The organism is Thalassospira sp. CA1 (assembly GCF_059052855.1).
Window position 1 is genome coordinate 57,672 of record NZ_JBZCIA010000005.1, and the last position, 57,329, is coordinate 115,000.

General features: G+C 55.5%; 55 protein-coding genes (2 of these 55 cut by a window edge). 27 read left to right on the forward strand and 28 right to left on the reverse strand.

The annotated features are described in order from the left end of the window. Window positions 1–611, forward strand: partial view of a class II glutamine amidotransferase gene (locus AC5Q5A_RS10435; protein WP_493895220.1) — the 3' portion only. The gene continues 163 nt to the left of window position 1, outside the view; 611 of the gene's 774 nt are visible here — the last part of the coding sequence; the start codon falls outside the window, past its left edge; it ends in the stop codon at window positions 609–611. Here the strand turns inward: AC5Q5A_RS10435 and AC5Q5A_RS10440 are convergent, their stop codons facing one another. Beyond that, window positions 612–1,394, reverse strand: a complete 783-nt coding sequence (locus AC5Q5A_RS10440; protein WP_197147152.1) for a DeoR/GlpR family DNA-binding transcription regulator — start codon at window positions 1,392–1,394, stop codon at window positions 612–614. It lies immediately after the preceding gene. 200 nt (window positions 1,395–1,594) lie between these two features. Here AC5Q5A_RS10440 and AC5Q5A_RS10445 point away from each other — a divergent pair, with 200 nt between their 5' ends. Genes AC5Q5A_RS10445 through AC5Q5A_RS10470 form a run of 6 tightly spaced genes read left to right on the forward strand, consistent with a single transcriptional unit; the run spans window position 1,595 to window position 7,561 of the window. After that, a complete protein-coding gene (locus AC5Q5A_RS10445; RefSeq protein WP_493895221.1) occupies window positions 1,595–2,572 on the forward strand; it encodes an ABC transporter substrate-binding protein in 978 nt (325 codons plus the stop codon). Then, complete coding sequence (locus tag AC5Q5A_RS10450) at window positions 2,572–4,308, forward strand: ABC transporter permease (protein ID WP_493895222.1); 1,737 nt, start codon at window positions 2,572–2,574, stop codon at window positions 4,306–4,308. The genes AC5Q5A_RS10445 and AC5Q5A_RS10450 overlap by 1 nt, the downstream gene beginning before the upstream one ends. Then, window positions 4,296–5,378 (forward strand): ABC transporter ATP-binding protein, encoded by a 1,083-nt coding sequence (locus AC5Q5A_RS10455; RefSeq protein ID WP_493895223.1) that lies wholly within the window; start codon window positions 4,296–4,298, stop codon window positions 5,376–5,378. Before AC5Q5A_RS10450 ends, AC5Q5A_RS10455 begins: the two co-directional genes overlap by 13 nt. Beyond that, window positions 5,378–6,466 (forward strand): MBL fold metallo-hydrolase, encoded by a 1,089-nt coding sequence (locus AC5Q5A_RS10460; RefSeq protein ID WP_493895224.1) that lies wholly within the window; start codon window positions 5,378–5,380, stop codon window positions 6,464–6,466. The genes AC5Q5A_RS10455 and AC5Q5A_RS10460 overlap by 1 nt, the downstream gene beginning before the upstream one ends. 34 nt (window positions 6,467–6,500) lie before the next feature. Further along, the gene (locus AC5Q5A_RS10465) at window positions 6,501–7,091 is read left to right on the forward strand and encodes a histidine phosphatase family protein (protein WP_417837363.1); all 591 of its coding nucleotides are present in this window, start codon (window positions 6,501–6,503) and stop codon (window positions 7,089–7,091) included. Continuing rightward, window positions 7,088–7,561, forward strand: coding sequence for a phosphatase domain-containing protein (locus AC5Q5A_RS10470; protein ID WP_493895225.1), 474 nt, complete (start codon window positions 7,088–7,090; stop codon window positions 7,559–7,561). Before AC5Q5A_RS10465 ends, AC5Q5A_RS10470 begins: the two co-directional genes overlap by 4 nt. Before the next feature lie 49 nt (window positions 7,562–7,610). Here AC5Q5A_RS10470 and msrB read toward each other — a convergent pair whose 3' ends face one another. The 5 genes from msrB to AC5Q5A_RS10495 form a co-directional block, all read right to left on the reverse strand. Next, window positions 7,611–8,051 carry a peptide-methionine (R)-S-oxide reductase MsrB gene (gene msrB, locus AC5Q5A_RS10475; RefSeq protein WP_493895226.1) on the reverse strand — a complete coding sequence of 147 codons (441 nt, stop codon included), beginning with the start codon at window positions 8,049–8,051 and terminating at the stop codon, window positions 7,611–7,613. Window positions 8,052–8,193: 142 nt separating this feature from the next. Beyond that, window positions 8,194–8,667, reverse strand: a complete 474-nt coding sequence (locus AC5Q5A_RS10480; protein ID WP_493895227.1) for a thermonuclease family protein — start codon at window positions 8,665–8,667, stop codon at window positions 8,194–8,196. Window positions 8,668–8,682: 15 nt separating this feature from the next. After that, complete coding sequence (locus AC5Q5A_RS10485) at window positions 8,683–9,237, reverse strand: AAA family ATPase (RefSeq protein ID WP_008890503.1); 555 nt, start codon at window positions 9,235–9,237, stop codon at window positions 8,683–8,685. A 180-nt stretch (window positions 9,238–9,417) separates the two neighbouring features. Next, window positions 9,418–10,482, reverse strand: coding sequence for a hypothetical protein (locus tag AC5Q5A_RS10490; protein WP_493895228.1), 1,065 nt, complete (start codon window positions 10,480–10,482; stop codon window positions 9,418–9,420). 95 nt (window positions 10,483–10,577) lie between these two features. Then, window positions 10,578–11,564: a LysR family transcriptional regulator gene (locus tag AC5Q5A_RS10495; RefSeq protein WP_493895229.1), complete on the reverse strand. Its 987-nt coding sequence runs from the start codon at window positions 11,562–11,564 to the stop codon at window positions 10,578–10,580. Between the two features lie 234 nt (window positions 11,565–11,798). On the opposite strand from AC5Q5A_RS10495, the gene chvE reads away from it, so the two are divergent. The 4 genes from chvE to araD all read left to right on the forward strand — a co-directional run bounded on the left by chvE (window position 11,799) and on the right by araD (window position 17,661). After that, window positions 11,799–12,878: a multiple monosaccharide ABC transporter substrate-binding protein gene (chvE, locus tag AC5Q5A_RS10500; protein ID WP_008890506.1), complete on the forward strand. Its 1,080-nt coding sequence runs from the start codon at window positions 11,799–11,801 to the stop codon at window positions 12,876–12,878. A gap of 147 nt (window positions 12,879–13,025) precedes the next feature. Then, window positions 13,026–14,549, forward strand: coding sequence for a multiple monosaccharide ABC transporter ATP-binding protein (mmsA, locus tag AC5Q5A_RS10505; RefSeq protein ID WP_063088393.1), 1,524 nt, complete (start codon window positions 13,026–13,028; stop codon window positions 14,547–14,549). Between the two features lie 10 nt (window positions 14,550–14,559). Beyond that, on the forward strand, window positions 14,560–15,744 hold the full coding sequence (mmsB, locus tag AC5Q5A_RS10510; protein ID WP_008890508.1) for a multiple monosaccharide ABC transporter permease: 1,185 nt from the start codon (window positions 14,560–14,562) through the stop codon (window positions 15,742–15,744). A 168-nt stretch (window positions 15,745–15,912) separates the two neighbouring features. Beyond that, on the forward strand, window positions 15,913–17,661 hold the full coding sequence (gene araD, locus AC5Q5A_RS10515; RefSeq protein ID WP_008890509.1) for an L-arabinonate dehydratase: 1,749 nt from the start codon (window positions 15,913–15,915) through the stop codon (window positions 17,659–17,661). A 102-nt stretch (window positions 17,662–17,763) separates the two neighbouring features. On the opposite strand, the gene AC5Q5A_RS10520 is transcribed toward araD, so the two are convergent. Beyond that, window positions 17,764–18,441, reverse strand: a complete 678-nt coding sequence (locus tag AC5Q5A_RS10520) for an HAD family hydrolase (protein ID WP_493895230.1) — start codon at window positions 18,439–18,441, stop codon at window positions 17,764–17,766. 259 nt (window positions 18,442–18,700) lie between these two features. Here AC5Q5A_RS10520 and glmU point away from each other — a divergent pair, with 259 nt between their 5' ends. The 7 genes from glmU to rfbA all read left to right on the forward strand — a co-directional run bounded on the left by glmU (window position 18,701) and on the right by rfbA (window position 26,581). Further along, on the forward strand, window positions 18,701–20,044 hold the full coding sequence (glmU, locus tag AC5Q5A_RS10525) for a bifunctional UDP-N-acetylglucosamine diphosphorylase/glucosamine-1-phosphate N-acetyltransferase GlmU (protein ID WP_493895231.1): 1,344 nt from the start codon (window positions 18,701–18,703) through the stop codon (window positions 20,042–20,044). 81 nt (window positions 20,045–20,125) lie between these two features. Continuing rightward, complete coding sequence (glmS, locus tag AC5Q5A_RS10530) at window positions 20,126–21,949, forward strand: glutamine--fructose-6-phosphate transaminase (isomerizing) (RefSeq protein WP_493895232.1); 1,824 nt, start codon at window positions 20,126–20,128, stop codon at window positions 21,947–21,949. Window positions 21,950–22,075: 126 nt separating this feature from the next. Further along, on the forward strand, window positions 22,076–23,209 hold the full coding sequence (locus AC5Q5A_RS10535; protein ID WP_493895233.1) for a hypothetical protein: 1,134 nt from the start codon (window positions 22,076–22,078) through the stop codon (window positions 23,207–23,209). An 8-nt stretch (window positions 23,210–23,217) separates the two neighbouring features. After that, window positions 23,218–23,553 (forward strand): hypothetical protein, encoded by a 336-nt coding sequence (locus tag AC5Q5A_RS10540; protein WP_493895234.1) that lies wholly within the window; start codon window positions 23,218–23,220, stop codon window positions 23,551–23,553. A gap of 179 nt (window positions 23,554–23,732) precedes the next feature. Further along, window positions 23,733–24,803: a dTDP-glucose 4,6-dehydratase gene (gene rfbB / locus AC5Q5A_RS10545; RefSeq protein WP_493895235.1), complete on the forward strand. Its 1,071-nt coding sequence runs from the start codon at window positions 23,733–23,735 to the stop codon at window positions 24,801–24,803. Continuing rightward, window positions 24,796–25,707, forward strand: coding sequence for a dTDP-4-dehydrorhamnose reductase (rfbD, locus tag AC5Q5A_RS10550; protein WP_493895236.1), 912 nt, complete (start codon window positions 24,796–24,798; stop codon window positions 25,705–25,707). The genes rfbB and rfbD overlap by 8 nt, the downstream gene beginning before the upstream one ends. Continuing rightward, on the forward strand, window positions 25,700–26,581 hold the full coding sequence (rfbA, locus tag AC5Q5A_RS10555; protein WP_493895237.1) for a glucose-1-phosphate thymidylyltransferase RfbA: 882 nt from the start codon (window positions 25,700–25,702) through the stop codon (window positions 26,579–26,581). The genes rfbD and rfbA overlap by 8 nt, the downstream gene beginning before the upstream one ends. A gap of 6 nt (window positions 26,582–26,587) precedes the next feature. On the opposite strand, the gene rfbC is transcribed toward rfbA, so the two are convergent. Beyond that, entirely contained in the window at window positions 26,588–27,145 is a 558-nt protein-coding gene (rfbC, locus tag AC5Q5A_RS10560; protein ID WP_493895238.1) for a dTDP-4-dehydrorhamnose 3,5-epimerase, read from the reverse strand. Window positions 27,146–27,296: 151 nt separating this feature from the next. Then, complete coding sequence (locus AC5Q5A_RS10565; protein ID WP_493895239.1) at window positions 27,297–28,007, reverse strand: hypothetical protein; 711 nt, start codon at window positions 28,005–28,007, stop codon at window positions 27,297–27,299. Between the two features lie 508 nt (window positions 28,008–28,515). On the opposite strand from AC5Q5A_RS10565, the gene groES reads away from it, so the two are divergent. Both groES and groL read left to right on the forward strand, forming a co-directional pair. Continuing rightward, entirely contained in the window at window positions 28,516–28,803 is a 288-nt protein-coding gene (gene groES / locus AC5Q5A_RS10570; protein WP_008890518.1) for a co-chaperone GroES, read from the forward strand. 59 nt (window positions 28,804–28,862) lie between these two features. Further along, window positions 28,863–30,518, forward strand: a complete 1,656-nt coding sequence (gene groL, locus AC5Q5A_RS10575) for a chaperonin GroEL (protein ID WP_064790843.1) — start codon at window positions 28,863–28,865, stop codon at window positions 30,516–30,518. A 125-nt stretch (window positions 30,519–30,643) separates the two neighbouring features. On the opposite strand, the gene AC5Q5A_RS10580 is transcribed toward groL, so the two are convergent. After that, window positions 30,644–31,738, reverse strand: a complete 1,095-nt coding sequence (locus AC5Q5A_RS10580) for an NADH:flavin oxidoreductase/NADH oxidase (protein ID WP_493895240.1) — start codon at window positions 31,736–31,738, stop codon at window positions 30,644–30,646. Between the two features lie 309 nt (window positions 31,739–32,047). Here AC5Q5A_RS10580 and AC5Q5A_RS10585 point away from each other — a divergent pair, with 309 nt between their 5' ends. Continuing rightward, window positions 32,048–32,551: an Hsp20/alpha crystallin family protein gene (locus AC5Q5A_RS10585; RefSeq protein WP_493895241.1), complete on the forward strand. Its 504-nt coding sequence runs from the start codon at window positions 32,048–32,050 to the stop codon at window positions 32,549–32,551. 90 nt (window positions 32,552–32,641) lie between these two features. Here the strand turns inward: AC5Q5A_RS10585 and AC5Q5A_RS10590 are convergent, their stop codons facing one another. Continuing rightward, window positions 32,642–33,763: a PLP-dependent cysteine synthase family protein gene (locus AC5Q5A_RS10590; RefSeq protein ID WP_493895242.1), complete on the reverse strand. Its 1,122-nt coding sequence runs from the start codon at window positions 33,761–33,763 to the stop codon at window positions 32,642–32,644. A gap of 231 nt (window positions 33,764–33,994) precedes the next feature. Between AC5Q5A_RS10590 and fliN the strand changes: the two genes are divergently transcribed. Both fliN and AC5Q5A_RS10600 read left to right on the forward strand, forming a co-directional pair. Continuing rightward, the gene (gene fliN / locus AC5Q5A_RS10595; protein ID WP_040823589.1) at window positions 33,995–34,297 is read left to right on the forward strand and encodes a flagellar motor switch protein FliN; all 303 of its coding nucleotides are present in this window, start codon (window positions 33,995–33,997) and stop codon (window positions 34,295–34,297) included. Window positions 34,298–34,476: 179 nt separating this feature from the next. Beyond that, window positions 34,477–36,831 (forward strand): glucose/quinate/shikimate family membrane-bound PQQ-dependent dehydrogenase, encoded by a 2,355-nt coding sequence (locus AC5Q5A_RS10600; RefSeq protein ID WP_493895243.1) that lies wholly within the window; start codon window positions 34,477–34,479, stop codon window positions 36,829–36,831. A 79-nt stretch (window positions 36,832–36,910) separates the two neighbouring features. Here the strand turns inward: AC5Q5A_RS10600 and AC5Q5A_RS10605 are convergent, their stop codons facing one another. From AC5Q5A_RS10605 to AC5Q5A_RS10615, 3 genes are all read right to left on the reverse strand, one after another. Continuing rightward, on the reverse strand, window positions 36,911–37,678 hold the full coding sequence (locus tag AC5Q5A_RS10605; protein ID WP_493895244.1) for a tetratricopeptide repeat protein: 768 nt from the start codon (window positions 37,676–37,678) through the stop codon (window positions 36,911–36,913). Between the two features lie 12 nt (window positions 37,679–37,690). Continuing rightward, a complete protein-coding gene (locus tag AC5Q5A_RS10610; RefSeq protein ID WP_008890526.1) occupies window positions 37,691–38,047 on the reverse strand; it encodes a DUF2794 domain-containing protein in 357 nt (118 codons plus the stop codon). Window positions 38,048–38,172: 125 nt separating this feature from the next. Next, window positions 38,173–38,598: a hypothetical protein gene (locus AC5Q5A_RS10615; RefSeq protein WP_008890527.1), complete on the reverse strand. Its 426-nt coding sequence runs from the start codon at window positions 38,596–38,598 to the stop codon at window positions 38,173–38,175. A 495-nt stretch (window positions 38,599–39,093) separates the two neighbouring features. On the opposite strand from AC5Q5A_RS10615, the gene AC5Q5A_RS10620 reads away from it, so the two are divergent. The 3 genes from AC5Q5A_RS10620 (at window position 39,094) to der (ending at window position 42,794) form a co-directional block, all read left to right on the forward strand. Further along, the gene (locus tag AC5Q5A_RS10620) at window positions 39,094–39,744 is read left to right on the forward strand and encodes a tetratricopeptide repeat protein (protein WP_120226194.1); all 651 of its coding nucleotides are present in this window, start codon (window positions 39,094–39,096) and stop codon (window positions 39,742–39,744) included. A gap of 69 nt (window positions 39,745–39,813) precedes the next feature. Next, window positions 39,814–41,148 carry an outer membrane protein assembly factor BamB family protein gene (locus AC5Q5A_RS10625; RefSeq protein ID WP_231959765.1) on the forward strand — a complete coding sequence of 445 codons (1,335 nt, stop codon included), beginning with the start codon at window positions 39,814–39,816 and terminating at the stop codon, window positions 41,146–41,148. Between the two features lie 110 nt (window positions 41,149–41,258). Then, the gene (gene der / locus AC5Q5A_RS10630; RefSeq protein ID WP_493895245.1) at window positions 41,259–42,794 is read left to right on the forward strand and encodes a ribosome biogenesis GTPase Der; all 1,536 of its coding nucleotides are present in this window, start codon (window positions 41,259–41,261) and stop codon (window positions 42,792–42,794) included. A gap of 347 nt (window positions 42,795–43,141) precedes the next feature. Here the strand turns inward: der and AC5Q5A_RS10635 are convergent, their stop codons facing one another. After that, window positions 43,142–43,630, reverse strand: a complete 489-nt coding sequence (locus AC5Q5A_RS10635) for a c-type cytochrome (RefSeq protein ID WP_493895246.1) — start codon at window positions 43,628–43,630, stop codon at window positions 43,142–43,144. A 144-nt stretch (window positions 43,631–43,774) separates the two neighbouring features. Further along, on the reverse strand, window positions 43,775–44,806 hold the full coding sequence (locus AC5Q5A_RS10640) for an aldo/keto reductase (RefSeq protein ID WP_493895247.1): 1,032 nt from the start codon (window positions 44,804–44,806) through the stop codon (window positions 43,775–43,777). A 107-nt stretch (window positions 44,807–44,913) separates the two neighbouring features. Between AC5Q5A_RS10640 and AC5Q5A_RS10645 the strand changes: the two genes are divergently transcribed. Further along, complete coding sequence (locus tag AC5Q5A_RS10645; protein ID WP_493895248.1) at window positions 44,914–45,819, forward strand: LysR family transcriptional regulator; 906 nt, start codon at window positions 44,914–44,916, stop codon at window positions 45,817–45,819. Window positions 45,820–45,867: 48 nt separating this feature from the next. Here the strand turns inward: AC5Q5A_RS10645 and AC5Q5A_RS10650 are convergent, their stop codons facing one another. From AC5Q5A_RS10650 to rpsF, 12 genes are all read right to left on the reverse strand, one after another. Beyond that, the gene (locus AC5Q5A_RS10650; protein WP_493895249.1) at window positions 45,868–46,581 is read right to left on the reverse strand and encodes an SDR family NAD(P)-dependent oxidoreductase; all 714 of its coding nucleotides are present in this window, start codon (window positions 46,579–46,581) and stop codon (window positions 45,868–45,870) included. Next, window positions 46,578–48,038 carry an amidophosphoribosyltransferase gene (purF, locus tag AC5Q5A_RS10655; protein WP_063088372.1) on the reverse strand — a complete coding sequence of 487 codons (1,461 nt, stop codon included), beginning with the start codon at window positions 48,036–48,038 and terminating at the stop codon, window positions 46,578–46,580. Before purF ends, AC5Q5A_RS10650 begins: the two co-directional genes overlap by 4 nt. A 64-nt stretch (window positions 48,039–48,102) precedes the next feature. Then, window positions 48,103–48,789 carry a CvpA family protein gene (locus tag AC5Q5A_RS10660; RefSeq protein WP_008890535.1) on the reverse strand — a complete coding sequence of 229 codons (687 nt, stop codon included), beginning with the start codon at window positions 48,787–48,789 and terminating at the stop codon, window positions 48,103–48,105. A gap of 321 nt (window positions 48,790–49,110) precedes the next feature. Further along, on the reverse strand, window positions 49,111–50,523 hold the full coding sequence (gene radA / locus AC5Q5A_RS10665; protein ID WP_063088371.1) for a DNA repair protein RadA: 1,413 nt from the start codon (window positions 50,521–50,523) through the stop codon (window positions 49,111–49,113). Window positions 50,524–50,582: 59 nt separating this feature from the next. Next, complete coding sequence (locus AC5Q5A_RS10670) at window positions 50,583–51,359, reverse strand: ABC transporter ATP-binding protein (protein WP_493895250.1); 777 nt, start codon at window positions 51,357–51,359, stop codon at window positions 50,583–50,585. Window positions 51,360–51,377: 18 nt separating this feature from the next. Beyond that, window positions 51,378–52,151: an MlaE family ABC transporter permease gene (locus AC5Q5A_RS10675; protein WP_008890538.1), complete on the reverse strand. Its 774-nt coding sequence runs from the start codon at window positions 52,149–52,151 to the stop codon at window positions 51,378–51,380. 59 nt (window positions 52,152–52,210) lie between these two features. Next, entirely contained in the window at window positions 52,211–53,332 is a 1,122-nt protein-coding gene (alr, locus tag AC5Q5A_RS10680) for an alanine racemase (protein WP_120226201.1), read from the reverse strand. A 49-nt stretch (window positions 53,333–53,381) separates the two neighbouring features. Next, window positions 53,382–54,920 (reverse strand): replicative DNA helicase, encoded by a 1,539-nt coding sequence (locus AC5Q5A_RS10685; RefSeq protein WP_008890540.1) that lies wholly within the window; start codon window positions 54,918–54,920, stop codon window positions 53,382–53,384. A gap of 204 nt (window positions 54,921–55,124) precedes the next feature. Continuing rightward, window positions 55,125–55,739, reverse strand: coding sequence for a 50S ribosomal protein L9 (rplI, locus tag AC5Q5A_RS10690; RefSeq protein WP_197147179.1), 615 nt, complete (start codon window positions 55,737–55,739; stop codon window positions 55,125–55,127). Then, entirely contained in the window at window positions 55,739–56,677 is a 939-nt protein-coding gene (locus AC5Q5A_RS10695) for a DUF2232 domain-containing protein (protein ID WP_493895251.1), read from the reverse strand. The genes rplI and AC5Q5A_RS10695 overlap by 1 nt, the downstream gene beginning before the upstream one ends. A gap of 47 nt (window positions 56,678–56,724) precedes the next feature. Next, window positions 56,725–56,958: a 30S ribosomal protein S18 gene (gene rpsR / locus AC5Q5A_RS10700; protein ID WP_008890543.1), complete on the reverse strand. Its 234-nt coding sequence runs from the start codon at window positions 56,956–56,958 to the stop codon at window positions 56,725–56,727. A 22-nt stretch (window positions 56,959–56,980) separates the two neighbouring features. After that, a protein-coding gene (gene rpsF / locus AC5Q5A_RS10705) for a 30S ribosomal protein S6 (RefSeq protein WP_008890544.1) crosses the window boundary here: on the reverse strand, window positions 56,981–57,329 show its 3' portion. 29 nt of this gene lie beyond the right edge of the window; the window shows 349 of its 378 coding nt (coding positions 30–378); its start codon lies beyond the right edge, outside the window; its stop codon occupies window positions 56,981–56,983.

Below are 57,329 nucleotides of genomic sequence, written 5' to 3' on the forward strand. Positions count from 1 at the left end.
CGGGGCTTTATCGCGAAATCCTGCCCGCCTGGAATGACCCGAACCTGCGATCGCTTGCCCATCACATTCGGTCCGGCCTTTTCTTTGCCCATGTCCGCGCCTCGACCGGCACCCACACCAGCCGCACCAACTGCCACCCGTTTTCCAACGGCCAGTATCTTTTCATGCATAACGGCCAGATTGGCGATTACCCGCTGGTGCGCCGATCCCTGGAAATGATGATCGAAGACGAATTTTACGAAGGCCGACAGGGCTCCACCGATAGCGAACTGATCTTTTGCCTGATGCTGACGCTCGGCCTGCGCGATGACCCGCACCGCGCCATTCGCCGCACGATCGAGGTCGTTGAAAATGAAATGAAGGTACGCGGTGCGACGTCACCGTTCCGCTTCACCGCCTGCCTGTCCAATGGCAAAAGCGTCTGCGCCATCCGCCACGCCAGCGACGATAAGCCGCCATCACTTTACTGGCGCAAACGCGATGATCACGTGATTGTCGTCTCTGAGCCGCTTGATACCGAAAGCGATAGCTGGAAGGCCGTCGCGCCCAACCACACCCTGCATGTCGAAGGTGACCTGACCATCAGCGAAGAAGCCACGCTTGCCTGCTGATTAAGACACCACAACAATCTGACTGCGCGCCTTGACCAGTGCGCGTTGCAGGGCGTCGCTTGGCGCGGTGTTGAGTAATACAGTCTGAAAATCGCTGGCGTGGCCGTCGCGGCAGAGTGCTTTGCGGCCAACTTTTTTCTCGTCGATCATCAGGATGGCGTGATCGCAGCACGATACCAGTGCCCGCCTGGCGCGGACTTCGTCCATGTTGAAGTCCAGCAAATCACCTTCGTCACTCATGCCGCCAACACTGACAATGCCGAAATCGGCCCGCATGCTGCCGAAAAAGTCAGCACTGTCCGCCCCGATGATATCAAGATCGCGGGTGCGGACCGTGCCACCGGCAAGGCGAAGCGTGACATTGGGTGCATTTTGCAGCGCCATCACCACATGCAGGTTGTTTGTGAGAACCGTTAAGTTGCGATGCGATGCCAGATGCTGGGCGGCGAGCTCGGCGGTGGTGCCGGTGCCAATCGCAATCGTGCAGCCCTCGGGGATCAGATCAGCCACCTTGGCGGCAATCGCCATTTTGCCGGTGCGGTTCCAGACTTCACGTTTTTCATAGGCCGAGTTGTCCGGGTCGGGTGCCGGGCCCGCAAGGCCATGACGGCGAAACACGCGCCCCTGTTCGTGCAGATCGCGCAAATCGGTGCGGATGGTCTGGACCGAGACGTTAAACCGGCGTGCCAGTTCCTCGACCGCCATGAAGCCGGTTGATTTGACAAGGGCAACAATGCGGTCGCGTCGGCGGTCAAGGGGCACTGCATCAGACGTTTTAGTCACGGCTTTTCTTTCGTTCGAAAGTTGTTATTTCGCTTGTGATCCGAGTATAGACAGGCTGAAACACCGCTGCATAGCCCGGTTTTCCTATTGAAACATTTAATTCTTGGTGTTGTCACACAACTGAAATCGAAATCCCGATAGCTTCCGGATCGAAACATTTTCGAACGAAACCTTCTTTTCGATCTATAGGGATGCCGATCATGCGTAACGTTCTTCTTGCTGCGGTTGCCTCTGCCGCGATGATGCTGCCGGTTGTGGGGCAGGCTGCTGAAAAGCTGGTTCTTTATACCAGCCAGCCGAACAAGGATGCCCAGACCACTGTTGATGCCTTTATGGCTGCCAACCCGGAAATTGAAGTTGAGTGGGTCCGTGACGGCACCACCAAACTGATGGCGAAACTGCGTGCGGAAATTGCTGCTGGCGACCCGCGCCCGGATGTTCTTCTGATTGCCGATACCGTGACCCTTGAAGGTCTCAAGCAGGAAGGTCAGCTGCAGGCCTATAAATCGGGCGAGGCAAGTGCCTATGAAGACGGTCTTTATGACGGCGAAGGCTATTACTATTCGACCAAGCTGATCACCAGCGGCATCGTTTACAACACCGCCGTCAAAGCCCCGACATCGTGGAAAGACCTTGCTGATCCGGCGGTGAAAAACCAGATCGCAATGCCAAGCCCGCTTTATTCCGGTGCAGCCCTTATTCATCTGTCGACCCTGACCGAGAACAAGGATCTTGGCTGGGATTACTATCAGGCACTGGCAGCCAACGAAGCCCGTGCCAAGGGCGGCAATGGCGGCACCTTCAAGGCGGTTGCATCGGGTGAAAAGCCTTATGGTGTGGTTGTCGACTTCCTTGCCATTCGTGGCAAGGCCGATGGATCGCCGGTTGATTTCGTCTTCCCGTCTGAAGGTGTCACCTATGTGACCGAGCCGGTCGCGATCATGAAAGACGCCAAGAACGTTGATGCCGCGCACAAGTTCGTTGACTTCCTTCTGTCCGAACAGGGTCAGGAACTGGTGCTTGATATGGGTTACATCCCGGCCCGTAACGACATGGCGCTTCCGGCCGGTTTCCCGGCACGCAGCGAGATCAAGTTGATGGACTTCAATCCGGCCATTGCGCTGGAACAGGCCGAAGCCAACAAACAGAAATTCGCAGACATGTTCGGGGCTGAATAATGCAGGCTACAGGTCGCCTTCGCGGCGTTCTGCCTGGCATAATCGCCAAACCAAATGGCAACCGGTCTTCGGACCGGTTGCTGATTTGGTTGGTGGTGCCGGTATTTATTATTTCGATTTTGCCGATCCTGCGCCTTGGGTTTGAAGGCGTGATGGTCGGTGGTGTGCCTTCGTTTGATTATTTTCGTGACGTGCTGGGCAATTCATCAACCTGGCGGGCCACGGCAAACAGTCTTTATACCGCGGGTCTGGGAACGATTATTTCCCTTCTGATCGGGGGCGCCTTTGCCTTTTTGGTGGCGCTCACCGATATCCGCGCCAAGGCGGCACTCGTGTTCTGTTTCATGATCCCGATGATGATCCCGCCACAGATCACGGCCCTTAGCTGGGTGCAACTGACCGGGCCCAGCAGTGCGCTTTTGAACGCCATTGGCATGGCCCCGCCACTGGGATCACCGCAGCCACTTTATTCGGCAGAAGGCATCGCCCTTTTGCTGGGTATTCAGCATGCCTCCATCGTGTTTCTGACGTTGCGCGCCAATTTGCGCATGTTGCCCCGCGAACAGATCGAAGCCGCCCGTCTGGCCGGCGCACGTGGCGGACGTTTGTGGTGGCAGATCATTTTGCCGCTGACCAGTCCGGGCCTGATTGCCGGAACCGCCATGGCCTTTGTGACCGCGCTTGGCAATTTTGGCATTCCCGCGATGCTGGGCATTCCGGCGGGCTACCAGACCCTTCCGACATTGATTTATCAAAAGCTTGCCGGGTTTGGCCCGTCTGTTCTGGGCGAGGTTTCCGTTCTTGCCATGCTGATCGGCGCGATTGCGATTTGTGGTGTGGCACTGCATCACCGTTTGCTGTCCAAACGTGACTATCGCCTGATGGGGATGGTCGGGCGTCCTTTGGATGTCAAACTCGGTGCACGCCGGAGCTTGGTTGAAATGGTCCTTTGGGCGATATTGGTTGCCATTCTGGTCATTCCGCTTTTGGCGCTGTTTACCACCGCACTGGTGCCGGCCTTTGGCGTCAAACTCACATTCGCCAACGCAACGTTCGAGGCGTTTCACGAAGTCATGTTCGTGCAGCCCTCAACCATTCGCGCATTCCAGAACAGTTTTGTTTTGTCCGTGGGGGCGGCGGTGACGCTTGTTCTGATGTGCTTGCCGCTGGCTTATGTGATGGTGCGCAGGCCTTCGAACCTGACCAAGCTGATCAATCTTCTGGTCGAGGTGCCCTATGCCTTGCCCGGCGTGGTTTTGGCGATTGCCTGCATCTTGCTGTTTATCCGCATTCCGCTGATTGATGTTAGTTTGTACGGCACGCTTGCGATCATTTTTGTCGCGTACTTGGCGCGTTTTCTGGTGATTGCGCTACGTCCGGTGATGAACAGCTTTACCCAGCTTGACCCGGCCCTTGAAGAAGCCGCCCAGGCCTGTGGTGCCGGGTTGTCGCGACGCTTGCGCGATATCTTGCTGCCGCTTGCCGCCCCTTCGGCGGCGGCTGGGGCGCTTTTGGTCTTCCTGACCGCCTTTAATGAACTGACCGTTTCGGCCCTTTTGTGGTCGGCCGGGAATGAGACGTTGGGCGTTCTGATTTTCAATCTTGATGACAGTGGCGACACCGTTCTGGCCTCGGCCGTGGCGGTTCTGGTCGTGCTGGTGGTGATCGCGCTGATGAGCTGTTTTCAGCTTGCCGCGCGTCGTTTGCCCAAAGGAGTTGTACCGTGGCAGACATAAATCTTTCGCGCATTACCAAATGCTTTGGCGATTATCGGGCGGTCAATCAGGTCTCGCTTGATATTGCCGATGGGGAATTCGTGGCTCTGCTGGGCCCGTCCGGCTGCGGTAAGACAACACTTCTAAGGTTGCTCGCCGGGTTCGAGGAACCTGATCACGGCCAGATTTCACTCGGTGGTCAGATCATGGCAAGTCCTGAAAACAATGTCATGATCAGTCCCGAAGACCGCAATCTTGGCATCGTGTTTCAGTCCTATGCCCTGTGGCCGCATATGACTGTTGCCCGCAATGTCGGCTATCCGCTTGAGGTGCGCGGGCTCAGCCGTGCCGATCAGGATCGCAAGATTGCCGAGGCACTCGATATCGTCGCCCTTGGTCCCTATGCCAATCGCAGTCCGTCGGAACTATCAGGTGGGCAGCGTCAACGTGTGGCATTGGCAAGGTGCCTTGTCATGGAACCACGCGCGGTGTTGCTGGATGAACCGCTTGCGAACTTGGACGTCCATTTGCGTGAAACCATGCAGCAGGCGTTTCTTGATTTCCATCGTCGCACCGGGGCGACGATGATTTACGTCACCCATGACCAGTCCGAAGCCATGGCGATGGCCGACCGGATTGCCGTGATGGACAAGGGCCACATCCGCCAGATGGCAGCGCCCGAAACGCTCTATCGCGAACCGGCCGATCTGATGGTGGCGGGCTTTGTCGGGGCGGGGGCGGTCCTGCCGGTACAAGGTGTGACGGTCGGAAGTAACGGCAATTGCTCCGTCCAGTTGGGGCAAAGCAGCATTACCGCACGCATCTGCCCGAAACTGGCCGATGGCCTTGCGACTGCCAATGCCGGTCTTTGCTTGCGGCCCGAGGACGTCTGGGTCACGGATGATGCGCCGTTGCGCGGTCAGGTCGATGATTGCGTCTATCTCGGCGGGCGGTTCCGCCTGTCGGTTCGGATTGGCGCGGATCAGACCTTGCCGGTCTATGCCAACCGCCGTGCACGGATCGGGGAGCAAGTCGGCCTTAAGGTCAATGACGGCTGGGTGTTTGACCGCATGTCGGGTGAGGCCGCCTGATGTCAGCCCGTATGCGTGTTCTTTCAGGTCTTGGTGAAAAGGGACCGGCCTGTCTGCGACTGGAATTCTTTAACCGGCGCTGGCTGCTTGATTGCGGGGTCGGTCCCGAAAGTGATCAGGGATTTGATCCGGCGTGGCTCAATAAAGTTAACGCTGTTTTCATTACCCACGATCATATCGACCATATCGGGGCGGCGGGTGAAATCGTTGCTGCCGGTTTGCCGATCTATTGCACCGAGGTTACTGCGCGTTCCCTTCCCAAGGGCGCCAATGTTATTCCGCTGCCGCCCTATGGGGAAATTCAGGTCGATGGCGTGACGGTGACAACCGGGCGCACCGGCCATTCATTTGGCGGGGTGTGGCTGCATTTCGAACTGGGGGGCGGGGTGCTGTATTCCGGCGATTTTTGTCAGGAATCCGATTATTTCCTCTATGACACGCCGCCTGATGCCGCCACCGTGTTGCTTGATGCGTCCTATGGCATGGAACAACTGACCCAGCAGGTCCGTATTGATAGTCTTTTGACCACCATGACCAAGCTGGATGGGCAAATCCTGTTTCCCGTGCCGCCCAGTGGCCGGGCGGCAGAAATGGCTTTGTTGTTTGAACGTCATGGGCTGACCGACTGGTCGATGGATGACCGCTGTTACGGGCAGGTCAAGCAGGTGCTTGATGCCCATGGATCGGATTACGTCGCAAGTGACGCGATCCGTCAGTTGCGCAGTCTCAAGGACGAGGCAAAGCATTTCAATCCGGATGCACGCTTGCTGTTGTGTCATGCGCCGTGCGCGACCTTTGGCAAGGCGCGTGAACTGATTGATCAGTGGCAGGATGCCGGTCGCATGGGGGCAAGTGCGCATGTGATCTTTACCGGTTTCATGCCGATTGAGGCCCGCAAGATGGTCGAAAAGGGCCATGCCCATTTCCGGCGCTGGAACGTGCACCCATTGGCAAGCCATGTGATTGATCTCGCCAATCAATGCCATGCGATGCAGGTTGTGCCGTTATTCACCAGCCGGCCTGAGGATTTTGGACTTGTCGACGGGTTTGACGGGCGGCTACAGCTTGCAGATCGGTTCTATTTGTAATGCATGCGTTTTCCAACAAAGGTGATGTCCGGTCATGATCTATGCCGCTGAAAAGTTCGATTTTCCCAAACTGCCGTTTGTTTTCATTCGGCACGGGGAAACCGATGCCAACCGGGCGGGCATCATTGCCGGGTCAAACGAACCTCCGCTGAATGAAACCGGGCGCGAACAGGCGGTGGCAATCGCGCCACTGATGGCGATGGCGAAATGGCGTGCAGTTTATGTCAGTCCGCAGGACCGGGCACGCACGACGGCCAATCTGGTGCTGCCGGGTTATGACGCCAGGGTACTTGATGGTCTGCGCGAACGTCATTGGGGCGATCTCGAAGGCCGTCCGATCTCGGAACTTTGCCCGCGCTTTGACACCCCGCCCAATGGCGAGGGGTTTGATGCCATGTGCCAGCGCGTATCCTTTGCCATGCAACAGGCCCTGGCCGAGGTCAGCGATGACCTGACGGTGATCGTTGCTCATTCCGGGGTGGCGCGCTGCATTCTTTACATGACCGGGTTTGAGGCCGATGGCCCGCGTGTGCCCAACGCCACCCCGATCCTGTTCCGCCCGATGGAAATCGGTTGGGAGTATGAAAATTTGACCGAAAACCTGATCAAGGAGATTTCTGCGTGACTGAACCCAAAGCCCGTGATGCGCGTGATGCAGTCGTGTTTGATATGGATGGCACGCTGGCGCATTTTGATGCCGATGCTTTGGGGCATCTGGTTCATGGTGTGGAGAAACAGTGGGATGCGTTCTTTGACGCCATGGACCACGCCAAACCGATTGAAAATATCGAGAAACTGTTGCGCATCCTGCATGCATCCGGCCATGCGATCCTGATCTGTTCGGGCCGCCCGGCGGGCTGGCAGCACCGGTCAGAGGCCTGGCTGCGTGCGCATGATATCCCGTTTGATGGTATGTATCTGCGCCCAATTGACGCCGATCACCGCACCGATGAAGAGGTCAAGGAAGACCTTCTTGCCAAGATCATAGAGGATGGCTTTAACCCGTGGCTGGTGGTCGATGATCGCAGAAGGGTGGTCGATAAATGGCGCGATATGGGGCTTACTTGCCTGCAATGTGCACCGGGTGATTTCTAATCATCATACAAATAAAAAGACCGGCTTCGCACCGGTCTTTTTTGTCTGTTTATTCGAATAAATGACGGTAATCGCCGTATCCTTCGGCCTCAAGATCCTCGATCGCAACAAAGCGAAGGGATGCCGAGTTGATGCAATAACGCAATCCACCGCGATCCTTCGGGCCATCGGGAAAAACGTGGCCAAGGTGGCTGTCGCCATGTTTGGATCGGACTTCAATCCGGCGCATGCCGTGCGTGTTGTCTTCCTTGGCGACGATGTGTTCGGATTGGACAGGCTTCACAAAGCTTGGCCAGCCACAGCCGCTATCGAATTTGTCGCGCGAGGTAAAAAGCGGCTCGCCCGAGACAATATCGACATAAAGCCCGTCTTCCTTATGGTCCCAGAAATCATTGCGAAATGGCGGTTCGGTGCCGCTTTCCTGTGTCACGTAATATTGTTCCGGCGACAGGTCGCGGATGGCATCCGGGTCTTTGTGATACTTGCTCATATTTCGTCACTTAGCCTTCTGAACTTCGGTCTGGCGATTTCCTGTTTGCAAAGATGGTTGGAATATCGCTGTTGTCCAGTGACTTCACACCGAAGTGACATCAAAGGCCAATCTGATCAGCCGTGACACTCAGCCTTGGCACTCAACCTTGGCACCAGGGCTGACGTTTGGTTTTGCCGTCATAGGGGCGGGCGAGGCCGTTTTCGATCAGCTCAAGATCAAGCGGGCTGCCATCAATCTTTACAGACGCCACCACGCGCCCGCCATAGCGACCCCATTCCGGTTCGCAGAACTGCACGGATGTCGCAGCCTTCAGGCGTTGGCGGGCATAGTCCCGCGCCTTTTGCGCCAGTTGCTTTTCACTGTCGCATTGGCCACGCATTTCAGGTGTGTCGACCCCGCGCACGCGCACCGACATATTGGCGATTTCATCCGGCAGGCCAGGAATGGCGACATATATGGTATCGCCGTCATAGGCATAGTTGCCGCGATATTCGCGTAGCGGCCAGTCATAGCAGGCGGCAATGGCCGGCAGGCTGGCGATCATCGCAACTGTGGCCGTGCATGCCATGACGGCACGCTTGGCAAATCGGAATGCGGGTTTGTTTGAGGTCATCTTAGGGCGTGTTTCTTAGAGTTTGAGGCGGGCAAGGATCTGGGCGGCGCGTTGTTCGACCGGGCCTTTACGAATTTCGACCAGTTCATAGCCGCATTCATGATAGGTCCGACACAGCACGACATATGTTCTGACGGCCTCGGAGAAGCTTTGTGTCCGCGCCGCATCGTTTTTGTAGATTTCCGACCAGGGTGGCAGAACGAAAGCAACCCGGTGATAGCGATAGGTATTGATCGCGCGGATCAGATCGGGGTTTTCCGGAAGGCCGCTTAGTCTTCGGTGCGCCAAGGTGTCGGGCAGGCCGCGGTCACAGAAAACCGTGCGCGGATGGTTTTGGATATCTTCCTGCCAGGCACGGATGGAGCGTCGGAACATCAGCCCGGCATAGGCATCATTATCCTCCCACGGCAAGGCGGTGCCGCCGCGTTCAAGCTGCTCTTCAATGATGGCACGCGCCACCTCGGGGCTGGTGTCAAAGCCCCGGTCATCAAGATGATTGATCAATGTGGTTTTGCCCGTACCGGGACCGCCGGTAAGGACAACAAGGTTGGACGTTATGGGTGTTTGCATTCGTGTTCGTGTCTCCGCAAGCACGCCGTTCTGGTCGGGCTTTGCGGCAAGGGGATGGCAATATTGTTGTTGGTTTTGGGTAGTGGCGAGATCTGTATGATCTGCGCAAGACGCGCTTTTACCGGCTTGGCAGGGCAAGTCAACGGCAAAGAAAATGCGGTGCTGCTTGGTTGTCGGGGATTAGACGCAGCCTTCGATCAATGTGATTGCATCGCTGCCAGCATGAATGGCGATGACCGTGCCGTTTTCATCAATCTCAAACCGGATGCCGTGCGTTTTGGCGTCATCCTGCCACCAGGTGACATAGCGCCCGTCCGGGCCAAGATATTCGTTTTCTTCCTCGATTAATGTCTGACCGGCAAAGGCGGCATACACGTCTTCCTTGGTCGATCCGATGGAAAGGCCATTGCGGGTGCGCACGAGGCTTGTGGCAACATCATGTTCGTCACCATAAAGCGACACGCGGGCAAGTTTGCCATCAAGGACCATGTACCCCAGTCCGGACGGATCCAGATCGCGTTGCAAATAGGTGCAGCTTTCATCATCGCCGGCAATAAAGGTATCAAGGTTCGGGCCGATCACGTCGCGCAGTTCATCATCGCTCATGCCGATTTTGGCCGGGCCATAGCCCTGTTCAGACAGGTTGGCGATGCCCGTGGCAATGGCATCGGTAATGACAAGGTCAATGATCGCCGTGCTGCCATCATGGCGGATTTTGCGCGGTGTGACGGTCTGGTGCAGATGGACTTGCGGCCAGCCGTTGCCAGCAATCCAGTCATCTGGGAAAAGCAGGTTGCTTTGCGGTTGCAGGCACAGAAGGTTGGCCTTTTTCAAAACATCCTTGTGGCGCGCCTTAAGCACGAGCGGAATATCCATGCAGATGGTTTGCGGGACATCTTCCATCCAGCTGACCGGGACGCCCGGACCATCGCAATTCTCGGGATCGGGGCGGAGTTCGCAATAGGACGGAACGATATTGTCCATGACGAAATCAAGCCGCATCGGACCTTTGCCCGCTGAAAACACAAGTGTTTCAAGTGCTTCTTCGTTCGGGGCCAGCCACTGAAAATGATTGATCGCCCATGCGCTGCTGGCGCGCATGTCCATGACCGCAAAGGCGGCCGGGCGGTCCATATCGGACATTTCTGCCGTGCTGTCATCGGTCGCACTGGCGTGCGCACCCGATGCGATCAGGGGCGAGACGACGACGAACAGGGCGCTGAGATATCGAAGGCTTGCGGGCATGTTTTACTCTCGGTCACAACATGTCTTGTTTTGTCTCAGAAGCTTACGCCAGTTTTGGAGAGCTTCACAGTGCAAACAATTGCATGACGATCAGCCTAGCCATGCGGTTTTTCGATGCGTGCAAGAATATGATCGGAAACCAGTTGTGCCGAGGGTGAAAGCCGATGGCCGCGCGCGGTGATCAGGCTATAGGGTTTGATTTCAATCCCACCATCAAAGGGCAGTTCGGTAATCAGCCCGCCACTGGTCAGAAGGGTTGTGACTTCCTCGGCCATCGGGGCGATGGCATTGGTGTCCGAAAGGGTCGCCAGCGTCACCAGAAGGGATGCGGAGTTCAAACTCGAATGCGGCAAGGGCAGGTGGCGCGAAATAAACACATCTTCGATCGTGCGGCGCATCAGGTTGCCAGGTGGCGGCAAAATCCATTCGAACTGGGCAAGGCGGGCAAGGGTGATCGGCTTGTTGCTTTCAAGCAGCGGATGACCGGTGCGCACCATCAGGCGGATTTTCTCGCTCCTGATTTCGCGGATGTTAAACAGGCGCGGGTCCATGTCCTCGGGCACGCGGCCAATGACAAAGTCATGATCACCAGCCAGCAGATCCTTGATCAGCAAATGCGAAGGTCCAACCCCGACATGGGCCTCAAGCAAGGAGTTGACGGCCTGGACACTTCGGATGGCGGGCACCACCAGTTCAACGGCCGCTGCGGTCACAGCCCCGATGAAGACGGTACCGCCACCATGTTTGATATCCTCGATCTCGCGTTCGGCTTCGCGGATTTCAATCAGCATACTGCGCGCGCGTCTGGCAAGGGCGCGTCCGGCATTGGTCATCTCGATCCCGCGCGCACTGCGGACACATAACCGCGCCTCAAGGATGGTTTCCATCTCAGACAATAGTCTAGAGGCCGCCGGTTGGGATGTCTTGAGCATGTCAGCCGCCAGACTGATCTGACCGGTCTCTTCCATCGCGACAATCATGCGCAGGTGACTAAGCTTAAGCCCCCTCTGAAACAGGTTGCCAGAGCGGAAAAGCAGGGATTTGGCAGAACTGAGCGGGAGCAGATTGGATGTCTTGGCCATAATGGATTCCTCCGGTATGGCGTGATTTTAGTATATCAATTTTGATATGCAAGTTTCGAAAATGTTTATTTGATTGTTATGTAGGGCGTCTGAATAATGGCGCCGTGTCCTTTGGGAAATAGGATGCAATATCAATTGAAAACAAAGACACGACGTATGCAGGTCACGAATGCCTGTGAAAGTCGGGCGTAAAGAATAATGGCATGTATGCCGTGTCTTTTAGGGAGGATAGCTATGAAACGTCTCGGTGCCGTAATGGCAGGGGTCGCCTTTGGCGCGGCCGCAATGATGAGCCCGATGATTTCCGGCGGTTACGCCCATGCCGATGAAAAAGGCTATGTCGGGATCGCAATGCCCACCAAATCTTCGGCACGTTGGATTTCCGACGGAAATTCCATGGTCGAGCAGTTTGAAGCTGCCGGCTATAAAACCGATCTTCAGTACGCAGAAGACGATATTCCCAACCAGCTGTCCCAGATCGAAAACATGATCGTTAAGGGCGTCGACGTCCTAGTGATCGCGGCGATTGACGGTACCACGCTTTCGAATGCGCTGGAAAACGCAGCAGCAGCAGGCATCAAGGTTTTTGCCTATGACCGCCTGATCGTTGAAAGCCCGAATGTCGATTATTATTCCACCTTCGATAACTTCCAGGTCGGCGTCCAACAGGCCACCTCGCTGGTTGATGGCCTGATTGAATCGGGTGAGCCGCCCTATAATGTTGAACTGTTCGGCGGTTCGCCGGACGATAACAACGCATACTTCTTCTATAACGGTGCGATGTCGATCCTGCAGCCGCTGATCGACGAAGGGACCATCGTGATCAAATCCGGCCAGATGGGCATGGACACGGTCGGTACCCTGCGTTGGGATGGTGCGGTTGCCCAGGCCCGTATGGATAACCTTCTTTCGGCACATTACACCGACGAAGAAGTCGATGGTGTTCTGTCGCCGTATGACGGGCTGTCGATTGGTATCCTCTCCTCGCTTAAAGGCGTTGGTTACGGTTCCGGCGATATGAAAATGCCGATCGTGACCGGTCAGGATGCGGAACTGCCGTCGGTCAAGTCGATCTTGGCTGGTGAACAGTATTCCACCATCTTCAAGGATACCCGTGAACTTGCACGCGTGACCGTTTCGATGGTGGACAGTGTCCTTGCAGGCGAAAAGCCGACCATCAACGACACCAGCACTTACGACAACGGTGTGAAGGTTGTTCCTTCCTACCTGCTTGAGCCGATCATGGTTGATAAATCCAACTGGGAAGAAATCCTTATTGGTTCAGGCTATTACACCAAAGACGAAGTGCAATAAGCGCTTAGGCATTGAAGGTCCCGGCGTTTGCGCCGGGGCCGCTTTTCTTAAGGTTTCTAGGGCAACTCGCCCGACTGGTTTCCAGGAAAACAAAGACCAAAGCAGACGAAGACGCCGTTGCAGTGTCAATGGCAGTGGGAGGACCGGATGGATACCATCCTGGAAATGAAGAACATCACCAAGACCTTCCCGGGTGTGAAGGCACTGGATGATGTCAGCCTCAAAGTTGAACGCGGGGAAATCCACGCGCTTTGTGGCGAAAACGGTGCAGGTAAATCCACCCTGATGAAGGTGCTGAGCGGTGTTTATCCGCACGGAACCTATGAAGGTGACATCCTTTATGATGGCGGGGTGCAGGAATTCAAGGATATCCGCGACAGTGAAGAACGCGGGATCATCATTATTCACCAGGAACTGGCACTTGTGCCGTTGCTGTCGATTGCCGAAAACATTTTTCTGGGCAACGAAATCAGCGAAAATGGCGTGATCAACTGGCCGGCGACCTTTGCGCGCACCGGTGAGTTGCTGTCAAAAGTCGGTTTGAAAGAAAACCCGGCGACGTTGGTCACCAATATCGGGGTTGGCAAACAGCAACTGGTCGAAATCGCCAAGGCGCTTTCGAAAAAAGTGAAGCTGCTGATCCTGGATGAGCCGACTGCGAGCTTGCAGGAAAATGACAGCCAGAAGCTGCTCGATCTGTTGCTGGAATTCAAGGCGCAGGGCATTACCTCGATCCTGATTTCGCATAAGCTCAATGAAATCAACCGGGTGGCAGACCGCATCACGGTTATCCGCGATGGCAAGGCGATTTCGACCCTTGATGCGCGCGGTGGCAACATTACCGAAGACCATATCGTCAAGGACATGGTCGGGCGCGATATGGCGCACCGCTATCCGGAACGCACGCCAAGTATCGGTTCAGGAAAGCTGATGGAGGTCCGCAACTGGTCGGCAACCCATCCGCTGCATCCCGAACGCAAGGTCGTTGATAATGTCAGCATTGATGTTGCGGCCGGTGAAGTTGTGGGCATCGCAGGCCTGATGGGCGCTGGTCGGACCGAACTCGCCATGAGCATCTTTGGTCAGTCCTATGGCACTGATATTTCCGGTGAAGTCCTGATCAATGGCACGCCGGTCGATGTATCGACCGTGGAAAAGGCGATTGCATCGGGACTGGCCTATGTCACCGAAGACCGTAAGGAAATGGGTCTGATCCTTGAAGAAAGCATCACGACCAACATTACGCTGGCGAACTTGCCGGGTGTTTCGGAAAACGGTGTTCTCAATGACGGCGCGGAACGATCCGTTGCCGAGGAATACCGGGAAAAAATCAACATTCGAACGCCTAATGTCGCACAGAAGGTGATGAACCTTTCGGGCGGCAACCAGCAGAAAGTCGTTTTGTCAAAATGGCTGTTTGCGGCACCCGAAGTGCTCATTCTTGATGAGCCGACGCGCGGCATTGATGTCGGGGCGAAATACGAGATTTATACGATTATCAACCAACTGGCAGCCGACGGTAAGGGGGTCATCATGATCTCGTCGGAAATGCCGGAGCTTCTGGGCATGTGCGATCGCATCTACGTCATGAACGAAGGTGAGATCAAAGGACAGCTTGCGGCGAAAGACGCAAGCCAGGAAGCAATCATGCGCATGATCCTGAAAGGCTGAGGAACAGACAATGACGGATACTGAAACCAAATCAATCGGCTACTATCTGCGCACCCACATTCGTGAATACGGCATGGTTGTCGCGCTGGTTGCCATTCTGGCCTTCTTCCAGGTCCTGACCGACGGCATCATGCTCAAGCCGGTCAACCTGACCAACTTGTTCCTGCAAAACAGCTATATCATCATCATGGCTGTTGGCATGTTGCTGGTGATTGTTGGCGGCAATATTGACCTTTCGGTCGGCTCTGTCGTTGGCTTCATCGGTGCGCTGGCGGCGGTGATGATCGTCAATTGGGACTTGCCAACCGTTCTGGTCGTCCCGGTCTGCCTGATTGCCGGGGCCATCATTGGTGCGGCCCAAGGGTATTGGGTAGCCTATTGGCGCATTCCGTCCTTTATTGTGACGCTGGCGGGGATGCTGGTGTTCAAGGGCTTGACGCTAGCACTTCTGGGCGGGGCATCGGTTGGTCCGTTCCCCGACAGCTTCCAGGCGATGTCGTCGGGCTTTATCCCGGACTTCTTTGGTGGTCTGATCGAAGGACGTTTTAACGTCTTTTCGATGACGCTGGGTGTGGTTCTGGCGGCATTGCTGCCGATCCTTGGTCTGCGTTCGCGCGCCAAGCAGGAGAAGTTTGCCGCGGTCGAAGAACCGATGGCCGTATTTGTCATCAAACATGCGGTGGCGGGGATTGCGATCCTGTTTGTGACCTATCTGCTGTCGACCTATCGCGGATTGCCAAACATTCTGGTGATCATGGCGGTTCTGATTGCGATCTTTACCTTCATCACCAACTCGACCACTTTGGGCCGTCGTATCTATGCGCTCGGCGGGAATGAAAAAGCAGCCAAGCTTTCGGGTATTAACACCAAGCGCCTGACCTTCTTTACCTTTGCCAATATGGGCATGTTGGCCGCCCTTGCCGGGCTGGTTTTTGCCGCCCGTCTGAATACGGCAACGCCAAAGGCCGGTCTTGCGTTTGAGCTTGACGTTATTGCCGCTGTCTTTATTGGTGGCGCGTCGATGTCAGGCGGTGTTGGCAAGGTCATTGGTGCCGTCGTTGGCGCATTGATCATGGGTGTCATGAATAACGGGATGTCGATTATCGGTGTCGGTATTGACTGGCAGCAGGTGATCAAGGGCCTCGTGCTTTTGGCGGCTGTGATCCTCGACGTCTACAACAAAAACAAGGCGTAACAACACGATGGCGCGGAACGATACGCATCGGGGGCACACCAACCGGTTTCACCATAATTGGTTTATGGCGCTGGTTGCTGATGCGTGTCGTTCAAAGTCCTGTGTGCGGCCATCCCAACCGCACATCACCGGATCCGTCACGATAATAAGTCAAAAAGGAAAACGGGCATGACGAAGTTCAAACCGGCACCCTGGCCGCGCACCCTCCGCTCGCAAGAGGGATGGTTCGGCGGAACCAGCAAGGACAATATCTATCACCGCAGCTGGATGAAGAACCAGGGCTTGCCATCGGATCTGTTTGACGGACGTCCGGTGATTGGCATTTGTAACACCTGGTCGGAACTGACCCCGTGTAATGCCCATTTGCGCGATCTGGCAGAGCGCGTCAAACACGGGATTTACGAGGCCGGTGGTCTCCCGCTTGAATTCCCGGTGTTTTCCACTGGTGAAAGCACGCTGCGCCCGACTGCGATGATGTTCCGTAACCTGGCCTCGATGGATGTCGAGGAAATGCTGCGCGGAACCCCGCTTGATGGCGTTGTCCTGATGGTCGGCTGTGATAAAACAACCCCGTCGCTTCTGATGGGCGCGGCCAGTGTCGACATTCCGGCGATTGTTGTCACCGGCGGCCCGATGCTTAATGGCAAATGGCGTGGCGAGGATATCGGGTCAGGCACATCGCTTTGGCAGCTTTCCGAGGACCGCAAGGCCGGCAAGATCAGCACCGAAGATTTCCTTGAAGCAGAAATTGCCATGTCGCGGTCGCCGGGCTCGTGCAACACCATGGGTACCGCATCGACCATGGCCAGCATGGCCGAGGCGCTTGGTATGGCGCTTTCGGGTAATGCGGCCATTCCGGCCGTCGACAGCCGCCGTCGCGTGATGGCGCACATCACCGGTCGCCGTATCGTTCAGATGGTCAAGGATGACCTGAAGCCGTCTGATGTTATGACCAAGGAAGCGTTCGAGAACGCCATCCGGGTCAATGGCGCAATCGGTGGTTCGACCAATGCGGTTATTCACCTGCTTGCCATTGCCGGACGTGTCGGCATCGATCTGTCGCTTGATGACTGGGATCGGTTGGGCCGTGATATCCCGACGATTGTCAATTTGCAGCCGTCTGGTGACTACCTGATGGAGGAATTCTTCTATTCCGGTGGTCTGCCTGTGGTGATCAAGGCACTGGCAGAGGCTGGCAAGCTTCATAACGATGCCCTGACCGTATCGGGTGAAACCATGTGGGAACAGGTCAAGGATGTCCGCAACTGGAACGAAGATGTCATTCGCCCGTTCGAAAAGGCCCTGACCGCCAGTGGCGGCATTGCCGTTGTCAAAGGCAACTTGGCACCGAATGGTGCGGTCCTGAAACCGTCGGCTGCAACCCCGGAACTTCTGACCCATCGTGGGCGGGCTGTGGTGTTTGAAGATATCGATGACTACAAGGCCAAGATCTATGACGAGGACCTTGATATCGATGAAACCTGCATCATGGTTCTGAAAAACTGCGGCCCGAAAGGCTATCCGGGCATGGCAGAGGTTGGCAATATGGGCCTGCCGCCCAAGGTGCTGCGCAAGGGCATCACCGACATGGTCCGTATTTCAGATGCCCGCATGAGCGGTACGGCCTACGGCACGGTAGTGCTTCATACCTCGCCCGAGGCCGCGGCAGGCGGGCCGTTGGCCGTCGTTAAGAATGGCGACATGATCGAACTTGATGTCCCTAACCGTCGCCTGCATCTCGATATCAGCGATGAAGAGCTGGCCCAGCGCCTGAAAGACTGGAAAAACAGCGTTCCGGTCCCGGAAAGCGGCTATGCCTCGCTCTATTACAAATCGGTCATTGGTGCCGATCGCGGGGCCGACTTCGACTTCCTCGTCGGTCATCGCGGCAAGGCAATTCCGAAGGACAGTCACTGATTGATCTTGCCGGGATTTGATTTCCGATCACATGTCGCTGGGGGGTGACATGTGATACACGCCAGACCGGCCAGCATTGAATTGCTGGCCGGTTTTGGTTTGTCAGGCCCGATCAATAATGCCGTTTATCGCCGATACAAGGTCGGCATAGCCGGTCACAACCGCGTCTGCGCCAAGCGATTTGGCACGCGTATCATCGACTTCCATCGCAACGGCAATCGCATAAATGTCGGCAGCACGGGCCGCATTTACATCATTGGCGTGATCGCCGACCATGATTGCGGTATCCGCATTCCGATCAAAGCCAAGCTGACCCAGCACAAAGCCAAGGAAACGACCATCGGGCTTTTTGACATCAAAGCTGTCCCCGCCAGCGATGATGCTGAACAGATCGGCAACGCCAAGCTTGGTCAGGATTGCCTTGCACGGGGCTTCGGGCTTGTTCGACGCCAGCGCAATCGTCCAGCCATCTGATTTCAGTTGGCGCAGGACTGTTTCGGCGTTTTCAAACAGGCGGGTATAGGCGTAGTCGGTTTCGACATAGCGCGCGTTGAAATCGATATTAAGCTCGTCAAGCATCGCATCCGTGGGCTCCGATCCGCGTGCGGCAAAGGCGCGCTTGGTCAGCATCCATGTGCCATCCCCCAGCATGACCTCGATATCATGGCGAACAAGCGCTTCATGACCATGGGCGGCCAGCAAATCATTCATCGCAAACAGGATGTCATCGACCCCGTCAATCAGGGTGCCATCAAGGTCGAACAGAATGAATTTGGCCATCGGGTGGGGCTCCTTGGATGTGAATTGGCAGCAGTGGTGACAAGTGCAGCATGGTTTATAGGAACTTAACGGAAACCGTGCCATTAACAATCGGTAACATCTGCTAACAGCCGGTAACAAAACGTGATTCTTTATGGGCTTTTGCTGCCCGGGAATATGTTCTAAGACTTGCTGCTAACGGGAATATTTGCATCACACTTCATCGTGATGGTGCCTGCAAAGGGGATGCTGCGGAATGGCGCAGCCAACAGGGTTATAAATGTCGCTTGAACTAAGTGTTGTTGTTTTGGCCGCCGGGATGGGCACGCGCATGAAAAGCGCACTGCCCAAAGTCATGCACAAGGTCGCGGGCAAGCCGATGGTGGGGCATGTAGTTGACACCGCAGCCCACCTGAAGGCCGCAAAGACCATGGTCGTTGTTGGTCCGGATATGCCGGATCTGATCAAGACCGTTGCCCCGCATCCGACCTTTGAACAAACAGATCGCCTTGGCACTGCGCACGCCGTTCTTGCTGCCAAGGATGGCTTGAAGGGCCTTACGGGCAATGTTTTGGTGCTTTATGCTGACAGCCCGCTTTTTGCCGCTGAAACACTGGCGCGCCTTGTCGCAGCCCGTGAAGAAAATGATCATGCCGTTGCGGTTCTGGGTTTCCGGCCAGAAGACCCGACCGGTTATGGCCGTTTGGTCACAGATCAGAATGGCAACCTGACCGCGATTGTCGAGGACAAGGAATGCAACGACGCGCAGCGTCAGATCAATTTCTGCAATTCCGGTGTGATGTGTTTCCGGGCAGAAGACATGATCGCAACCCTTGAGGCGATTGATAACGCCAACGCCAAGGGTGAATATTACCTGACCGATGCGGTCGAAGTGGCGCAAAAGAACGGCCAGAGCTGTGTCGCGGTCGAAGTGGACGAGGCCGAGACGCTTGGCGTCAATTCCCGCACCCAGTTGGCCGTGGCCGAGGCCATCCTGCAAAATCGCCTGCGCGAAGCCGCGATGGCAGAGGGTGCTACGTTGGTTGATCCGGCGTCCGTGTTTTTCAGTGCCGATACCAAGCTTGGCCGTGATGTCATTGTTGAGCCGAATGTTGTCTTCGGGCCCGGTGTGACCGTAGGCGACAATGTCGTGATCAAGGCGTTCAGCCATCTTGAAAGCTGTGTCGTTGGCGATGGTGCCGATATCGGGCCTTATGCGCGCTTGCGGCCGGGGGCAGAAATCGGGGCCGGGGCACGGGTTGGCAACTTTGTGGAGATCAAGAAGGCCGTGCTTGAGGCCGGGGCCAAGGTCAATCACCTGAGCTATATCGGGGATGCCCGTGTCGGTGCCAAGGCCAATATCGGTGCCGGTACGATCACTTGTAACTATGACGGCTTCCGCAAACAGCATACCGACATCGGGGCAGGGGCGTTTATTGGCTCCAACTCGTCGCTTGTCGCACCTGTCGAGATTGGCGATGGCGCGATTGTTGGCGCGGGCAGCACGATCACCGGTAAGGTCGAAGCAGATGCATTGACCCTGACCCGGGCCGAACGGATCGAGAAAAAGGGCTGGGCGGTCAAGTTTCGCGAAAAAATGCGCGCACTGACCGGCAAGAAATAGGCCAAAACAAAGATTTTGAAATTGCCACTCGCCATCCGGGTGGCCAGACGACACGCGATATAAAGCAGGAAGAAAACCAATATGTGCGGCATTATCGGGATTATCGGCAAAGACAGCGTCAGCGAACGTATTCTGGAAGGGCTCAAACGCCTTGAATATCGTGGCTATGACAGTGCCGGCATTGCAACGCTGGTCAATGGCGATATCGAACGCCGCCGCGCCGAAGGCAAGCTGATCAATCTGGCCAAGCGTCTGGCGGACGAACCGCTTGCCGGTGATGTTGGTATTGGCCACACCCGCTGGGCGACCCATGGTGTTCCGACCGAAAACAATGCCCATCCGCATACCGATGGCAAGGTTGCCGTGGTTCATAACGGCATCATCGAAAACTTTCAGGAAATCAAGGCGGAGCTTTCTGCCAAGGGCCGCGTGTTTGCAACCGATACCGACACCGAAGTGGTCGTGCATCTGGTATCCGACTTCCTTGATCAGGGTAAATCCCCGCGTGACGCCGTTGCCGCCACTTTGCATCGCATCGAAGGGGCCTTTGCCCTGGTGATCATGATTGCCGGACAGCATGACGTGATCTTTGGCGCGCGTCGCGGCACGCCGCTTGCCGTTGGTCTGGGCGAGGGCGAGATGTATCTTGGATCGGACGCCATGGCGCTGTCGCACCTGACCAACAAGCTGATTTACCTTGAAGAAGGCGACTGGGTCGAAATGACCCGCGATAGCGTTCAGGTCCGCGATGAAAATGACGAGGATGTCACCCGCGAAACCAAGCTTTCGGCCGTTTCCGGTGCGATGATGGGCAAGGGCAACTATAATCACTTCATGCAGAAGGAAATCTTCGAACAGCCAGCGGTGATTGGCGATACCCTGCATGCCTTCATCAATCCGGCGACCCAGACCATCAAGCTGCCGGACATGCCGTTTTCCTTTGCCGATGCATCGCGCCTGACGATTGTCGCTTGCGGGACGTCCTATTACGCCGGTTTGGTGGCAAAGCACTGGGTGGAACGCTATGCCGGTCTGGGCGTCGATGTCGATGTGGCATCCGAATTCCGCTATCGCTGCCCGCCGCTGCCAAAGGGCGGTGTTGCCCTGTTCATCTCGCAGTCGGGCGAGACGCTTGATACCCTGGCTGCCCTTCGCTACGCCAAATCCAAGGGCCAGAAGATCGTTTCCATCGTCAACGTGCCCGAAAGCACGATTGCGCGCGAAAGTGACGTGGTGCTTCTGACCTATGCCGGTCCGGAAATCGGTGTTGCTTCGACCAAGGCGTTCACCACACAGCTTACGGTTTTGGCCTGCCTTGCAGTCACCATTGGTCGCGAAAACGGCACGCTTGCCAAGGACGAGGAAGCGGCAATCGTAACGGCCCTGACCGAAGTGCCCAAACACGCCGCCGAAGTGCTTCATCATGACGAAGCGCTCAAACAACTTGCCCTTGATGTCGCCGATGCGCGTGACGTGCTGTATCTTGGCCGTGGTCTTGGTTATCCGATCGCGATGGAAGGGGCGCTCAAGCTCAAGGAAATTTCCTATATCCACGCCGAAGGGTACGCCGCTGGTGAAATGAAGCACGGCCCGATTGCCCTGATTGATCAGTCGGTTCCGATCATTGTCATTGCGCCGTCGGATGAGCTGTTTGAAAAGACTGCCTCAAACATGCAGGAAGCGGCGGCACGTGGTGGCCGGGTGATCTTTATTTCCGATGCGCCGGGGCTTGCCAAGCTGGGCGATATGGCCTCTGCCACGGTTGAGCTGCCCAAGGTTGCCGACTTCGTCGCACCGATCCTTTACACCATCCCGGTGCAGATGCTGGCCTATCATGTTGCGGTTCACAAAGGCACCGATGTCGATCAGCCACGCAACCTTGCGAAGTCAGTTACGGTCGAATAGTGCCGATCAACCTGTTCTCGGAAAGGTGAAATCGGGTTTGGGCGCGGTCGGGCTACCATGTCGCCTTTCGAGACTATAATTGCCCCATCGCATGATGAAGGCTGTTCATCAGATGGAAGGTTTTGCATGATCATACCGCGCTTTTTGTTTGCCGCACTTGCTGTTTCCTTGGGCGCTTTGTCGGGATGTACCGGTTTGACGCCTGATACGGTTAACCTTGAGTCGATGTCGTGCGAAGATCGACTATCCTATGTCGATGCGGTGGTGAGCGATGACGCGGTACAAAGTGCGTCGGCATCCCCGGTTGTGGGGTATCCTTTCCTGCGGGCCAACCGAAATTCTGTCTTGATGGCGCGGCAGCTTGATGCGGATGGGGATGGCAAAGTTGATCGCGCTGATCAATGGGACGCGCTGATTTTGCAAATGCGTGGCCTTGACCGGGCGGCGCGGCAAAGTGAAATCGCCAATCTTCCGGCATCATCGGGCATTTCGTATGAGGCGGTGGAAAACTGTGCCAACGCCATGGTTGCATCCATGACACCCGATCAGTATCAGACACTTTTACCCGCTGTCTTCGTGCCCGATGATTACCTTGATTTTCAACGTATCGCCGGTCTTTATCCCTTAACCGCCTTTCCGGCCTATTTCGGCTATGAGGGTTGGAAGCAGAAGAATTTCGCAAGCTTTGCAGCCAGCGATAATAACCTGATCCATTCTGGGGCATGGCGTGAATATACGGTGGCGTCATCTGAGCCAGGCCGTTTCGATGTTGCAGATATTGACCAGGATGCCTTGGGTCAATTGCGGCCAGGCGAAGATGAACTTGAAAATCTGGCGCAGGCCTATGCCCCGGTATTTCGTGTGCGGGCGGGAAGTGACAGTGACAAGGTCGGGCGACCAACCCTGCTGGCGCGGGGTGCCCTGGCGACGATCGATACCGATAATCCGACGGTGTATTACCGGCTGAGCCATACCTATTTTGCCGGACGTTGGCGGCCACAAATCGTTTATGAAATCTGGTTCCCGGAACGCCCGCCCAGCAGCCCATTTGATATCCTAGCTGGGCATTTGGACGCGCTGATCTGGCGGGTAACACTGGATGACGATGGTTCGCCGTTGATGCCGATACGATCCATGGCTGCGGCTGTTACCACATGTTTTTCCCAAGCAACGGTTTGCAGCGCATTAGTGCCCCAGAGGATCACGACATTCGCGAAACAGTGGAAATGCCCGCCGGTTACCTCGCATCATCCATATTGAACGGCCCCGTGCTTTGGATTGACAAGACCAGCCATTATCTGCTGGACGTCACTGGTGCGGCGACGGGTCAATCGGATGCGGATATTGCCAGACAAACCGCAGTGCTGCGCCCCGCGCAGGAACTTGGCCATTTACTGCTGCTAAACGGGCAGGGCAACGCAAGCCTTTTTGATGAAGACGGATTTGTACCGGGTACGGAGAGGTTGGAACGCTTTATCCTGTGGCCGATGGGTGTGGATAAACCCGGTGCGATGCGCCAGTGGGGACACCATGCCACGGCATTTGTCGGAAGACGGCATTTTGACGAAGCCAAACTGATGGATCGCTATTTCATCAAACGCTGAGATAAGTGGGCGACCTGCGTGCAATTTTGATTTGAAATTTTGGCCGGTTTCGGCAAGAGGGCTTCATGAGAACGTCTTCTTTGCAATAAGTTAACCGAAGGTTCGACACTATCGTTTGCGCAATGTAATCTCGTAGTGACGACGTCGGTTCCAAGCCACAAATTTTCAATGAGAGCAAAATGAAAGTTATCGTGACGGGCGGTGCAGGTTTTATCGGGTCTGCTGTTTGTCGGCTGATGACCGGGTTGAAGGGCTATGAAGTCCTTAATATCGATAAACTGACCTATGCGGGTGATCTGCGGACGTTGGCGTCGATTTCCGCACGCGATAACTACCATTTTGCCCATCAGGACATCTGCAACCGGGACGCCATCGTCAAGCTGTTCGATGAATTCCAGCCGGAGGCGGTGATGCATCTGGCGGCGGAAAGTCATGTTGATCGCTCGATCGACGGACCAGGTGATTTTATTCAGACCAATGTGGTTGGCACGTTTACCTTGCTTGACGTTGCACGTGCATATTTCGATAAGCTGCCGGCGGATAAACGTTCACAATTTCGGTTCCACCATATCTCGACCGATGAGGTTTATGGATCGCTTGGCAGCGAAGGGCTGTTCACCGAAGAGACGGCTTATGCCCCGACTTCCCCTTATTCTGCCAGCAAGGCGAGTTCGGATCATCTGGTGCAGGCTTGGCACCATACTTATGGATTGCCCATCGTCATCAGCAATTGTTCCAACAATTACGGTCCTTATCAGTTCCCGGAAAAACTCATTCCGCTGATGTCGCTCAACCTGCTGCATGGCAAGAAGCTTCCGGTTTATGGCGAGGGCCTGAATACGCGCGACTGGCTGCATGTCGAAGATCATGCCGAGGCCTTGGTCAAGATCCTGACCGAGGGTCGCATTGGCGAGAAATACAATGTTGGCGGTTGTAACGAGCTGACCAACATCGACGTCGTCAAACGCATATTTGATACGGTACAAGAGATCGTGCCCGACATCTCGTTCGAAAGTTTTGACGAAGCGGTTACGTACGTGAAAGACCGCCCCGGCCACGATTGGCGCTATGCCATCGATCCGACCAAAATGCAGAATGAGTTGGGGTGGAAGCCGAAATACGATTTCGAAACCGGCCTTCGTCAAACCATTGAGTGGTATGTGAATAATCGCGACTGGTGGGAGCCGATTCTAAAGAACAAATATGCAGGCGAACGTCTGGGAAGTGCCAAGGGGCAGGCCGATGCCTAAAATACTGGTATTCGGCAAAAATGGTCAACTTGCCAGATGTCTGGCTGCATCTGCGCATGAATTTCCCGATGCGCAACTGACCTTTTTTGGTCGGGAAGAATGTGACCTTGAGGATGCTTCCCAAATCGAGCCCGTTATCGACCGCGTGCAACCGGATATTGTTGTTAATGCCGCCGCCTACACCGCCGTTGATTTGGCCGAGCAACAAGAAGATATCGCGTTCAAGGTTAACTGCGATGCGGTTCGCGCAATCGCGGAAACCCTTGCGAAGCGATCCATCCCGCTGATCCACGTTTCGACGGATTATGTTTTCGACGGGAAGGGAACGAGGCCTTATCGCGAGGAAGATGCGGTCTCGCCCCTGGGTGTTTACGGTAACAGCAAGCTTGCGGGTGAGGTTGCTGTTCGCGAGGCGCATCAAAAGCACCTTATAGTGCGGACATCCTGGGTCTACAGCCAGTTTGGCAAAAACTTCGTCAAAACGATGCTCAATCTCATGGCGCAAAGGGATGAGGTTCGAATTGTCGACGACCAGACCGGGTGCCCGACAAGCGCCCATGATTTGGCACATGCGATTCTGGAGCTTTGTGGTGCGGCGACCTCTGCAGAGTTTGATAAATTCGGCACCTATCACCTGACGTCAGATCAAGAAATGACGTGGTTTGAGTTTGGCAAGAGCATTCACAAGATCGCTTTGCAGGAATGGGGTGAGGATTGGAAAGGCAAAGACTGTGTGGTTTTGCCAATCAAGTCCTCGGAATTTCCAACTGCTGCAAAAAGGCCGGAATACTCTGTGCTGTCTTGCAGGCTTATCAATGATACGTTTGGTATCAAGTTGCCAAATGTTGAGGACAGCCTGATGGCTGTTATCAGAGGGCTTGGGAAGGAAAATGCGGATGCGTAAAGGGATCATACTGGCAGGCGGGACAGGATCACGGTTGCACCCTTCGACACTGGTTGTCTCCAAGCAGTTGCAGCCTGTCTATGACAAGCCGATGATCTATTATCCGCTGACCACACTGATGCTGGCGGGAATCACAGACATCCTGATTATCAGCACGCCCCGCGATGTGCCGCTGTTCAAAGATCTGCTCGGTGATGGTTCGAAATGGGGGATCGGCCTTCAATATGCGGTTCAGCCTGAACCCCGCGGCCTTGCCGATGCGTTTATTGTCGGTGCGGATTTTGTTGGGAACGATCCGTGTTGTCTGATTTTGGGAGACAATATTTATTTCGGGCATGACCTGACCGAACTGCTGAGCAGAGCCACGGCGCAACGCGACGGCGCGACGGTCTTTGCCTATTACGTTCAGGATCCCGAACGGTATGGCGTGGTCGAGTTTGACCGGGATGGTGTGGCCCTGGATATCGAGGAAAAACCGGAACATCCCAAATCGAACTTCGCCGTAACCGGCTTGTATTTTTACGATTCAGATGTTGTCGACATCGCCAAATCAATCAAACCGTCCAAGCGTGGCGAACTTGAAATTACCGACGTCAACAAGGCTTACCTTAAACGTGGCACGCTCAAGGTCGAGAAGATGGGCAGGGGTTATGCCTGGCTGGATACGGGAACGCATGCGGCAATGCTTGATGCCGCCAATTTCGTCCGTACCGTCGAGAGCCGCCAAAGCCTCAAGATTGCCTGTCCTGAAGAAATCGCGCTGAGAAAGGGCATGATCTCGGTCGAGCAGTTTGAAAAGCTGATAAGCGAGTTTGGCGCAAGCTCTTACAAGGTATATCTCCAGACGGTTCTAAAAACCTACGATATCCTTTAAGTGGGACTAGAATACCGGGTTCTCGCGATAGCTCGCAAAACTCATGGCTTTCTCGTCTTTTGCCGACAATGTGACCTGGCTTTCGTCAAACGGCCAGTCGATGCCAAGGTCCGGATCATTCCACATGATCGCACGTTCGCTTTCCGGAGCATAAGGTGCTGATACCTTGTAGTTCACTTCCGTATCGGGCTCGAGCGTGACAAAGCCGTGGGCGAAACCGGCGGGAATGAATATCTGGTTCCAGTCATCTGCACTGATTTCAGTGGAAACCCATTTCCCGAACGTCTTTGACTTGGCGCGAATGTCGACGGCGACATCCAGAATGCGGCCTCTGATGACCCGAACCAGCTTGTCTTGGGCAAAGGGCGGACATTGAAAATGCAGTCCTCGCAATACGCCGACATTGCTCGATAAAGAGTGATTGTCCTGCACGAACTGTGGATCGATGCCAGCTTTGGCAAAGGCTTCCAGATTATAGGTTTCAGAGAAAAAACCCCGCTCATCGCCAAATTTCTTCGGGAAGATCAGCTTAAGATCGGGAATTTCCAGCTCTTCAAATTGCATCCGTGCTGCCTTGTGCAGGGTAAATTAATTCGTCCAGACTATGGATAGCAGAAGCTTGGCCTTCGTGCATATGCGCATTTTTATAAAATTCTTAGCGTGGCAATTGAATGGGCGGTCGGCTTTATCAAGGTTGCGGCACCCGTCGTTGCGATTATTGATTCTGGGCCTTGCGAAATGGATCCGTTTGCGCGACGAGGGCAGAGAACTTTTTCATGAAGGGGGCGAATTCCGCGCCGAGATAATGATAAAGCGGCAAGACCGAAATCGTCTCCTCGATTACCGGTGCTGGTGTGTTGCCCAGAATGCCCTGTGTCAGCATGTCGTCGATATTGCTATCTGCTGACAGAAGACGCGTGATGCGGCCTTCGGCATAGGCTTGGTGTTTTTCCGTATTATACATCATTGGCATGTGCGTAATGCCGGTTTTGACCGTATCCGCATGGACGTACTTTTCCTGCCATATCACGCCGAGCGTAAAGGCAATCGGCGTTGACGGATCTTGATCGTTCGGATTGCGCCAAAGCCGGTTTGCGATCTCAAGCAGGGCAAGGGATGATCTTACAAACGCGCGGGAATAGTTCTTTTCGGCCGGGATTGCCCTGTATAACTCGCCATCCACGAGGCCTTGGTTGAAATGCAAAAGTCCGCGACGCCCCGGTAGTTTGACGGCCTGAAGCGGGCAGCCGAGATCCGCATAGAGTTTCTGCAAGATCACAATCGACTTCTGCGACATCGGGTCATTTTCGACATAGGCGATCTTTTTGGGGCATTCGACATCAGCCTCATCGGCCCAAGCATAAGTGCTGATTGTTTGCGAAGAAAACAAACCGACAAGGGCAAAAAACAGAAAAACGGGCGCCATCAGCTCTTGTCGTTTATCTGAAGGCCCGGACGGCAGGGCCGATGAATTTTTACTGCACGACATTTTTTGTCATCCGGGTGTTTGCGCGGTCATTGGATGTTGTTTGCGTTCTTTGGCTGGAGCTTAGACGTGAAGTCCGCTTTTTCATAGGTGTTTGAAACAGGCATCTTCGTCACCTGAACCGGATCTGCCAAACAGCCCTTTGACAAAAGCAAGTGTGACAGCCCGATATATATTCTTCTGCGGCGTGGTGTCGGGGCTTGTTTCCGCGGCATGAAAATGTTTTGATCAGCCCGCTTTAAAACGGGGGCGGATTTTTGCTGCGTCCCGGATGCGGAAATCGCCAAAAATCGTGACATTTCTGCGTCTTTTTACATCTCCCTATTGACTTTGAACTGGTACTCCAATAAATGCTGTTAGCACTCGCCGGGGGTGAGTGCTAATACGGGCTCATCCCGGTTAGTCTTAGTTATTAACGAGCCTTAGCTTAAACACGGAGTTGTCTAAAATGAAGTTCCGTCCGCTGCATGATCGAGTACTGGTACGTCGTGTCGAATCCGACACCAAAACTGCCGGTGGCATCATTATTCCGGATACCGCCAAAGAAAAACCGCAGGAAGGCGAAGTCATCGCTGTTGGTTCTGGCGTTCGCAAAGAAGATGGCTCGGTCGTAGCCCTCGACGTCAAAGCAGGTGACAAAGTCCTGTTTGGTAAATGGTCGGGCACCGAAGTCAAGGTCGACGGCGAAGAGCTGTTGATCATGAAAGAATCCGACATCATGGGCATCATGGACTAAGTCAGCCCGTTTGGGTGATTTGTCCACGTTCATCCGTCTCATAGAGAGGAAAGAATATTATGGCTGCTAAAGAAGTAAAATTCTCCACTGACGCACGCGCCAAAATGCTGCGCGGTGTCGACATCCTGGCAGATGCTGTCAAGGTGACCCTCGGCCCGAAAGGTCGTAACGTTGTTATCGAAAAGTCCTTTGGCGCACCGCGCGTGACCAAGGACGGTGTTTCGGTCGCCAAAGAAATCGAACTGACCGACAAGTTCGAAAACATGGGCGCACAGATGGTTCGCGAAGTCGCGTCGAAAACCGCCGATCTGGCTGGTGACGGCACCACGACCGCAACCGTTCTGGCACAGGCCATCGTTCGTGAAGGCAACAAGTCTGTTGCTGCCGGCATGAACCCGATGGACCTGAAGCGCGGTATCGACCTTGCGACCACCAAAGTGATCGAATCCATCCAGAGCCGTGCACGTAAAGTTGCCGGTCGCGATGAGATCGCACAGGTTGGTAACATTTCTGCTAACGGTGACCGTGAAGTCGGCGACATGATCGCAGAAGCCATGGAAAAAGTTGGCAACGAAGGCGTTATCACCGTTGAGGAAGCCAAAGGCCTGCACACCGAACTCGACGTTGTCGAAGGCATGCAGTTCGACCGTGGTTACCTGTCTCCGTACTTCGTAACCAACCCGGAGAAAATGGTCGCAGAAATGGATGCTCCGTACATCCTGCTGTTCGACAAGAAAATCTCCTCGCTTCAGCCGATCCTTCCGCTGCTTGAGTCGGTTGTTCAGTCCGGCAAGCCGCTTCTGATCATTGCTGAAGACATCGAAGGCGAAGCACTGGCAACCCTGGTTGTCAACAAGCTGCGCGGTGGTCTGAAAATCGCTGCTGTTAAAGCACCGGGCTTCGGCGACCGTCGTAAAGCCATGCTCGAAGACATCGCCATCCTTACCGGTGGTCAGGTTGTCTCCGAAGATCTCGGCATCAAGCTGGAAAGCGTCACCCTCGATATGCTCGGTACCGCGAAATCGGTTACCATCACCAAAGAAGAAACCACCATCATTGATGGTGCCGGTGAGAAAGCACAGATCGAAGCACGCGTTGGCCAGATCCGCGCCCAGATCGAAGAAACCACCTCTGACTACGATCGTGAAAAACTGCAGGAACGTCTCGCGAAACTCGCAGGCGGCGTTGCAGTGATCAAAATCGGTGGCGCTTCGGAAATCGAAGTGAAAGAACGCAAAGACCGCGTTGACGATGCCCTGCACGCGACCCGCGCTGCTGTTGAAGAAGGCATTGTTGCTGGTGGTGGTACGGCTCTGCTGTACTCTGTCAAAGCCCTCGAAGGCCTTGAAGGTGAAAACCACGACCAGACCATCGGTGTTGACATCGTTCGCCGTGCCCTGCAGGCACCGGTTCGCCAGATCGCACAGAACGCTGGCGTAGACGGCGCTGTTGTTGCTGGCAAACTGCTTGAGCAGGACGACGTAGAGTTCGGTTATGACGCTCAGAAGGGCGAATACACCAACCTCGTCAAAGCTGGCATCATCGACCCGGCCAAAGTTGTTCGTACTGCTCTGCAGGACGCAGCATCGGTCGCTGGTCTGCTGATCACCACCGAATGCATGATCGCCGAGAAAGCCGAAGACAAACCGGCTGGCGGTGCGCCTGACATGGGCGGCATGGGTGGTATGGGCGGCATGGGTGGCATGGGCTTCTAAGCCTTACCCAACCGACCTATCGCATAAGGGAAGGGGCTCGCCATTGGCGGGCCCCTTTTCTTTGTCTAAACGGCAATAAAAAAGAGCCCGCAGACTGGCGGGCTCTTTGATGAATTCAAAAGGTGTCAGCCAAACAACTTTTTAAGCGTTCTGGGCTGACAGCGCAGATATTGCGGAGCGGCCTTGACCTCGGCGCCCAGCGTTGCGGCGGCATGCCACGGCCAGCGCGGGTCATACAGAATGCCGCGCGCAAGGGCGATGGCGTCGGCCTGCCCGGTAAAGGTGATGGCTTCTGCTTGTTCGGCTTCGGTGATCAGGCCGACCGCAATTGTGGTCATGCCGGTCTCGGCCTTGATGCGGGCGGCAAACGGGACCTGATAATTGGGGCCGAGTGGGATTTGCTGATCGATATGAAGGCCGCCTGACGAAACGTCGATAAAATCACATCGGCGGTCCTTGAGGAGTTTGGCAAGCGCGACGCTTTGATCAATATCCCAGCCGCCTTCGACCCAGTCGGTTGCCGAAATACGGATGCCGAGCGGATAGTCCGTGCCAACGGCCTTGCGGATGGCGTCATAGATTTCGATCACGATGCGGGTGCGGTTTTCAAACGAGCCGCCATATTCATCGTCACGCTTGTTGGCATGCGGGGACAGGAATTGATGGAGCAAATAGCCATGCGCGCCATGAATTTCAATCGCATCAAAACCTAACCGGACAGACCGTTCAGCCGCCTCGACAAAGGCCTGAATGACGTCTGCAATGCGCGATTTTGTCATTGCCTCGGGGATTGGATCGCCGTCACGGAACGGCACGGCAGAGGGGGCTGAGACCTGCCAGCCATTTTCATGGTCCGGGGAAAGGGCATGGCCCCCGTGCCACGGTTTTTCACACGATGCCTTTCGCCCGGCATGGGCCAGCTGAACCGCAATCGGCATGTCGGAATGGCTGCGCACAGCTTTAAGCGTTTTCCCAAGTGCTGCCTCGGTTTCGTCATCCCACAGGCCGACATCGCCATAGGTAATGCGTCCTTCGGGTTCGACAGCGGTGGCTTCGATAATCAGAAGACCGGCACCCGATTGCGCCAGATTGCCCAGATGCATGTCATGCCAATGGGTGACCTTGCCGTTATCGGCGGAATACTGGCACATCGGTGCAATGATAATGCGATTATCAAGGGATAGCTTGCCCAGTAAAAGCGGGGTGAAAAGAGTGCTCATATGCGTTCCTTTAACTCGGACGGTGGCGCGCGGGCGCCAATCAATGGGATCAAGCTAATCCGGCGGCGGGGTGGGCGCCAGTGTCATGTTGGATTTTTCCAGGGAATGGAATGCCAGAAGGGACTTGTCCAAGCAGCCGATCAGAAAAAATCAAAAATTCGCAAAAAAATGCATCGACCCACTTGCAGAAATTTTCACCCGATCTATCTCAAGATTGGAAAGGGGCATGGTGCCCCGATGCGCGTCAAGGTTGCAGCCTGGTCTGGACTGATGGCGCAAGAATACTCGTCTGTAATGGAGGGTACTACAATGACTGGTCTTCAGACTCTTAATGGATCCCGTCGTCCGTCTTTTGCACCGACTTACGGTGATCCTTTCACTCTTATTTCCCGTGACGTTGACCGCATGATCGGTTCGATCTTTGGTCACCGTGCAGCCCCGTCGGCACAGGTATCTTCCGAAGAAGGCGAAGCGGCCCAACCGTTGCTGAGCCCGCGGATCGACATCTATGACGGCGAAGATCACTTTGAACTTTCCGCCGAACTTCCGGGCGTTGAACAGGATGATGTCAATGTCGAAGTGCTTGACGGTGTTCTGACCATCACCGGCGAGAAGAAATTCAGCCGTGAAAGCAAGGATGGCGCCCATGTTGTCGAGCGCAGCTATGGCAGCTTCAAGCGGTCATTCCGCCTGAATGACACCATTGATGCCGACAATATTACCGCATCCTTCAAGAACGGTGTTCTGTTGCTTACTCTTCCAAAGGTAGCAGAACAGAAGCCCGAACCGCGCAAGATTGCGGTGACCGGCTAAGGACTGTCTCTCCTCCCTGAGAAGCTTCCCCTGATAAGACTGACGGGCGGTTTAACCGCCCGTCTTTTTTTGTTCGCAGATTGGTGAGGCTTAGGTCGCCGAACGCCCGGCATAGCCGCTGCAATGATCAAGCGGCATGTCAAAGAGGCCTGTTTCATCAAAGCGGTCGAGTGCATCTGTCCACGGGGTCAGGTCAATATTCTGTGCCTTGAGCCAGTCGGGATTGTAATAGGTATCGCAATAGCGATCCCCGCCGTCACAAAGCAAGGTCACGACCGACCCGGTTTGACCGGCTTTCTTCATTTCCGAGATCAGCGACAGGGTCGCGATCAGGTTGGTGCCCGTCGATCCGCCGCAGCGCCGACCAAGATGCTTTTTCAGGTAATAAAGTGCGGCAAAGCTTGCTGCGTCGGGGATGCGATACATGCGGTCAACCACCGTCGGGTTAAAGCTTGGTTCGACACGCGGGCGACCGATGCCTTCAACGCGCGATCCCTTGCTGTTGGTGACCGAACAATCGCCGGTTTCATACCCATCATAGAAAACCGAGTTTTCCGGGTCGGCCACACAAAGCTCGCAGCCCTGACCAAGGCTTCGGCCATAACGGATATAGCGCCCGATGGTCGATGACGTGCCGCCCGTCCCGGCGCCAACAATGATCCAGCGTGGAATGGGGTGGGGTTCGCGTTTGAGCTGATCAAAGATGCTTTCGGCGATGTTGTTGTTGCCGCGCCAGTCGGTCGCGCGTTCTGCATAGGTGAACTGGTCCATGTAATGGCCGCCCAGTTCGCGTGCCAGACGTTGCGATTCCTCATAAATCTGGCCGCTGTGATCGACCAAGTGGCTTTCGCCGCCATAAAAGGCGATTTGATCGATTTTCTGCTGTGATGTGGATTTCGGCATCACCGCAATAAAGCGCAGGCCAAGAAGGCGGGCGAAATAGGCCTCTGACACGGCGGTCGAACCACTTGATGCCTCGATGATCGGGGTGTCCTTGTTGATCCAGCCATTGCACAGCCCATAGAGAAACAGCGAACGCGCCAGACGATGTTTGAGGCTGCCGGACGGATGGGTCGACTCATCTTTAAGGTAAAGCCCAATGTCACCAAGCTTTGGCAAATCAAGGCGGATCAGATGGGTATCGGCAGACCGGTTGAAATCGGCTTCAATCGTGCTGATGGCATCGGCCACCCATTGGCGGTCATAAGGCATGAAACATCCTGACGTCTGGTTGGATCACTTTGGGCCAAGTTTGGCCCGGAATCGTCATCTGTTTAGGGCAATATAATACAAAAAACGACAGTAAAATTGTGCCGATACATTTTCGGAACTGATCGGCAATCGTCGATTTTATCAGATTGGGCTTGCTAACACTTTTTTCAAAGCTCACCTTTAAGATACAAGCTTCACGATTCTTTCGATTTGACGGGATGGCGCGAAATCATGGCTGACGACGATAAGGACCCGTTTAGCGTACGTATGGGGGCCTCCGACATTGGGGCGGCCTATGACGTGCCTGTGCGTGTGTCGACGGTGATTGGCAAAAGCCAGATCCAGGTCGCGCAATTGATGCGCCTGACCCGTGGTGCCGTGCTTGAGCTGGACCGCCGCGTGGGGGAGCCGGTTGATATCTACGTCAACAACCGTCTGGTAGCCCGTGGGGAACTGGTTGTCGTCGACGAAAATCTGGGTGTGACGATTACCGAGGTTGTCAAAAGCGGCATGGTCATCGAAACCCACCACTAATTCCGAACGCACCGCAATCAACGCATCCCACCGGCTCATGGCTGACGGTGGGATTTTTTTGTCCTCGGTGGAACTTGCAAGGTTTTCAGGCGTTTGTGGATAAACCCCTTTGAAGACTCAAGTTCCGGTCCACTGTCTTTGATGACGGTTGGCGACCTCATTTAGCCGAGGGTTACACCATGATTAATCTAGTGACATCAGGCCTTCTGGCTTTGATCGGTCTTGCACTTTCTGTTGGCGGTGCATGGCTGATTGCGGTCGGCGGGAGCTTCTATTACGCGCTTGCCGGGTTGGCCTTCCTGTTTGCAAGCTTTCTGGCCTTTTCACGCAAGCCCGTTCTGTTGCCGTTTTATGGCGCGTTTACACTGGCAAGTCTGGTCTGGGCTGTGTGGGAGGTCGGGTTTGACTGGTGGCAACTGGCACCGCGCGGCGGGCTGATCATTGTTGTCGGGCTTTGGCTGATGACGCCTGTTTTCCGCAAGACCCTGATCCGGGCGTCGCAGGATGAGGACGGCGCAAGCGAGAATACGACACCGGTTCGGTCCTTTGTGCTTGAAGGCAGCGTCGTTATCGCCGTGATCGTTGCGGTCTATTCGATGATGAACAATCCCAATGCAATTGAGGGCACCCTGCCGACGGGCACTGTTGTCGAAAACCCGCAATATGGCGGGTCTGTGCCCCATGGCGATTGGCATCATTATGGCCGGACGACCTATGGGCAACGCTATTCACCGCTTGATCAGATCAATACCGATAATGTTGCATCGCTTGAACAGGCCTGGGTTTATCAGACCGGTGATCTGAAACGCGAAAGTGACGTTCCTGAGACCACCTATCAGGTCACACCGCTTAAGGTCGGCGAGACGCTTTATCTTTGCACGCCACACAGTTGGGCGATTGCGATTGATGCCAAAACCGGACAGGAAAAGTGGAAATTTGATCCGGGTATTCCGCAAAATCCGGACCGTCAGCATCAGACATGCCGGGGTGTGACCTATTACAAGGATGCGGCCACCAACGAAACCGGTCCCTGCACCGAACGTGTGTTCCTGCCGACATCCGATGCGCGCCTGATCGCCCTGGATGCGGCAACGGGTGAAATCTGCCCGTCATTCGGGGATGAGGGTACCGTGCACCTGGAAACCAACATGCCCTACAATCCGGCGGGCTATTATTATTCAACGTCGCCGCCGGTGGCCGCAGATGGCAAGATCATCATCGGCGGGGCGGTGAATGACAACTATTCCACCAAGTCGCAGTCGGGCGTTATTCGGGCCTATGACATCAATACCGGCGAGCTGATCTGGAACTGGGATTCCGGCAATCCGGAACAAACCGAACCGATCCCCGATGATCAGACCTATACCGCCAACTCGCCCAACAGCTGGTCGGTTTCCAGTGCGGACGAGGCGCTTGGCATGATCTATGTGCCGTTGGGCAACAAGGTCCCTGATCAGTTGGGCATGAACCGCGATGAAAATGTGGAAACCTATTCTTCGTCGATCGTGGCACTTAGCCTTGAAACTGGTCAGGTCCAGTGGGTGCGCCAGACGGTGTATCATGACCTGTGGGATATGGATGTGCCGGCACAGCCAGCCCTGCTTGATATCACCAACGCCGATGGGGAAACCGTTCCGGCGCTGGTCGGGCCGACCAAACAGGGCGATATCTATGTTCTGGACCGCCGCACCGGTGAGCCGATCATTCCGGTGACCGAGGTGCCCGCACCCGGTGGTGCAATCCCCGAGGATCATACCGCCCCGACCCAGCCGGTCTCAGACCTGACCTTCATGCCAGAACCGCTTACTGGTAAGGACATGTGGGGCATTACCCTGTTTGATCAGATGGCGTGCCGTATCGCGTTCCATCTGCTGAAATACGAGGGTCGCTATACGCCGCCGTCTCTGGAAGGGACGCTGGTGTATCCCGGCAACTTCGGGACATTTAACTGGGGCAGTGTTGCGGTTGATCCGGAACGCCAGATCATGTTTGGCATGCCGACCTATCTTGCCTTTACCTCGCGCCTGATCCCGAGGGCGGAGGTGCCACCCCGTGGCAGTGAAAAGGCCAGTGAAATGGGGATTAACCGGAACGAAGGTGCGCCTTATGCGGTTGAAATGGGACCGTTCCTGTCGCCGCTTGGCATTCCGTGTCAGGCCCCGCCATGGGGATATGTTGCCGGTGCCGATCTGCGCACGGGCGAGATTGCCTATATGCATAAAAACGGCACGGTCGAAGACATGACCCCGTTGCCGTTGCCATTCGAACTTGGTGTGCCGGGCATTGGTGGCCCGATCCTGACCAAGGGTGGTGTGGCGTTCCTTGGGGCGGCGGTTGATAACTATTTCCGTGCCTATGACGCCACCACCGGCGAGAAGATTTGGGAAACCCGTCTTCCGGCCGGTGGTCAATCAACGCCGATGACCTATGAAACCGATGACGGGACGCAATATGTGCTGATCGTCGCCGGTGGTCATGGATCGATTGGCACCAAGCCGGGCGATTATGTGATTGCCTATAAGCTTGCCGAGTAAGACCGGCCAAAACAGACCTTAAAGCGCACGGGCACCTGAAAGAAATCAGGTGTTCGTGGCGTATTTGGCGCTTGCAAATTTATCCGGTCGCATCAAGGGCAAGGCGTTTTTCAACCCGTTGAATTTCCTCTGGACGGAGCCTTGGTTCCAGCGCGTCCAGTGCGGTCTGCGGGTCTAGTGGTTCTGCCTCGTTGGCACCTTCGGGAAAGGTGATCGGGCCGCGTGCCGCACGCCTTAGCCAGTAATAGGCATCGGCATAATTCTGTTTCACGCCCCAGCCACGTTCAAGCAAGGCACCGAACATGAACTGTGCGGCGTGCATGTTTTCGTTCGCGGCAATTTCAAAGTAATGGGCGGCCTCGACAAAGTTCTGTCGCACACCGCGGCCATGGAAATATTGCGCGCCGATCATATAGGCGGCATTGGCGTTGTGCGGATCAATGCGCAGTGCGCGCTTGAAGTATTTCGTGGCCTGAAAATGGTCGTAGGGCAGGCCAAATCCGTTGAAATGCATCAGGCCAAGATAATAGGTCGCCCCGCCATGGTTGGTCTTTGCAGCCTTGCCAAACCACTCGGCCGCCATTTCGTATTCGGGTGCCCCCAGATCACCGCGGAAATACAGCAGACCCAGCGCATATTGCGCATACGGGTCGTTTTCCTGTGCTGCCAGATGCCAGAAGGACTGCGCGCGCACGTAATCCCCAGCCTGATAGGCGTAATAGCCTGTCTGATATTCCTTGCTCATGCCTGCTGTGTGGCCCGCTGTTGGCAACAGCAGGCAGGCCAGCACGGCAAGCGCGAATAAGGGGCGTCGGCCCGAAGGGCTGGCCGATGAGGGGCTGGTCACGTGTGGGAACCGTCAGGAGTTTGTTTTAAACAGGGGCACGACCTTGCGGGCGCGTTTTTCGATGGCTTCAAGCACATTGACGATTTCAGCGCTTTGTTTGATGCGCTCACCGCTATGCAGGGCAACATATTGTCCGGCATTTTTGTGCTCGTTACCGAGCTTGATGACCGTGAAAAGAGGGGTTTCGTGGGTTGAACGGAAAATCGAAAACATCGCCATCCCGTCCAGATGATCAATGGCATAATCCTTCCAGGCGCCGCTGGCAACCTGTCGGGAATATGTATTCATGAGTTTCATCAGTTCAGCCCGGTCAAAATGAACAAAGCTTTTGGCTTTGCGGTATTTGGCCAAATCGAACAATGTTCCCATGTGGTACTCCGGCAGCGTGTGTTCGGGGTTGTCCTTTGCCACAACGGGAAAATGACAACCTGATGACACGGTAGCGCGGATTGACCGATGCCTCAAGTTTCAATGGATGAAAAACAGACCGGATTTTAGAGGCTGCGCGAACGGGTTGGTGGCCAATCAACGGTTTGCGATCCGGTGTTATAGGGATCCGGTGTGCGATAGCAGCTGACCGCCGCAAGCGAGCGATAGCAATAAAGCGGCGGTTCCGGCACCGGTTCCTTTTTGCAATAGGATTTGCCGTCAATCTTGCGGATGGTCGAGCAATCCTGACCGGTCGATAGCGAAACCGCATGGTCAATCAGGGTTTTGTCGGAATTGATGATGCTGACCACGTCAAAGGCAATATACCATTCCCCACCGGTAAACAGACTGGTGCCGACAACATCGGACATCGTTGTTCCACAGCCCGATACAGTGGACCCCATCAAGGCAGCAAACAGCCCGGCAAGGATACGCTGTCGGATAAGGCGCCGTTTTGCGGGCTTGGTATGTGCAGTCTCGCGACGTTTCATTGTGGTCTCCGTCCGCTCACCGGGCAAATATGACCGATGACAAGTTCAAATCTGTTCCCTTGGCATTTACCAAAGCAAGCCCTGTGCCGAACTGTGTCCTTGCCCCTGATAAAACGACATGTGGCACTGATCGTGGGCGTTTTCAGCCCTGTGTATCACCGTCAAAAAGCATCCGGGTGCGGTGATGGTGGCGTTCAAACATTTCAAAGCCGTTTAAAACCGGCGATGTCGTGGGGAAAATGTGTGTCTGGCAGGCAATTCTTTCCCGTTGGGTTCCTGTGCCCGAATTGGGCCACATGGCGCTGATATCAGCCATGAAACGGTTATTGTGATCCCGCTTAATCCGAGGGCGGGGCAAAATAATCGTCGGAATAACCGGAATGGTGTCGAGCAGACTTGACCCTGTACCCGCTGGCGCGTTAAATCCTTGCCAGAAATTTTTCAGATAAGCGGGCAGGTTGCCCGCTTTATTGTGACCGGATTGGAGCCGTTTTCGTGGTTGATATTTTCCAGGAAGTCGAAGAAGACCTTAAGCGTGAACGCAGCGAAGAGCTGTGGCGCAAATACGGGAAATACGTGATCGGCGTTGCAGCGGCCATCGTGCTGGGTGTTGCCGGTCGTGAAGGCTGGAAAACCTATGAAACCAGCACCAGTATCGAAAACGGAACCCGTCTTGCCAATGCCGTAGAACTGGCACAGGACAGCGCAACCGACGAAGACGCCGCATTGGCCGCCCTTGATGCGATCATTGCTGATGGCAATGCCGATTTTGTCGCGCTTGGTCATTTCCAGAAGGCAGCGGTTTACCTTCGCGCGGACGCAACGCCGTCTGCAATCAGCGAACTCGAAGCGATTGCCGGAAATTCCGACATTGATCAGGTTTATCGCGATCTTGCGGTGGTTCAGATCGCAATGAACAGTGCCAGTGCCGAAAACGCACAGGACCTGATCGCGCGTCTTGAGCCGATCGCAGTGCCCGAGAATGCGTGGTACTACTCTGCACGTGAAATGATTGCACTTCTGCATATCGCGGGTGGTGAGGTCGAAGCCGCCAAACCGCTTCTGACCGAGATTGCTGACGATAACAGTGCGCCGGCCGGAATGCGCGCACGGGCAAGTGAAATTCTCAAGGCTGTTGGTGCCTGAGGTTCTTCGGGCATCAATGGGTCGCAACCCGCGATCCATATGACGTGAGTTTTTTCAGGGGATACGGTTTTGACCACACGCGGTATTAAGTCACTTCTTTGCGTAATGGGCCTGACGGGCCTTTTGGCAGGGTGTTCAAGCTGGCTTGGCGAGGCAGAAGATCCGCCGCTTCCCGGCGAGCGTATTTCGGTTCTTGCCCTGCAAAGCACGGTTCAGCCCGACATTGAACTGACCGACCAGCGCGTGATTTTGCCCGAACCCGAACCGATGGTCGACTGGCCGCAAAATGGCGGCTACCCGAGCCACGCACTCCATCACGTTGCGCTTGATAACGATGTTCTCGAACAGGACTGGTCGATTGATATCGGCGAAGGGTCGATGGATGACAACCTTCTGCTTAATCAGGCGATTGTTGCACGCGGTGTGATCTTTACCATCGATGCCAGCGCCGAGGTCCGTGCCTTTGCCGCATCATCGGGCAAGCGCATCTGGTCGCTTGAACTCGCCCCTGAGGACGAAGAAGACAGCACGCTTTTGGGCGGCGGTCTGGCCTATGAGGCCGGTGTTATCTATGCCACGACGGGCTTTGCCGAAATTATTGCCATTGATGCGCCAAGTGCCACGATCCTTTGGCGTCAACAGGTCACAGCACCGATGCGTTCTGCGCCGACTGTGCGCGGTGGCCGTGTGTTTGCCATTACCATCGATAACCAGACCGTCGCACTGAATGCGCGCACGGGTGAAACGCTTTGGAACCATCGTGGTGCGTCCGAGGGCGCGTCCTTTATCGGTGGTGCCAGCCCGGCGGTGGATCAGGGCGTTGTCATTTCGGCCTATTCGACGGGGGAACTTTATGCCCTTCGCGTTGAAAACGGTCAGGTGATCTGGTCGGATGCGCTGGCGGCGGCCGGTCGTACCGATGCGGTGTCGGCGATTGCCGATATTCGCGGCCTGCCGGTGATTGATAATGACCTTGTGATTGCGACAAGTAACTCCGGTTTGACGACCGCGATTGACCTTCGCACCGGGGTTCGTGTCTGGGAACTTGAGGCCGGTGGCATCCAGTCACCATGGGTGGCCGGCGAATATGTATACCTGCTAACCAACACAAATGACTTGATTGCCTTGCGTCGACGCACCGGACAGGTTAAATGGGTGACCGTTCTGCCCCGTTTTACCGATCCCGAGGATCAGGAAGGCCCGATTGTCTGGACAGGGCCGGTACTGGCCGGTGACAGGTTGATCGTTGGTAACGAGCAGGGCGAAGTAATGACTGTTTCCCCTTATAGCGGTGACATTCTTGGTGAGGACGAAGTATCCGGGCCAATTACCCTGCCGCCATCTGTTGCCGGTGACAGCCTTTACTTCCTGACTGCGGATGCCGATCTAATCGCATATCGCTGATCAGGATACAGTTTTAGGCAAGGCGATTTGCCTTGCAGGATTTGCGATGCGCCGTGGGTCAATGTGCCCACGGCGCATAACGCCTTTTATTACGAGAGTCTGAAAATCAGATGTCGCTGAAAGTTGCCATTATCGGTCGCCCCAATGTCGGGAAGTCGACCCTGTTTAACCGTCTGGTCGGCAAAAAGCTGGCGCTTGTGGACGATCAGCCCGGTGTGACCCGTGACCGCCGTTATGGCAAGGCACGCCTTGGCGATATGTCTTTTGACATTATCGACACCGCCGGTCTGGAAGAAGCGTTTGATAATTCCGTCGAAGGCATGATGCGCCAGCAAAGTGAAAAGGCGTTTGAGGAATGCGATGTTGCGCTGTTCCTGATTGATGCCCGTGCCGGTTTGACGCCGCTTGATAACCATTTTGCCGATTGGCTGCGCAAACGCGAGAAGCCGGTCTATGTCATTGCCAACAAGCACGAAGGCCGTGATCAGGATCCGGGCCTTTATGAGGCCTATGGCCTTGGCCTTGGCGATGTCGCGCCGATCTCGGCCGAGCATGGCCTTGGGATCGAGTTGCTCTATGACATGCTTGAGCCGCACTGGAAAGAATGGAAAGACCGCGAACGCGTCGCCAGACAGCATGCACGCGAAGCAGCACAGGAAGCTTTGGACGAAGCCCGTGCCGATAGCCTTGCAGACGAAGATTTCGACGACGACGACGGTTTTGCCGATGATGAAGGTGAAGTCTTCCCGTCCTATGAAATCGAATTCAGCGAGGACGACGAAGACGAAGATGGCGAACTGATTGTCGAAGGTGCGCGTGACAATTCGAAAATTCAGTTGGCAATTGTCGGCCGTCCGAATGCCGGTAAATCAACCCTTCTGAATCAGTTGCTTGGCGAAGAGCGCGTCATGACCGGGCCGCAGGCCGGGCTCACCCGTGATTCGATTGCGGTTGACTGGTCCTATGAAGGCCGCCCGATCCGTCTGGTCGATACCGCCGGTATGCGCCGCAAGAAGAAGATCGATGACCGCGTTGAAAAGCTGTCGGTTGCCGATACGCTGCGCGTGATCCGCTATGCGCAGGTCGTGGTTCTGATGATCGATGCGACCAACACGCTTGATAAGCAGGATCTGACGATTGCGCGTATGGTGCTTGAAGAAGGCCGTGCGTTGATCATTGCGGTTAACAAGTGGGATGCGATCATCGACAAAAAGGGCGTCATGCAGGAACTGCGTGACAAGCTTGATACGTCCTTTGCCCAGGCCAAGGGTATTCCGGTTCTGACCTTCTCGGCCCTGACCGGGCGTGGCACGGATCGCCTGATGCCGACCGTCCTTGATATCCACGATATCTGGAGCCGCCGCATCCCGACCTCGCAGCTGAACCGCTGGCTTGAGGCAACCACCGAACGCCATTTGCCGCCGGTCATTTCCGGGCGTCGTATTCGCCTGCGCTATATGACCCAGGCGAAATCACGTCCGCCAAGCTTCTTTATCAACTGCTCCAAGGCAGCCGAACTGCCCGAAAGCTACACGCGCTATCTGATCAATGGTCTGCGCGAAGATTTCGATATGCCGGGCGTTCCGATCCGTATTTACCTGCGCAGCAGCGACAACCCCTATGCCAACAAGAAAAAGAAACGCTAGAGCGCGTCGCGTTTAATCGGCATCATTTTGTTTGTTTTTGGCGTGTCGTTTGGCAAGGCACAGCGTGCAGAGCGATGCGGCGCATCGGTCAAACGGTGTAACGTCGCGAAACGCCGCCAAAAGCGAACCCTTCGGGCCGGGATAACCTTCCGCCCCGCAGCGTCAAGACCCTTGAACGTAGCCCCGCTACGTCCTGCGGTCCTTTCCTCGCCGGACAGAAGGTTATCTCCGGCAAAATGGTACCGATTAGACCCGACGCGCTCTGGTTTCGACTTGTTGCCAAACACAACAAAGCCGCCCGTCGGAAACGAGGGCGGCTTTTTCGTGCCAGATAGCTGCGCAAGGCCTTATTCGAACGCGGCAGACGGACCGTTATCAATGATTTCCTTGATATGGTCGGGAAGGTCCTGTTCGGTGAAGCCTTCCTGGATTTCGCGGCTTTGGACAAAGGCGAAAATGTCGGCAATATCCTGGCCAGAGAAATCAATCTGATAGCCAAGATCGGCCTGCTGAAGGGCCAGCATCTGCGGTGCGCCGCGCCACATGCGGGCAAAGAATTCGAACGGCTCGCGCGCGATATTCATGTTTGACGCATCAAGGCTGGTGGCGACATCGCTGCCAACATTGTTGACCGAATGACAAATCACGCATCCGCGCTCCGCAAACAGGGCCTTACCGCGTTGTGCATCCATTTCCGGCATCGTGGTCGCCAAGGACCCGTTCCCGCCTGCCTGCGCCTCTGTGGTGGGCTGCAGGGTTATCGGTGTTGCAATGATCAGTGCCAAGCCAATAGCCCCCAAGGGGGCAAAGATGCAGTTACGAAGCGCCTGTTTCATGGCAATACCCAGATTGATTGTTGCGGATTGAGGCCATGCTAACGACCCGGGGCGGGTAAATGCAATCAATTGATGGTGCTTGTAAATTTTAAATATTTTCCCGGGTGAGCGGTGGGGGCGAACACCCGGGAAAAAGGCCCGGTATCAGGCCGGCGGATTAAGCAGGGCAAACCCGTCCTGTATGTAATAGGGGTAATGTGGATAGGGAGGCATGCGTTCACTCACCTTGTTCAGACGGGCGATCTGATCGTCGCTAAGTGACCAGCCAACAGCGCCAAGATTATCGATCAGCTGTTGCTGATTGCGCGCCCCGATGATCACCGAGGAGACGGTCGGGCGTTGCAACAGCCAGTTGATCGCGATTTGCGGCACGGTCTTGCCGGTTTCATCGGCAATTTCGGTGAGGACATCGACGATGTCATAAAGCGTTGAGTCATCAACGGGTGGGCCGAACTGACTGGTTTCGTGCAACCGGCTCTGGGCCGGGATCGGGGTGTTGCGACTGATCTTGCCGGTCAGGCGGCCCCAGCCAAGCGGGCTCCAGGCCATTGCGCCAAGGCCCTGATCCTTGCCAAGCGGCATCAGATCCCATTCGTAGTCACGACCAACCAGCGAATAGTAAACCTGATTGGCGACATAGCGTGACAGCCCATGGCGTTCGGCAATCGACAGCGATTTCATGATCTGCCAGCCGGCAAAGTTTGACACCCCGATATAGCGGACCTTTCCGGCCCGGATCAGTTCATCAAGGGTGACCAGAACTTCCTCGATCGGTGTGTAGGCATCAAAGGCATGAAGCTGCAACAGATCGATGTAATCGGTGCCAAGACGCGAAAGTGCCTGTTCGGTGCCGGTAATCAGGCGACCGCGTGCCGTGCCGTAATCATTGGGCCCTTCGCCCATCGGCAGGCCGAGTTTGGTCGAGATCATGACGCGGTCACGCCGTCCCTTGATCGCCTGACCCAGAACGGCTTCAGATGCGCCATCGGAATAAACATCGGCACTGTCAAAAAGGTTCACGCCATGGTCAAGGCAGATATCAATCAGTGATGTGGCCTCAACGGCATCTGTTGTTCCCCAGTTCGAAAAAAGCGGGCCTTGCCCGCCAAAGGTGCCGGTGCCCAGCGACAGGACAGGAACCCGAAGGCCCGAGTTACCCAGTTGTCTGTATTCCATATTCAATCTCCTGACAGGTGATCGTGTGAACTGCTTGGGAATATGGACAGAAGATCGATTTTCAACTAGTAAGACCTATGGAACATTATTTGTGAGTTGAATTCCACATGGTGCGTCTTGACACAAACCGTTCCGGGGAAATGGAAGTCTATGTCCGCGTGGTCGAACGCGGCGGGTTTTCTGCGGCGGCACGTGATTTCAATATGACGCCATCAGCCGTCAGCAAGCTTGTTCGACGGCTTGAAAGCCGCCTTGGCGTGCGGTTATTGAACCGTTCGACCCGGAAATTGCAACTCACCCCCGAAGGCCAGCGGTTTTATGACCGCGCGGTCAGTGTTCTGGCAGATTTGACCGATGCAGAGCACGAGGCCGCAAGTGCCGTGCAGCCGCGTGGCAAGCTGCGCGTTACGGTGAATATGCCTGTCGGGTTGCATCGTATTTTGCCGCTTGTGCCAAGGTTTCAGGCACAGTTCCCTGATATCGATCTTGATATCACGGTCAGTGACAAGGTCGTCGATTTGTACGAGGAACGGGCCGATGTCGCTATTCGCAGCGGCCCATTGCAATCGTCGGGTCTGATCGCGCGCAAGCTTGGGCAATGTCCGATGGTGATTGTCGCATCGCCGGACTATCTGGACGCGTTTGGTACGCCGCATCGTGTTGAGGATCTAAGTGGCCATCGATTGATTGGCTATAACTTCCCGCGCGCGATCAGTGAGTGGCCATTCGATGATCACGGGACAATCAAAACCGTCATGCCCGGTGGCAAGGTCTGTGTCGGGGATGCGGAAAGTGCCCGTCTTTTGACGGTTGCCGGTGGCGGCATTGCGCGTTTGGCGGCTTTCCACGTCAGGGAAGATGTCGCTGCCGGACGGCTGCGTGTGTTGCTGGCGGCATTCCAGCCCGATGGCGGGGTTGATATTCATGCCGTGTATGTCGGGCAGGGCGGGTTGATGCCCGCACGCGTGCGGGCGTTTCTGGATTTCTGTATTGAAAATGTCGATCTGAACTGAAAAAGGCCGGGGGAAACCCGGCCTTTGAATTCGCTGTCGATCCGAAACTTAGTACGCGTTGACCACTTCACCGTGTTTGGTGCAGCTGGCTTCTGCCAGATCGACAAACACGTCGGTGATGCTTTCAGGCGTCGGAAGCGTTTGGGGATCTTCGCCCGGATAGGCTTCGGCACGCATTTTGGTGCGGATGCGGCCCGGATTGACCAGATTGACTTTGACCTTGGTCTGTTCGAGTTCCTGCGCATAGGACAGAACAAGGCTTTCAAGGGCTGCCTTGGTCGACGCATAGAGGCCCCAGAAAGCACGACCCTTGCTTGATGCGTTCGAGGTCACGAAGATTGCCCGGCCGGCCTCAGACAGCTGCAGGAGCTTGTCCGTCGTGCGGATCAGGTGGAAGTTTGCCGTGACATTGGTGGCATATGTGTTCTGGAACACCTGCGCATCAATGTGGCCGACCGGGGCGATTTCGCCCAGAAGGCCGGCATTGCCAACAACGATATCGAGCTTGCCAAACCGCTCATAGATCGTCGGGCCCAGCATGTCGATCTTGTCGAACATGGTCAGATCAAGCGGCAGCAAGGTGATCTTGCCACCTGCATCGGTCACTTCGTCACTGAGTTCTTCAAGCGCGCCGACATTACGACCAATCGCAATCACATGCGCGCCCTCGGCGGCAAAGCGTTTGGCAACCGCACATCCGATCCCGTGCGAAGCCCCGGTGATCAGGGCAACGCGACCTTCAAGACGTTTGGTGTCGGTCATGCAGACTGCCTTTCAACCAACTGGCTGAGCTTGCGGTCCTTGTTTTCGGCATTGTGATCGGTGAGCTTGATCGGGTAGTCGCCGGTGAAGCACGCATCACAGAAGGCCGGGTTGTCGTTGTCACGGCCTTCAAGACCGGTCGCACGATACAGGCCATCAATGGTGACGAAGGCCAGGCTGTCGACGCCGATGATCTTTGCCATGCTCTCGATGTCGTGATTGGCCGCCATCAGTTTGTCTTTGGACGGGGTATCAACGCCATAGAAGCACGGGTTCATGGTCGGCGGGCTGGTGATGCGCATATGGACTTCGGCCGCACCGGCCTGACGGACCAGATCAACGATCTTGGTCGAGGTGGTACCGCGCACGATCGAGTCATCAACCAAAATAACGCGCTTGCCCTTAAGCTTGCCGGGGTTGGCGTTATGTTTCAGCTTCACGCCGAGGTGGCGGATCTGATCGGTCGGCTCGATAAAGGTACGCCCGACATAGTGGTTGCGGATGATGCCCAGTTCGAACGGAATACCGCTTTCCTCGGCATAGCCAAGGGCGGACGGCACACCGGAATCCGGGATCGGCACGACAACGTCGGCATCAACAGCGGATTCACGGGCCAGTTCGCGACCGATATGCTTGCGCACGTCATAGACGCTTGTGCCTTCGACAATGCTGTCGGGGCGGGCGAAGTAGACATGCTCGAAAATGCAGAAGCGCGATTTTTGCGGCTTGAACGGCTTGATGGAGCGCAGGCCATCATCGGTGATTTCAACGATTTCGCCCGGTTCGACGTCGCGGATGAATTCCGCGCCAACAATATCAAGGCCAACCGTTTCCGATGACAGGATATAGGCGTCATTCAGCTTGCCCAGAACCAGCGGGCGCACACCGAGTGGATCCCGCACACCGATCAGTTTCTTCTGGGTCATGACAACCAGTGAATAAGCGCCTTCAACCTGACGGACCGCATCGATCAGGCGATCGACGATCTTTTCATACAGGCTGGTCGCGATCAGGTGAATGAAGGTCTCGGTATCCGAGGTCGACTGGAAGATCGAGCCGCGTTTGACAAGGCGTTCACGCACCGCAAGCGAGTTGGTCAGGTTGCCGTTATGGGCAATCGCCAGACCACCGAATTCAAAGTCGGCAAAAAGCGGCTGCACGTTGCGAAGGCCCTTGCCACCCGCCGTCGAGTAGCGGACATGGCCAACCGCACGGTGGCCGGGCAGGCTTTTGATGACATCTTCTGAACCGAAGATATCGCCAACCTGGCCGGATGCCCGGTGTGCCGGAAAATCTTCGCCGTCATAGGACACAATGCCTGCGGCTTCCTGTCCGCGATGCTGCAGCGCATGCAGGCCAAGGGCCGTTAATGCCGTCGCATCGGGGGAGCCAAAAACGCCAAAGACGCCACATTCTTCACGTAGCTTGTCGTCATCAAATGGATTGGTGGTCAGCATGAGTGGGTTCCGCTCTCTCGCCGGTGGCGCACGGAATTCGTTATTCTTACGAAACCCACACGCCTCACTCGTTAGTGGTCGCCTCAATCAGGCGATCCAAATCATCGCGCGAGGGCCTTGTATACCCGTTTAGGGGCGCGGGTCCAGTCCCTTTTGGTTCCGGACCAAGAAGTTGGCGATAGGTTTTTTCGTTCGCATCGGCCTCACGCTGAGCGCGCTCAAGCTCTTGCGCCGTGGTATCGAAAATTTCGTCAGGTGCCATGCGCATAATGAGGAAGGCACCTTCTTCCAGAACCGGGCGGGTGCGGGCATCACGGACCCAGTCGGGCTGCGAATCTGCTGGCAGCAACCAGGACAGCGCCAGGAAACCGATACAGACGATCAGTGCCCCGCGCAAAAGCCCGAATACAAAGCCAAGCGTGCTGTCGAGGCTATCGAGGCCGGAATTCTGAACCGCCCGGCCAATGCGCCCGCTGATGAACGAGAAAATCAGGAATGAAATCAGAAACAGGCCAACCCCGGTTGCCAGATCGGCAATCAGTTCGGACGGGATCAAATCCCGCACATAGGGCCGCGCAACCGGATAGCCATAAAGTGCGACAAGCCCGGCACCGACCCAGCCCATCATCGAAAGGGTTTCGTGGATAAAACCGCGGAAAAAGGCAAAGATCCCCGATATCAGCAAAATGCCGACAACAATCAGATCAAACACATCACGTGCGCCAAGATCGGGAAGGGCGGAGAAATCCATTTATGCGTAAACCTTGTTCGTCAGTCCGGGTGGCGGGGCGGTCATGCTTTGAAGGCGCCTAGGGTCAAAACTCATTCACATAATCGTTCCGGTCTCCCGGATTTGTGCGGATATGCGGAGCAAAATCGTGGGAAGATCTAAATCTTTCAAGATTTTGCGACAAAATAGCCCGTGCAAATCCGGGTGATCCGAAGGACAACTGATATGAGAGAAAGCCTCTGCGTCAAATCCCTTGAACGGGGAATACCCCGCTCGGCGGGCCTTTCCTAGCTTTTTCTCTCATATCAGTTGCCGGCTCGGTCATGTGAATGAGTATTGACCCTAGTACATGCCTTCGCGCGGACGCACCTTGTCGCGGACATCGTCGCCGAAGAGGTTTACCAAATCCTGAAGATGGCCGATTTCGGTCTGATTGAGGCCCTTGATCGACATCTTCTTCTTACCCTGGGTGCCATTCTTGGGCGTATAGGCATTGCCAAAGCCAAGTTTGGTGGCTTCTTTCAGTCGCGATTCGAGTTGCCCGACCGGGCGAACTTCCCCCGAAAGGCCGATTTCCCCGACGATCACGGTCTCGCCCGGAACCGGCGCATCGGCGACCGCCGAAATCAGTGCCGCCGCAACCGCCATGTCGGCGGCGGGTTCACCCACCCGCAAACCACCGGCGACGTTAAGGTAAACATCAAACTGGCTGAGCGGCAGGCCACAACGGGCATCGAGCACGGCCAAAATCATGTTCATACGCGCAGAGTCCCAGCCAACGACCGCACGACGCGGGGTGGCAAGGGCCGATTGCGCAACAAGCGCCTGAATTTCGACCAGCATCGGGCGTGTGCCCTCAAGCCCGGCAAAGACCGCCGTGCCACTGACCGGGGAATCACGATCTGCCAGAAACAGTGCGGACGGGTTGGGGACCTCGACCAGGCCCGCATCGCCCATTTCAAACACACCGATTTCATCGGTCGCGCCGAAACGGTTTTTGACTGCGCGCAGAATGCGGAACTGATGACCGCGTTCGCCTTCGAAATACAAAACCGTATCGACCATGTGTTCCAGCACGCGCGGACCGGCGATCTGGCCTTCCTTGGTGACGTGACCGACTAAAAGCACGGCAAATCCCTTGCGCTTGGCAAGGCGGATGAGTTCCAGCGCACAGGCGCGGACCTGTGAAACCGTGCCCGGCGCACTATCAAGGGTGTCGGCATACATGGTCTGGATTGAGTCAATCACCACCACGTCGTGGCTGCTGGCTTCAAGGGTTGTGATGATGTCACGCAGGCTGGTGGCGGCGGCAAAATCGACCTTGGATTTTTCAAGACCCAATCGGGCGGCGCGCATGCGGACCTGATCAACCGCTTCCTCGCCCGAGATATAGGCGCATTTATGTTTGGCGGCCATCGCACCGACGGCCTGCAAAAGGATGGTTGATTTACCAATCCCCGGATCGCCGCCCACCAACAGGGCCGACCCCGGTACAAGCCCGCCACCACACGCACGATCCAGTTCGGTGATGCCGCTTATGATGCGTTTGGGGCTGGCACTTTCGCCTTCAAGGGCGACGAATTCGATGGTCTTGCCCTTTGCCCCGCCGGCAATGCCGCCGGTGGCCTTGGGGCCACTTTCAACGCGCTCTTCCTCGATGCTGTTCCATTCGCCGCATGCGTCGCAACGCCCGGTCCATTTGCGGTATTCGGCACCGCAGTTCTGGCAGATGAAACGGCTTTGGGTTTTGGCCACAGAATGCTCCGCAGATCAAAGAAGTGTCAGTAAGGGCGTATATGTCGGTCAGGTAACGCTCAGAGATGCTTGAGATCAAGTTCAAGCGGACCTTCGATATCACCGGCAACGAATTGTTGCAAATAGGGGTTATCGGACGTGTCGATATCAGCAACCGGTCCATCCCAGATGATCTTGCCCTGATAAAGCATGGCAACCCGATCAGCGATCTTGCGCGCACTGGCCATATCATGGGTGATGGTCATCGCACTGGCACCGAGTTCGCGGGTGCATTTGACGATCAGGTCATTGATGACATCGCCCATGATCGGGTCAATGCCAGTGGTCGGTTCGTCAAAGAACAGGATTTCCGGTTCCGTCGCGATGGCACGCGCGAGGCCCACACGTTTTTGCATGCCGCCCGAAAGTGATGCCGGGGACATTTGGGCGATATCAGCCGCCAGACCGACATCCTCAAGCCGTGCAATGGCAAGATCGCGGGCCTTGGCGGGTTTCATGCCCTGACCTTCGATCAGGCCAAAGGCGACATTTTCCCAAACGGTGAGTGAGTCAAAAAGGGCAGCGCCCTGAAACAGCATGCCGGTTTTTGCCAGCATGGCATCGCGTTCGGCCTGTGACGCGGTGGTCATTTCGACCCCGTCCACCTTGATTGATCCCTGATCCGGGGTAAGCAGGCCCAGAACGCATTTCAGCGTAACCGATTTGCCGGTACCCGATCCGCCAATGATGGCAACCGATTCACCTTTGGCGACATCAAGATCAACACCCTGAAGCACCTTTTTCGGGCCAAAGCCCTTGTGAACGTTGCGAAGCGATATCTTGGCTGTGTTGCTCATGATCCTGTCAACCGGCCCTTATCGCGTGAAGAACAGTTCGGTGACGATATAGTTCGAAATCAGGATCAGTATAGAGCTTGAAACAACCGCATTGGTCGTTGCCTGACCAACACCCTGCGCACCACCCCGGGAATGATACCCGTGATAGCATCCCATCAGCGTGATGATAAAGCCAAACACCGCGGCCTTCACCAGGCCCGAAACGACATCAAGCTGTTCGAGATACTGGAACGTGTTGCGGATATAGGACCCGTCATTAAAGCCAAGCTTGTTCACGCCAACCAGATAACCACCCATTACCCCGATGATATCGCCGATCAGAACCAGAACGGGCAGGGTGATCAAACCGGCAATTACGCGCGGCACAACCAGATATTTGAACGGATTGGTCGACAGGGTCACAAGTGCGTCGATCTGTTCGGTGACACGCATGGTGCCGATTTCTGCGGCAATCGCCGCACCAACACGGCCAGCAACCATGAGGCCAGCCAAAACCGGCCCCAATTCGCGGGTCATGGAAATGACAACCACGGTCGCAACCGCACTTTCGGCCGAAAAGCGCGAAAACCCGGAATAGGATTGCAGCGCCAGAACCATCCCGGCAAACAGGGTGGTCATGGCGACAACCGGCAAGGAGAAATAGCCGATTTCACGCATCTGTTTGAAAATCAGGCGGAAATAGATCGGCGGTGTGACCATGTGGCCGATGGTGCGACCCGCAAATACCGTGACGCGACCGACAAGGGCCAAAAAGGTCAGAAACATATGGCCAACCGGCGCAAAGATCGGCATCTGTACTTCGAAGTCCCCTGTTATCGACCTGCCGGAATTGTCTGGCTGGCTATTATGATTTAGCTCTCTGTATAAACCCGCCGGTAGCGATGTCCAAGAGAAGTTAGAATTTCATAACCGATTGTACCAGCAGCAGATGCAACGTCGTCAACCGTCATCTTGTCATCAAGAAGCGACACCATATCCCCGGCCTTAAGCGTTTTGCCCGGAAGGTCGGTGATATCAACCGTGATCGCATCCATCGAAACACGTCCGACATAGGGAACTTCGTGCCCCTTGATGATCAGCTTGCCGGAATTGGACAGTGAACGCAGCCAACCGTCAGCATACCCGACTGCAAGGGTGGCGATTTTCGATTTGCGTTTTGCCTGCCAGGTGCCGCCATAACCAACCCTCTGAGGTTCATCGATTTCGCGGACCTGAAGGACTTTGACCTTAAGGTTCACGACAGAACGCATCGGGTTGGTGGTTTCCGGCGTCGGGTTGCCCCCCCAAAGGGCGATGCCCGGGCGGCAGAATTCCAGATGGTAGTCATCGTTGCGGAAAATCGCCGACGAGTTACAGAACCCGCGCGGGGCCGGCGGCAGGCGACGATACCATTTCATGAACAGGTCGTACTGTTCCTTGGTGACCGGATTTCCGGCCTCGTCAGCCGCAACCGGGTGGGTCATGTAACCGGCCTTTTCAAACCCGTAGAGCAGGGATGAATAGCGGTCGACCAAGTTGCTGACATCAAGCGGCGTCAGGCCAAGGCGGCTCATACCGGTATCAAGATGGATAAAGGCCGGGGCCGGACGTTCATATTCGCGGCACAGGTTTGACCAGCGCTCGATCTGTTCAAGATCATTCAGAACCGGGATGACGTCATTTTCAATAAAGAATTCCTCGTCACCGGGCAGGACACCGTTCAGAACCGCAATGCGACCACCACCACGCAAAACCGGGAACAGTTCGGCGGCTTCGTTGGCTTGCGCCACAAAGAACAGCCGGCATCCCTGCTTTTTCAGGACCGGGACGATGGTTTCAGCGCCAAGACCATAGGCATTCGCCTTTACCACAGCCGCACAGGTGCGCCCGGTATAGCGTTTGGTCAGGGTTTTATAGTTGTCGGCAACTGCTTTCAGATTGATTTGCAGTTCCGCGCACTCGGCAGCACGGCCGACGGCGGGAAGAACGGTCATTCGTAATACCCCGTGGAATCCGTTGGTGGATGGGTGGTTGCCCTATCCTCTATTCATATTCTTCTTCTGTGTGATCAAGATCACCAAACTTGGTGTAGTTCCCGTCAAAGAACAGGCGCACGTTGCCCACCGGGCCGTGACGCTGCTTGGCAACAATAACCTCGGCAGTGTTGTAAACGTGGTTCAGACGTTCCTGCCACTGCGAGTAACGTTCCCCGAACTTGTCGGTGGCTTCTTCCGGGCGCTGGGCCGGTTCGGCACGTTCGAGATAGTACTGTTCGCGATAAATGAACATCACGACGTCGGCGTCCTGCTCGATCGAGCCGGATTCACGAAGGTCGGAAAGCTGCGGACGTTTGTCTTCGCGCTGTTCGACCGCACGTGAAAGCTGCGACAGGGCCAGCACCGGAACTTCGAGCTCCTTGGCAATCGCCTTGAGCATACGGGTAATTTCCGAGACTTCCTGCACACGGCCATCGCCACGGAAGTTGGTCGGCGGTGCCAGAAGCTGCAGGTAATCGACGACGATCATCGCAAGGCCGTGCTGACGCTTAAGACGGCGGCAACGTGTGCGAAGTGTCGATACCGGAAGGGCCGGCGTATCATCGATATAGAGCGGAACGGTATTGAGTTCCTGGGTGGCCAGCAACAGACGTTCGAAATCCTGTTCGTTCAGATCACCACGGCGCATGTTATCGCCCGAAACCTCGGCCGCCTGCGACAACAGGCGCCCGGCAAGCTGTTCGGCCGCCATCTCAAGCGAGAATACGGCAATCGCCCCGGTTCGGGTTTCATCGCGGGTATCTTCGCCCGCTGCGCGGTTCTGATGCGATGCGATGGCGGCGTTAAACGCGATGTTCATCGCAAGGGCTGTTTTACCCATCGACGGACGACCGGCAAGGATCAGCAAGTCAGACGGGTGCAAACCGCCAAGCTTGCGGTCGATATCGCGCAAGCCCGTGGTTACACCGACAACGCGCCCGGCGTTTTTATAGGCGTGATCAATGTTCTCATAGGCCTTGGCAAGGGCGGGGCCAAAGGCGACAAAGCCCGATTCCGCAGAACCGGCTGTTGCCAGCGAGAACAGTTTCTGTTCGGCTCTTTCGATCTGGTTGGTGGCGTCGGTATCAAGTTCGTACTGATAGGCTTCATTGACGACTTCCTCGCCAAGCTCGATCAGTTCGCGCCGCAGATACAGGTCATAGACCAGCTTGCCATAGTCGCTGGCATTGATCACCGAAACCAGATTGTTTGACAGTTCGGCCAGATATTGCGCACCACCGATTTCGGCAAGATGTTCATCCTGCTTGAAATAGGCTTTGAGCGTGACCGGGTTGGCCAGTTGGCCACGTTCGATCAGCTTGCCGCAGGCCTCAAAGATGCGGCCGTGACGCCCATCGGCGAAATGTTCCGGGCGCAGAATATCAGACACGCGCTCGTAGGCTGCGTTGTTATTAAGGATCGCGCCAAGAAGGGCAGCCTCCGCTTCAAAATTGTGCGGCGCCATGCGATCGAGCACCATTTCGGTGTCGGCGCCATGGTCCGGTTCAAGCGGGGCAAAAAGGGCATCTAAATTGGGATCTGTCATGGGCCGAAAAGGTAGCAGGCATCAGCAAGACCGCAAAGAGCTAATCGGTATAACTCATAGCCGGTATTCCGCCAGCGCAGAGGTCGCAAATGCCACAGGCTCCTGAAATGCTTTGAAAAAATCGACGGGCTTTGGCGTTAAGGCAAAAGAAAACGGCACATCCCTGCGGATGTGCCGTTTTCAAATTGTTCGAAGAACCTGCGATTAAGCGTTGGTTTCTTCTTCGTCAGCTTCGATTGCTTCTGCAAGGTCAGCCGGAACTTCTTCTTCGAAGAGTTCTTCAGCGGCTTCGAGGGCTTCCTCTTCTTCCGCTTCCATTTCTTCGATGGTGCCAAGAACAGCAGCACCCTTACGGAGCTGTTCAGCGGCATCTTCTTCGGAACGTGCAACGTTGGCGGTTACCTCAATGATAACTTCCGGGTGCAGGTTGATACGGACCTGATGCAGACCAAGGGTCTTGATCGGCTGATCAAGAACGACCTGGGTACGGGCAACAGTGAAGCCTGCTTCGGTTACTGCGTTTGCGATATCGCGGGCAGTGACCGAACCATAAAGCTGGCCAACGTCGGATGCCTGACGAACGACGGTGACTGCGAGTTCACCCATCTTCTCGGAAACAGCTTCTGCTTCCTTACGGCGTTCCAGGTTGTCAGCTTCAAGCTGTGCTTTCTGTGCTTCGAACACAGAGATGTTTGCTTTGGTTGCACGAAGGGCCATGCCCTGCGGCAGCAAGCGGTTGCGGGCGTGGCCCGGCTTGACAGTGACTACGTCACCCATCTGACCGAGTTTTTCTACCCGCTGGAGCAGAATAACTTCCATCACCGATCCTCCTCATTGCTACGGGTCATCGGTTCTTTCCCCCGCAGCCTGATTAAATGCTCAACAATTCCAAGTCCGGTGATCGCGATAAACGACCAGGTGGACAGAACCGCGACGATGTAAAACACCGTCAGAATTACACGTTTTTGCGGCCATCGGGCTGCCTGCCCATGCACCAGCGCCAATCCCTGAAACAGAAACGGCACTGCCAGTACCACCGCGACGTTGCGCGCCACATAAGCCAGCGAACCATCGGCAAAGCCGACCGTAAACCCGGCCAGGGCAAACACAAACAGTGACCAGCCAGGCAAGGCAAAGGTTGCCATACTTGGTGTCGGACGCAGGTTTTTGCCTGCACGCACCAAAATTGCCTGTGCGATTGCGGCATTGGCGAACAGCATCAATAGCCAGCTCACCGCTGCAATCGCCGGGAAGTAAGTCTGGAACATACCAATCAGACCCTGAACATCGGATGTCATAGGGACACCCATTTCCGAGTACATCTGGCTCAGGAACTTCGCGATGAAGTCCTGAATGTCCACACCTTCCGCCGTCAGTGTTCCGGTAACGAAGATCATTACCGTCGCGACCATGACGGCCATGGCACTTACGACAATTCCGGAAGGCAGAAAGGCAAGATTGCCATTTTGATCTTTCCGGACGACCAGCGCCATGCGGGTCAACAACATCGCCGGTCCGGCAAACACGACCATAAAGACCGTGAAAGGCAGTAATCCCCCCATAAGAACGAGGGCAATACATGCGGCAAATGCCGCAACCAGCAGGCGTTTGGGCCCTTGCCACAATCCCGTAAGGAAAAGCGGCAGATGCCCGAAGTATGAAAGCAAAAGAGCAAACGGATTTCCTGATAGAACCAGCAGGAACAGAACGGCACTGCCAAGTCCGGTCCCAATCGCTATGAGGGTGTCACGTTGCATCATTTACTCCCGGCCCGAGACCTCAAAAGGGTCTCTTGCCGACTGCCTCAGACCTGGTCTGCATATGGCAGCAGCGCCAGGAAGCGTGCACGCTTGATGGCTTTCGCCAGTTCGCGCTGCTTCTTGGCCGAAACCGCAGTGATACGGCTCGGAACGATTTTGCCGCGTTCGGAAACGAAACGCTGCAGCAGTTTGACATCTTTGTAGTCAATCTTCGGCGCATCATCACCCGAGAACGGGCAGGTTTTACGACGACGGAAAAACAGACGACGTCCAGCCATGATATTATCTCCTCGCTATCTGTTAGCCGTTCTGACGGGGACCGCCACGGCGATTACCGCCACGACCGCCGCGCTCGTCGCGGTTGCGCAGAATGGCAGACTGTTCTTCTTCGAACTCGTCAACCTTGACAGTCATCTGACGCAGAACGTCTTCGTTCAGGCGCATCTGACGCTCGTATTCCGCGATCGCGTCTTTGTCAGCTTCGATCTGGAAGAGAGTATAGTGGCCTTTGCGGTTCTTTTTGACACGGTATGCCAGGGAACGCAGACCCCAATATTCGGTTTTGGCGATTTTGCCGCCGAGACCTTCGATGGTCTGGGTCAGCTTTTCGTTCAGACTTTCGACCTGTGCGGTCGAGAAGTCCTGACGT

Bases quoted from the DNA above. Each gene is read 5' to 3' on its own strand.
- AC5Q5A_RS10445 (WP_493895221.1), top strand. From the start codon at position 1,595: ATGCGTAACGTTCTTCTTGCTGCGGTTGCCTCTGCCGCGATGATGCTG.
- AC5Q5A_RS10450 (WP_493895222.1), top strand. From the start codon at position 2,572: ATGCAGGCTACAGGTCGCCTTCGCGGCGTTCTGCCTGGCATAATCGCC.
- AC5Q5A_RS10460 (WP_493895224.1), top strand. From the start codon at position 5,378: ATGTCAGCCCGTATGCGTGTTCTTTCAGGTCTTGGTGAAAAGGGACCG.
- AC5Q5A_RS10465 (WP_417837363.1), top strand. From the start codon at position 6,501: ATGATCTATGCCGCTGAAAAGTTCGATTTTCCCAAACTGCCGTTTGTT.
- msrB (WP_493895226.1), bottom strand. From the start codon at position 8,051: ATGAGCAAGTATCACAAAGACCCGGATGCCATCCGCGACCTGTCGCCG.
- AC5Q5A_RS10480 (WP_493895227.1), bottom strand. From the start codon at position 8,667: ATGACCTCAAACAAACCCGCATTCCGATTTGCCAAGCGTGCCGTCATG.
- AC5Q5A_RS10485 (WP_008890503.1), bottom strand. From the start codon at position 9,237: ATGCAAACACCCATAACGTCCAACCTTGTTGTCCTTACCGGCGGTCCC.
- AC5Q5A_RS10490 (WP_493895228.1), bottom strand. From the start codon at position 10,482: ATGCCCGCAAGCCTTCGATATCTCAGCGCCCTGTTCGTCGTCGTCTCG.
- AC5Q5A_RS10495 (WP_493895229.1), bottom strand. From the start codon at position 11,564: ATGGCCAAGACATCCAATCTGCTCCCGCTCAGTTCTGCCAAATCCCTG.
- chvE (WP_008890506.1), top strand. From the start codon at position 11,799: ATGAAACGTCTCGGTGCCGTAATGGCAGGGGTCGCCTTTGGCGCGGCC.
- mmsA (WP_063088393.1), top strand. From the start codon at position 13,026: ATGGATACCATCCTGGAAATGAAGAACATCACCAAGACCTTCCCGGGT.
- mmsB (WP_008890508.1), top strand. From the start codon at position 14,560: ATGACGGATACTGAAACCAAATCAATCGGCTACTATCTGCGCACCCAC.
- araD (WP_008890509.1), top strand. From the start codon at position 15,913: ATGACGAAGTTCAAACCGGCACCCTGGCCGCGCACCCTCCGCTCGCAA.
- AC5Q5A_RS10520 (WP_493895230.1), bottom strand. From the start codon at position 18,441: ATGGCCAAATTCATTCTGTTCGACCTTGATGGCACCCTGATTGACGGG.
- glmU (WP_493895231.1), top strand. From the start codon at position 18,701: ATGTCGCTTGAACTAAGTGTTGTTGTTTTGGCCGCCGGGATGGGCACG.
- glmS (WP_493895232.1), top strand. From the start codon at position 20,126: ATGTGCGGCATTATCGGGATTATCGGCAAAGACAGCGTCAGCGAACGT.
- AC5Q5A_RS10535 (WP_493895233.1), top strand. From the start codon at position 22,076: ATGATCATACCGCGCTTTTTGTTTGCCGCACTTGCTGTTTCCTTGGGC.
- rfbB (WP_493895235.1), top strand. From the start codon at position 23,733: ATGAAAGTTATCGTGACGGGCGGTGCAGGTTTTATCGGGTCTGCTGTT.
- rfbD (WP_493895236.1), top strand. From the start codon at position 24,796: ATGCCTAAAATACTGGTATTCGGCAAAAATGGTCAACTTGCCAGATGT.
- rfbA (WP_493895237.1), top strand. From the start codon at position 25,700: ATGCGTAAAGGGATCATACTGGCAGGCGGGACAGGATCACGGTTGCAC.
- rfbC (WP_493895238.1), bottom strand. From the start codon at position 27,145: ATGCAATTTGAAGAGCTGGAAATTCCCGATCTTAAGCTGATCTTCCCG.
- AC5Q5A_RS10565 (WP_493895239.1), bottom strand. From the start codon at position 28,007: ATGGCGCCCGTTTTTCTGTTTTTTGCCCTTGTCGGTTTGTTTTCTTCG.
- groES (WP_008890518.1), top strand. From the start codon at position 28,516: ATGAAGTTCCGTCCGCTGCATGATCGAGTACTGGTACGTCGTGTCGAA.
- groL (WP_064790843.1), top strand. From the start codon at position 28,863: ATGGCTGCTAAAGAAGTAAAATTCTCCACTGACGCACGCGCCAAAATG.
- AC5Q5A_RS10580 (WP_493895240.1), bottom strand. From the start codon at position 31,738: ATGAGCACTCTTTTCACCCCGCTTTTACTGGGCAAGCTATCCCTTGAT.
- AC5Q5A_RS10585 (WP_493895241.1), top strand. From the start codon at position 32,048: ATGACTGGTCTTCAGACTCTTAATGGATCCCGTCGTCCGTCTTTTGCA.
- AC5Q5A_RS10590 (WP_493895242.1), bottom strand. From the start codon at position 33,763: ATGCCTTATGACCGCCAATGGGTGGCCGATGCCATCAGCACGATTGAA.
- fliN (WP_040823589.1), top strand. From the start codon at position 33,995: ATGGCTGACGACGATAAGGACCCGTTTAGCGTACGTATGGGGGCCTCC.
- AC5Q5A_RS10600 (WP_493895243.1), top strand. From the start codon at position 34,477: ATGATTAATCTAGTGACATCAGGCCTTCTGGCTTTGATCGGTCTTGCA.
- AC5Q5A_RS10610 (WP_008890526.1), bottom strand. From the start codon at position 38,047: ATGGGAACATTGTTCGATTTGGCCAAATACCGCAAAGCCAAAAGCTTT.
- AC5Q5A_RS10615 (WP_008890527.1), bottom strand. From the start codon at position 38,598: ATGAAACGTCGCGAGACTGCACATACCAAGCCCGCAAAACGGCGCCTT.
- der (WP_493895245.1), top strand. From the start codon at position 41,259: ATGTCGCTGAAAGTTGCCATTATCGGTCGCCCCAATGTCGGGAAGTCG.
- AC5Q5A_RS10635 (WP_493895246.1), bottom strand. From the start codon at position 43,630: ATGAAACAGGCGCTTCGTAACTGCATCTTTGCCCCCTTGGGGGCTATT.
- AC5Q5A_RS10640 (WP_493895247.1), bottom strand. From the start codon at position 44,806: ATGGAATACAGACAACTGGGTAACTCGGGCCTTCGGGTTCCTGTCCTG.
- AC5Q5A_RS10645 (WP_493895248.1), top strand. From the start codon at position 44,914: ATGGTGCGTCTTGACACAAACCGTTCCGGGGAAATGGAAGTCTATGTC.
- AC5Q5A_RS10650 (WP_493895249.1), bottom strand. From the start codon at position 46,581: ATGACCGACACCAAACGTCTTGAAGGTCGCGTTGCCCTGATCACCGGG.
- purF (WP_063088372.1), bottom strand. From the start codon at position 48,038: ATGCTGACCACCAATCCATTTGATGACGACAAGCTACGTGAAGAATGT.
- AC5Q5A_RS10660 (WP_008890535.1), bottom strand. From the start codon at position 48,789: ATGGATTTCTCCGCCCTTCCCGATCTTGGCGCACGTGATGTGTTTGAT.
- AC5Q5A_RS10670 (WP_493895250.1), bottom strand. From the start codon at position 51,359: ATGAGCAACACAGCCAAGATATCGCTTCGCAACGTTCACAAGGGCTTT.
- AC5Q5A_RS10675 (WP_008890538.1), bottom strand. From the start codon at position 52,151: ATGCCGATCTTTGCGCCGGTTGGCCATATGTTTCTGACCTTTTTGGCC.
- alr (WP_120226201.1), bottom strand. From the start codon at position 53,332: ATGACCGTTCTTCCCGCCGTCGGCCGTGCTGCCGAGTGCGCGGAACTG.
- AC5Q5A_RS10685 (WP_008890540.1), bottom strand. From the start codon at position 54,920: ATGACAGATCCCAATTTAGATGCCCTTTTTGCCCCGCTTGAACCGGAC.
- rplI (WP_197147179.1), bottom strand. From the start codon at position 55,739: ATGGAAGTTATTCTGCTCCAGCGGGTAGAAAAACTCGGTCAGATGGGT.
- AC5Q5A_RS10695 (WP_493895251.1), bottom strand. From the start codon at position 56,677: ATGCAACGTGACACCCTCATAGCGATTGGGACCGGACTTGGCAGTGCC.
- rpsR (WP_008890543.1), bottom strand. From the start codon at position 56,958: ATGGCTGGACGTCGTCTGTTTTTCCGTCGTCGTAAAACCTGCCCGTTC.